A 56,704-nucleotide genomic window follows, 5' to 3' on the forward strand; every position below is an offset into this window, starting at 1 on the left:
GAAAAATGCGGGCTCGATACGATCTATCGGCTGGCGGAAAACCTTGATCTCGCGATCGTCAGCTGCGGCGATATAGGCCCGCATTCGACGTCGCTGTCCGAGGGATGGATTTCGAAGGCCGAACTGCAGCAGCTGATTGATGCCGGCTGTGTCTGCGACACCATGTTCAACTTTCTGGACAAGGACGGCAATTCCGTCGACCACTCGATCAATCAGCGGGTGATGTCGGTGGATCTCGATACGCTGAAGGAGGCGAAACACATCGTACTGTCCTCCGGCGGCGCGCATCGTGCGGTCGCGATCCGCGCAACGATCAAGCGCATCGGCTGTAATACGTTGATCACCGACGAGAGCGCGGCAAAGGCACTGCTGGAACTCGCCGAAGCCGCCTGAACGGCTTCGGCTGATCCCAATCGCTCAGGCGTGTGCCGATTCCCAGCCAAGCATGGCCCGTTTGCGGGTCAGACCCCAATGGTAACCGGTCAATGCTCCGTTTTTCCCGAGCGCGCGGTGGCAGGGCACGACGAAGGAAATCGGATTGGCCCCGACTGCTGCACCGACCGCGCGCATGGCAGTCGGCCGGCCGATGTCCTTGGCAATATCGCTGTAGGTCACGGCTTTGCCGAAGGGGATTTTCAGAAGGCTCTGCCAGACGCTGACCTGGAAATCCGTTCCGATCAGCACGACCCGCAACGGCTGGTCCGACGTCCAACGGCCCGGCTGGAAGATACGCTCGGCATAAGGCGCCGTCGCTTGACGGTCTTCCACATATTCCGCATTCGGCCAACGGCAGGTCATATCCTCAAGGCAGGCCTTCTCATCACCGGAATCGCTGAAGGCGAGGCCTGCGAGGCCGCGGTCTGTCACCATGACGAGGGCCGTCCCGAAGGGGCAGGTGTGGAACCCGTAGCGGATCGTCAGCCCGCCGCCCTTCGCCTTCCATTCGCCCGGAGACATTGCCTCGTGTGTCACGAACAGGTCGTGCAGGCGGCTGGGACCGGAAAGACCCACCTCGATGGAGGTTTCGAGCAGCGGCATTTCTTCCTTGCGCAGCAGCCGCTTGGCGTGGTCGAGCGTCACGGCTTGCAGGAAGGCTTTCGGCGAAAGGCCGGCCCAGCGGGTAAAGGTCTTCTGGAGCTGCGTCGGCGACTGGTGCAGCCGAGCGGCAATCGCTTCCAGCGACGGCTGGTCGCGATATTCCTCGCTGATGAGTTCGATGACCTGACGGACGATATCGTAATCAGGGCCATCAGGAGTGATATCTGTGTCGAGCTTCGCGATCATGTTCATCGTCTTTCTCCTTTACAAAGGAGATAATCAAGGGCGGGCAGCCAAACCACCCGTTTCTTGCGCCCCGATTCTTACGCAATGCCTCAGATACGCTGTTTTACCGTTGCCAGCGCGCGCTTGAAAGCCTTGGCGAAGCTCTCCCGATCGTCGGGATTGAGGAAGGAGCCGACATCCGTACGTTTGCCCCCCCCGAAAATATGCATGGAGAGAATGCCGATTTCCTGATGCCGCCGCACGAGGAAGCGCGTCCAGAATGGATTGAAGTGGTGCTCGATCATACGGCCGGACGGAGAGAACTTGCGCACGGACACATCTGTGCGCGAAACCGTCACCTCTTCCCGCACCCTGCCGGATCGGTAGCTCAGCCAGAAGGCGCCGTAGAGCAGCAGGAAATCCAGCCCGAAAAAGAAGCCGATCGGCCAAGCACCGGTGACGATGAAAAACATGCCGTACACGAAGCAGATGGCGCCGGAAACACTGAGCAACACCTTGAAGCCCTTCCGGCCGAGCGAGCGGTAGGGAAAGAGTTCGGCTGCGAAAACAGGCTGATCGTTACGGCTGTCGGCGTTGCTTTCCATCATGGCCAGTGAGTATAGATTTTCCATGACGAATCCGAAACTCAAATCCGTTACCAAATCGTCGCAAAACTCGAATGTGATCGTCCGCCGCAAGCCGGCGGCGGCGGTGAAAACGGCCTATTCATTAGCCGAGCGCGAGGAGATCTTCCGCCGTTTCTCCATCCAGCGTCCGGAGCCGCGAGGTGAGCTGGAACACACCAATCCCTTCACCCTCGTCGTGGCAGTGGCACTCTCTGCGCAAGCGACAGATGCCGGCGTCAACAAGGCGACTCGCGCGCTCTTCAAGATCGCTGATACGCCGCAGAAAATGCTCGATCTTGGCGAGGAGAAGGTTCGCGAATACATCAAGACGATCGGCCTATACCGCAACAAGGCGAAGAACGTCATCGCGCTTTCGCAGATGCTGGTCGATGAATTCGGCGGCAAGGTGCCGGAGACGCGCGAGGAACTGGTTCGCCTGCCGGGCGTCGGCCGCAAGACCGCCAATGTTGTGCTCTCCATGGCCTTCGGCCAGGCGACGATGGCGGTTGACACCCATATCTTTCGCATCGCCAACCGCATCAGGCTCGCACCTGGCAAGACGCCGGACGAGGTTGAAGACCGGCTGATGAAGGTGGTGCCGAAGCAATACCTTTATCACGCCCATCACTGGCTCATCCTGCACGGCCGCTATACCTGCAAGGCCCGTCGCCCGGAATGCGAGCGCTGCGTCATCGCCGATATCTGCAAATCGCCGGAGAAGAGCAGCGATATCCCCGCACCATTGGTCGAGTTACCGCCGCAGGTGATCGGCGAGGCTGTCGAGTAAGGTAGCTATCGCCTGCTCGTAGTCCTCACGACTGCCGCCTGCTTCGATGGCGATCGCCGCGCGATCGAAAGCCGCTGACAGCATCGTCGTCAGTGGTCCGAGCAAAGCACTGGCCTGCGGCAGCAAGGCTTCGAGCCCTGTCCTCAATGTCGCCTCCGCATTCTCGGCATCGATCTGCGCAGTCGCGGGCAAGCCGATGACCGCCGGCGCCTCAAGCAGAAGCAGTCGCGTCCGCCCTTCCACTTCCATTGCATCGAAATAGGCCGCGGCGCCTTCAAGCAGTGCGTCACGCGGTTCGATTTGACGCTTTGTGCGCCGCTCGATTTCGTCGGCGACATCGGTCGCCTCCCTTTCGATCACGGCCCGAAAGAGCGCTTTCTTGTCTTCGAAGTGATGATAGAGCGCACCGCGCGTGACACCGGCCTCTACAACGATATCGGGCGTGGCCGTCTCGGCATATCCCTTCTCGACGAAAAGCCGCCGCGCGGCATCCATCAGGGCCTGCCTGGTCTGTTCGGTTCTTTCGCGATTGCTGCGGCTCATCGCTCCTCTTTACATACAATCTGCCTGTATGTTAAATACAAAAACATACAATGTGTACGTAAAATCAAAAGGAGGAAAAGGATGAAATCGACGAGCTACTATCCCGTCATCATGACGGATAACGTTGCCGGCACGGCTGCCTTCTATTGCCGCCATTTCCGTTTCCAGCCACTCTTCGAAAGCGACTGGTACGTTCATCTGCAATCGACGGAGGATGAGCATGTGACACTCGCCGTGCTCGACGGCAGCCACGAAACCATCCCGGCTGCGGGCCGCGGCAAGGTTTCCGGCCTGCTCCTGAATTTCGAGGTCGAGGACGTGGATGCCATCTATGCCGCCTGCACGGAGGCAGGCCTGCGGATCCTCCGGGAGATCCGCGACGAGGATTTCGGCCAGCGCCATTTCATCACCGCCGACCCGAATGGCGTGCTGATCGATATCATCAAGCCGATCCCGCCGAGTGCAGAATTTGCGGCGATGTATGATGCCGCAGCGCTGCCCAGCTAGACCTTGAAACCGGGATCGCGAGCCGAAACCAGCTTGTGCAGATGTACCATCATGCCTGCGGCAAAGAGCGGCGTGAGCAGATTGACAATGGGAATCGCCAGGAAAAGTGCAATCATCAGACCGCCAAGAAAGACGGTCGAACCATGCTTGGCGCGAAACAGCCGCGCCTCCGGCGGCGAACGGAAGCGCATCGCCGCGAACTCGAAGAATTCCCGCCCGAGCAGATAGCCGTTCACGAGGAAGAAGGCCACGAGATTGACGCCGGGAATGAAGAGCAGGAAGAGCGCGATAATATTGCCGATGATCACGACGCCGAGGAATTTGATCGAGCTCGCCATCGCAGGGCCGAGCGGCATGGCCTTGCCCAGCGCATCCTGTGGATAGTCCCTTTTTTCGATCACCTCGGCGACATCGTCGAGAAAGAGGCCGGCAATCAGCGCCGTAACCGGCGAGAGCAGCAGCGCCAGCCCGAGCGCAAGGCCGATCCCGGCGGCGACAAGGAAAACGAAGCTGAGCCAACCGGCCCAGTCAGGCATCTCGGGAAAGAACCCGACCACCCAGGGAAATACAAAACTGATGAACAGGCCGCGCAGCGCAAACCACAAGCCAATCAACACCAGCACCGTCAGTCCGAGAACCTTCCAGAAAGCCGACCGGGTCTCCGGCGCAAACAGGTTGGCAAGCGAAAGGCGAGCGGCGTCAAGGATCATTCTCTGGCGTCTCCGTTACGCAGCGTGATGTAGGGAGCCGGCGTCCTCCCGGCAAGTCAGTTGAAAATTACATGCTTGAATAGAAAACTTGTCGAAAATTACATGCTAATATATAGTTCTCAATGTTGGAAATACGTGTGGGCCTAAGAAGAGCTTCCGGACAATATTAAGAAACAAGGATTCGGCTCTGCATGAATCCACGGAAGGCCTCTGAGGAAATGGGGGAGGCTGCGACGTGGAAGATTTTGTAGAGAAACTTAGGCAATACGCGAAATCCGGCACGCCCGCCGAACGACGAATCGCGAAATATTTCACCGAACATTTGAACGACCTGCCGTTCGAAACCGCTGCGTCGGTTGCCGACCGGCTTGATCTTTCGCCGATGACGGTCGGCCGTTTCCTGCGAGCGCTCGGCTACCAGGGCCTGGACAGCGTCAAGGTGGAGATCCGCGAGACGGCAACGACCTCACCCGTCCAGTTCCAGAGCGCGATGACGGAGCTGCAGACGGATGCGTCGGAAGGCAAGCCGCTCGCCGTTCTCGTGGCGGAGCAGATACAAGCGCTGCATCACATCTATCATCTGACCGCACAGCCGCATTGGAGTGAAGCCGTCGCGATGATCGGCGCCTCCAGAGAGGTTTTCGTCGCCACCCATGCCAGACTCGCCGGCTTCTCCAATCATTTCTGCCAGCGACTGACCCTGGCCCGCGACAGCGTGCGTGCGATCGACGGCGCGGGTAACCGCTTCGCGGAGCTTTTCGCCCGTTCCTTCGTCGAGGACGCCGTGCTCGTCATCATCGATTGTCGGCGCTTCGCCAGGTCACGGCTGCTTGCGCGCACTGCCCGGCGTTACGGCTACAAGGTGATCCTGATTTCCGCGCAGCATGCGGACTGGCTGCCCGAACAGTCAAACGTCGTCCTGCCTTTGCCGCCTGCCCGCGCGCCCGACATGGATAACCTGCCGCCGCTGATCGCCTTGCTCGATTGTCTGTCCGAGGCGGTCATTTTGGGCGCCGGCGAAGAGGCAAGCCAACGCCGCCGACGCATGGTGGAATTTGCAACTATCCTCGGCGAAACGGCAAATCGCTAAACTATTCCACCGCTTCCAGTTCCGCCCGATGGCGATACATGGCAAGAAATCGGCGATAGTCGTGATCGTAAAGCGCCTGCTTGCTCCTGTCGGGAAGCCGCACAGAGCCGCCAGGATACATCGCCTTGCCAGCCGTCGCCAAATCCTTGTGTAAGCCGCACGCAACCGATGAGGCGATCGCGGTGCCGAGCAGTACCGCCTCGTTCATGTCAGGTACGATGACCTTGCAGCCCGTCACATCCGAATAGAGCTCCATCAGAACGGGGTTCTTCACATGCCCGCCGGCCACATGCAGCGTATCCGGCACGTAGCCGTGATCTCTCATCTTTTCGAGGATGTGGCGGATGCCAAGCGCAATTCCGACCGCGGTCCGCCAATAGAGCGCACAGAGCCCGTCGAAGGAGGTATCGAGCGTCAGCCCGCTGATGACGCCGACAGCATGCGGATCGGCCAGTGGCGACCGATTGCCGTGAAAATCCGGGAGAATGAAGATCCGTGCACCGAGCGTGTCACCCTCTTCTGTTCTGAGTTCGGCGATGCGGGCGACGATCCTCTGGTGCAGCGCCGCAGTCGGTTCACCACCCGCCGCGTGCATGCGCACGATATGATCGAGCAGCGCACCGGCGGCCGATTGGCCAGCCTCGACGAGCCACGATTGCGGAAAAACCGCCTCGTAATAGGGCCCCCACATTCCCTCGCTCGGCTTCCGCTCAAGGGAAAAGGCGACGATGCAGCTCGATGTCCCTGCAATCAGCGCAAGCTGCTGCTCGAGCTTTGCCGGATCGCCGGCATAGCCGCTGAGTGTGCCGAGCGCGCCGGCATAGGCATCGATCATCCCGGACGAAACATGGCAATCGGTGGTCAGGCCCAACGCTTCGGCAGCCCGCGGCGTCAGCTTGCCGATGCTCTCCCCAACGGCCACTGTCTCCTCAGGCAGCCTGCCGCGCAGCAATAAATCCTCAAGACCGATCTGCTGCAGGAAATCCTGCTGCCAGCCCCTTTCCTTATGAGCTAGGTAATTCCATTTGGCCGTCAGCGTGCAGCGGGATCGGACAGCCGAGCCGGTTGCCTTCCAGGTCAGGAAATCGGCAAGGTCGAAGAAGTATCCGGCTTTCTCCCAGGTCGCCGGCAGTTTCTTCTTCAGCCAGATCAGCTTCGGCATTTCCATTTCCGGCGACATGACATTGCCGGAATGTTCCAGCACTTCATGCTTCGTCGCCGTACAGAAATCGGCTTCCTTCAGGGCCCGATGATCGAGCCACACGATCGTATCGAACCGCGTCTCACCGCCGGTGGAAACGCTGATCTGCCTGCCTTCGGTATCGCGCACCACAAGCGAACAGGTGGCGTCGAAACCGATCGCGCCGATTGCGGCAGCCCCAATGCCTGACTGGTCCATAGCTGTACGCACGGCAGTGCAAACGGCCGACCAGATATCCTCGGAATCATGTTCGGCATGGTTCTCGCGCGGCCGGTTCATGACGATCGGATGCTCAGCCTTGGCAAGCAGGCGGCCATGCGTATCGAAGACACCGGCGCGTGCGCTGCTCGTGCCGACATCCACCGCAACCACATGATCACGCATCAATGCTGAGTCCCGTCCAGCTTTTGTTTGCGGACAAGGTGTATCAATTCCGGCATGGCGTCAAACACGACTTCCGGTGAAAGACGGTCGAGTTCCTCACGGTAGCCGGCAAAGTTTGCGTGCGAGCCGCCGGTAAAGGCAAAGACCGTCATGCCCGCCGCCTTGGCTGCAGCAATACCCGCCGGACTGTCCTCGATGACGATGCAGTCACGGGGTTCCACATGCATCTGGTCGGCCGCATAAAGGAAGAGATCAGGCGCCGGCTTGCCGCGCTTGACCATGGTGGCGCTGAAGATGTTCGGCAGCTTCGGAAGCAGTCCGGTGACAGAGAGTGACAGTTTGATCCGCTCGACCTGGCTGGACGATGCAACACAGCAAGGAACGCCAAGCGCATCGATCGTATCGCCAATGCCCGGCATGGCCTTCAGCTCAGTGCGGAAACGGGCATAGAGATTGGTGCGGATGCTTTCCAGGAATTCCTCGTTGGCATGCACGTTGAATTCCGTCTCCAATATGGAGATGAGGGTTGCGAGGCTCTTGCCGAGGAAGCGTTCATAGGCCTCGTCCTCGGTAATCGCCACGCCGAGATCGGCCATCGCCTTGATGAGAACGCTGATCGAAATCGGTTCGCTGTCGACGAGCACGCCGTCGCAATCGAAAATGACCAGCCGTGGTTCAGCATCAGCCATGGAAGACCCAACCTGAGTTCAGTTCGGACGCAACCGTCCTGCTTTGTCCGCAAGGCCGGGATGGCGGCAGAAACGTCGCCACCGTGATTCTTTACACTGCGAGCTTGCCGTCGAGATAGAGCTGCAACGTTTCCTTCGTGCCCTTTTCCCACAAGGTTTTCAGCGCGTGGGTGAAACGTTTGCGGAAAAGATCTGATTTCGCCACGTCGCCGAAAATATCGTCGAAGACGAGGAAGGCTGCCGGATCGTCCTTTGCCTTCACCGCCGCCTCATGCAGACGGTCGGCACTGGCATCGTTGAAGACGATCTCCTTGCCGCTGTCGCTCTTGCCGAAGAAGTAGCGGCACCATAGCGCCGAGACGAGCGCGAGGCCGACGACATCTCTGCCCTGGCGCAGATTGTCGAGCGTCGAGGGCAGGATGAATTTCGGCTGGCGGTTGGAACCGTCCTGCGCCAGGCGCGGGATCGTGTCGGCGATTTTCGGGTTGAGGAAGCGGCGCTCGATCAGCTTGAAATAATCGGCGAGCGACGTATCCGGCACCGGCGGCACGATCGGGATGATTTCCTCGTTCTCGAGCTTGGCGAGGAAGGCGCGGATCAAATCATTCTCCATCGCCTCATGCACGAAATGAATATCCATCAGCGCCGCCGGATAGGCGATCGTCGCATGGCCGCCATTGAGGATTCGGATCTTCATATGCTCATAGGGCGTGACATCGGGCACGAAGGTAACCCCGACCTTCTCAAGCGCCGGGCGGCCCATCGGGAACTTGTCTTCCAGCACCCACTGCTTGAACTCTTCGCAATAGACCGGCCAGTTGTCCTCGATATCGAAATTCTCCTTGAGGAAATCGATCTCGCGCTGGCTGGTTGCCGGCGTGATGCGGTCCACCATGCCGTTCGGGAAAGAGACATTGGTCTTGATCCAGTCGGCAAAAGCCGGATCAGAGAGCTTCGCCGTGCCGACGACGGCATTCGCAGTGACGACGCCATTATGGGGAATGTTGTCGCAGGACATGACGGTGAAGGGCGCGATGCCCTTGTCTTTACGCGCCTTCAGGCCGGCAACGATCAGGCCGAAGACCGTCTTCGGTATCGCCGGGTTCTGTCCGTCGGCGGCAATCGCCGGATGCGCCGGATTGAACTTGCCCGAGGCATCGATGAAGTAACCGCCTTCGGTGATCGTCATTGAGACGATCCGGATCTCACGATCGGCAAGCTTGGCGATGACAACAGCGGGTTCACCGACCGGCAGAATATCGATCATCGGCCCAGTCACCCGCGCCGCCGTCTTGTTGTTGTCCTGCTCGACGACGGTCGTCAGGAAATCCTGCGCCGCGAGCTTGTCACGCATGGCCGCATCCGAAGGCAGCACACCGGCGCCGATGATTGCCCAATCGTGGTCACTGCCGGCGTTGAAGAGGTCGTCGAGATAGATCGCCTGGTGGGCACGATGAAAATTGCCGACGCCGAAGTGCACGATGCCGGCTTTCAGCGACGCCCGGTCATAGGCCGGAATGGCTGCAGTCTTTGCTGCCTCGGCGAGCGTTGCCAGCGATAATTTGCACGTCATGTTTCAGTCCTCTTGAAGGTCTTGCGAAAGGGCTTTCGTCCTCCCGGTAGCGCGGCCGGACGAGAGCGCCCGGTCCGCATGTCTGCCCCCAGCCGCGGCCGCCTCAGATGGCGAGGCCGCTCTCGTTGAATTTATGAATGCGCGTCTTGTCCGGCGTCAGGTAGACCGTGTCGCCGGCCTTGGAAGCAAAATCGCCGTTGCTGCGCGCCGTCACCATCCCGATACCCTCGACATCGACATGCAGGAACGTGTCGGAGCCGAGATGTTCGGCCACCATGACCCTGCCCTTCCAGTCGCCACTTTCGGTCGACAGCAGCACATGTTCGGGACGGATGCCGATCGTGTGCGCATTGAGCTGCGCAGCATTCTGCCCCTTGATGAAATTCATCTTGGGCGAGCCGATAAAGCCTGCAACGAAGAGGTTTCGCGGGCTGCGGTATAGCTCCAGCGGCGAACCGACCTGCTCGATATTGCCCCTGTTGAGCACCACGATCTTGTCGGCCATAGTCATGGCTTCCACCTGATCGTGGGTGACGTAGACCATCGTCGTCTTGAGTTGCTGGTGCAGCTCGCTGATTTCAATGCGCATGTTGACGCGCAGCGCCGCATCGAGGTTCGACAGCGGCTCGTCGAAGAGGAAGGCCGAAGGCTGGCGCACGATAGCGCGGCCGATGGCGACACGCTGACGCTGGCCGCCCGAAAGCTGGCGCGGCTTGCGATCCAGATAGTCGCCGAGATTCAACACGCGGGCGGCATCGTCCACCTTGCGGTCGATCTCTGTCTTGTCCATGCCCGCCATCTTCAGCGGGAAGGCGATGTTGTTGCGCACGCTCATATGCGGGTAGAGCGCATAGGACTGGAACACCATCGCCAGACCCCGCTCGGATGGCGCCTTCTCGGTCGCATCCTTGCCGTCGATGACGATCTTGCCGCCGGAGACATCTTCGAGGCCGGCGATCAGGCGCAGTAGGGTGGACTTCCCGCAGCCCGACGGGCCGACGAAGACAACGAACTCGCCGTCCCTGATATCGAGATCGATCGAAGGGATGACCTTGGCCTCGCCGAAGACCTTCGAAACCTTTTGAAGGGTAATGCTGCCCATGTTTCTCTCCCTATGATCTTATTTCACCGCGCCGAAAGTCAGGCCGCGGACAAGTTGTTTCTGGCTGAACCAGCCGAGGATGAGGATCGGCGCAATCGCCATGGTCGAAGCCGCCGAAAGCTTGGCATAGAACAGACCTTCCGGGCTCGAATAGGAGGCGATGAAGGCCGTGAGCGGTGCCGCCTTGGAGGCCGTGAGGTTAAGCGTCCAGAACGCTTCGTTCCAGGCAAGGATAATGTTGAGCAGCAGCGTCGAGGCAATGCCCGGCACCGCCATCGGCGTCAGCACGTAGATGATTTCCTTGGCGAGCGAGGCGCCGTCCATGCGGGCGGCTTCCAGGATTTCTCCGGGGATTTCCTTGAAGTAGGTGTAGAGCATCCAGACGATGATCGGCAGGTTGATCAGCGTCAGAACGATCACCAGACCGGTGCGCGTATCGAGCAGGCCCGAATTGCGGAACATGAGGTAGATCGGGATGAGCGCGCCGACGGGCGGCATCATCTTTGTCGACAGCATCCACATCAGCACATCCTTCGTCCGCTTGGTCGGCGCAAAGGCCATGGCCCAGGCGGCCGGAATGGCGATGATGAGACCGATCAGCGTCGAGCCGAAGGAGATCACCACGGAATTCATGAAGTGGCTGAGATAGTTTGAGCGGCTCTGCACCTCCGCATAGTTCTCCGTCGTCCAGTGGAAGAACAGGAACTGCGGCGGCGAGGCGATGGCATCCGCCTCCGTCTTGAAGCTCGTCAGGAACGTCCAGAGGATCGGGAAGAAGATCAGGATGCCGAGTGCCCAGGCGATCGCGGTCATGATGACCTTGCGTTGGGTAGTAACCTTCCTAGCCATCTTAAGCCTCCAGATTCTTGCCGACGAGGCGGACGAGGAAGATCGCGACGATATTGGCGAGCACGACGGCAACGATGCCGCCTGCGGATGCCCCGCCGATATCGAACTGCAGCAGCGCCTGGACATAGACGAGATAGGTGAGGTTCGTGCTCTGCGTGCCCGGACCGCCATTGGTGGTAACCAGGATTTCGGCAAAGACCGACAGCAGGAAGATCGTCTGGATTAGGATGACCACGGTGATCGCGCGGGCCATGTGCGGCAGGATGATGTAGATGAACTTCGAGATCGGGCCGGCGCCGTCCATTTCGGCGGCTTCCTTCTGCTCTTCGTCAAGCGACTGCAGCGCGGTGAGCAGGATGAGCGTGGCGAAGGGAAGCCACTGCCAGGCGACGATCAGGATGATGGAGAACAGCGGTACGCTGGCCAGCCAGTCGATTGGCTGCAGGCCGACAGCCTTCGCCATATAGGCGAAGAGGCCGTTGACCGGGTTCATGAACATGTTTTTCCAGACAAGGGCCGCCACCGTCGGCATGACGAAAAAGGGCGCGATGACCAGGATGCGCACGATGCCTTGGCCATACATCGGCTGATCGAGCAGCAATGCGAAGAGAATGCCGCCGACCACGGTGATAACGAGCACGCCCGCAACCAGAACCAGCGTGTTGATGAGCGCGGCAAAGAAGGCCGGGTCGGTGAGGAAGTATTGGTAGTTTAAGAGACCGACGAAATTCTCCATGCCCGGGCTGAGCAGATTGTAGTTCAGCAGGGAGAAGTAAATCGTCATCGCCAGCGGGACGATCATCCACGCGAAGAGCAGCACCACGGAAGGTGCTATCATCAGGCGTGCTGCGGAGCGAGTGTGGAACGTTGCCATAGCAATCACCGGTCTGATCTGAAGCGGAAATGGCTGCGAAACAGCTTTGAAAAAAGCGGCCGCCGATGCAGTTCGGGCAATCGGCGGCCCAGAGGTGCGGAATGTCAAGCATTCCGTACGTCTCAGGAGGTTTTTACTTGATGTAACCCGCCTTGGTCATTTCGCGGGTGGTCAGCTGCTGCGCGCTCTGCAGGGCCTGGTCGACCGAGATCTGGCCGGCAAGAGCTGCGGAGAACTGCTGGCCGACAGCCGTGCCGATACCCTGGAATTCCGGGATCGCCACGAACTGGACGCCGACATAGGGAACCGGCTTCACAGTCGGCTTGGTCGGATCGGCGGAGTTGATGCTGTCGAGCGTCATCTTCGCAAAGGGAGCAGCCTTCTGGTAGTCGGCATTCGCATAGAGCGAGCTGCGGGTACCGGGAGGTGCGTTCAGCCAGCCTTCCTTCTCAGCAACGAGGTTGGTGTAGTCCTTGCTCGTTGCCCAGGCGATGAACTTCTCGGCGGCTTCAGACTTCTGAGAGCCTGCCGGGATGGCGAGGTTCCAGGCCCAGAGCCAGTTGCCGCGCTTGCCGAGGCCCTTGTCCGGAGCCAGCGCAAAGCCGACCTTGTCGGCGACCTGCGACTGCTTCGGATCGGCTACGAAGGAGGCAGCAACCGTTGCGTCGATCCACATGCCGCACTTGCCGGTCTGGAAGAGCGCCAGATTTTCGTTGAAGCCGTTGGAAGAAGCACCGGGAGGGCCGGCTTCCTTCATCAGGTTGACGTAGAAGGTCAGCGTGTCCTTCCACTCGGGCTGATCGAACTGCGGCTTCCACTGTTCATCGAACCAGCGGGCGCCGAAGGAGTTCGACATAGCCGTCAGGAAGGCCATGTTTTCGCCCCAGCCGGCCTTGCCGCGCAGGCAGATGCCGTAGATTTCCTTGTCCTTGTTGGTGACCTTCTTTGCAGCATCTGCAATGAAATCCCAGGTCGGCGCATCGGGCATCTTCAGGCCGGCAGCGTCGAACAGGTCCTTGCGGTACATGACCATGGAGCTTTCGCCGTAGAACGGAGCTGCATAGAGCTTGCCGTCCTGGCTGATGCCGCTGCGGATGGCCGGCAGCAGGTCATTCACGTCGTAGCTGTCGCCGAGGTTGTCGAGCGGCAGAAGCCAGCCCTGCTTTGCCCAGATCGGAACTTCATAGGTGCCGATCGTCAGGACGTCGTACTGGCCGCCCTTGGTCGCGATGTCGGTCGTGACCTTCTGGCGCAGAACGTTTTCTTCGAGGGTTACCCATTCAAGGTCGATGCCGGGATTCTTCGCCTTGAAGTCATCCGTCAGCTTCTGCATCCGGATCATGTCGCCGTTGTTCACGGTCGCGATTGTCAGCGTCTCGGCCGAAGCCATGCCGGCAAACGCCATTGCTGAGCAAGCGCCCAGCAGGAAAGTTCTCAATGTCATATCTTCCTCCCAGAAGATGAGTGTGAGCATTCGCTTTGCTCATGGGCAATTACTCATCAGCGGGCAGATTTTGTCAATCGGCAATCGTTGCTGCGACGCCGAACAAAACATCTATCTCATTGATTTAAAGGGAATATATTTTTGCTCAACTACTGAGCAAAAACTCAGCCGTCTCTTCGTCGGTAATCAAACCGTTCACCTGATGGCCTGTGATGGCAGCTCTGATCGCCTTGAACTTGCGCTTGCCCTTGGCAATTCCGATGACCGTGGACGAATCGCGCGGCGGGATGGGAGCAGAAGCAACACGCTCGTTGATCGGGTTGTCGAGCAGCCTGCCGTCCACGTCGAAAATCCAGCCGCAGATCTCACCCACGGCGCCGTCGCGCATCAGTTCCATCATCTCGTCTTTTTCAAGGAAACCATCGACGCAGAGCGGGCCATCGATGCCGAGTTCGCCGATACCGACGAAGGTCACATCCGCCTGCGCGCTGATCGCCAGCGTCGAGCGCACGAGTTGCTGACCGTGCAGAAGCTCCCGCTCCTCCGCCGAGGTGACGAGAACCGGCAGCGGCATCGGATAGTGCCGCGCCTTGACGGCATCGGCCATGCTGAAGATGACGTTGTAATAGGCGGCCGAACCATCCGGCGCGATATTGCCGGTCAGCGAGACGATACGGTGATTGGGACATTCGATCGCCGGCAGCTGGTCGACAGCCGCTTTCAGCGTTCGTCCGGTGCCGACGGCAAGCACGATCGGATCGGGGCGCTTCAGCCAGCGCTCGATTTCGGAAGCAGCCGCTTCGGCAATGCCAACCGTCGTCGACGATGAGCCGGGATCGCTCGGAACGATCTCGACATGCCGCAGACCGAATTTCTTGCGCAGCTGGTTGCCGAGCTCAAGGCAGGCGGCAATCGGATGGTCGAGCCGCACCTTGATCAGCCGCTCGGCCACGGCAAGCGAAACGAGCCGCTGCGCCGACTGGCGCGAAATACCCATCGAGGATGCGATTTCATCCTGTGTGCGGCCGGCGACATAATAAAGCCAGCCGGCGCGCGCCGCATCGTCCAGCCGTCCGGAAGTCTCCGCTCTTTTTACCATCTATCGCCGCCGATTAATTTCTTTGAGTCTATCTGGCGCCAGATCAAAACAAAAATCGGGCAAATGTCGAGGGCGTTGAAAAAATGAGCAGTCGCTTCCTTATCCAAACCACTGCATGACGATGTAGATGGCCGCCTTGACGAGACCGTAGATCACGCCGCCGGCAACGATGAGCGAGACTGCCGTCATGGCAAAGCCGAGAAGCGAGAACAGCCCGTCTCGGCCAAGAATGGCAAAGGCGAAGAGCGAAATCGCAATCGCCGGCAGGATATTGCCGAGCGGCACCGGCAGCACGAGAACGATCGCCAGCACCAGACAGCAGAAGCCAGCCAGATATTCCGCCGGCGGCTCGACGAAAATGCTCAATCGTGGCTGCAGCATGCGCTCCGCCCAGGCAAGCCAGGGATGAATGCGTCCGACGATCGTCTCGAAATCCTCCCGCAGCATGGAGCGCGCCGCAATCGCCTTCGGCAGCCACGGCTTCAGGCCGAAGGTAAGCTGTGCGGCAAGGAAGATCAGCGGTGCTCCGAGCAGCGACGAGGTGCCGGGCGGCGTCGGAAAGGCGTTCGGCAGCGCAAAGATCAGCATCAGCGCGCCGATCGCCCGGTCGCCCATCGTCTGGAACAGGTCGCCGATCGACACGCGTTCGCGGCTTCGATCCGCCGCCATCTGTCGCAGGATGGAAGACAGGCGCTTGCCTTTCGGACGCGGCCTGCGGGCGGTGGTTCTGTGAGTTTCGGTATTTTCGATTGTCATGGATCCGGCGTCGGAAGGGTGAATGATAGGAAGCTTGCCCATGCAATATGCCAATAGCATGACCTTGGCGGATCAAATTATCAGCTCATAACGATCAGGCTTTGTTCATTTATCGAATAATCCTTGTAATTCGCCGCCAAGAGTGCGAGCAGACGCCAAGCACAGACAATTGGCAGACATCAGATGATTATTTCATTCGATATCGGAGGCTCCGCCATCAAGGGCGGGATTGCGCGTTCGGAATCCGACATCGTACCGCTTGGCCGCCGCCCGACTCCCAAGGATGACTTCCCGGCTTTCGTCGAGACGCTGAAGAACATCATCGCCGAGACCGGCGAACAGCCCTTGCGCATTGCTCTCTCGATTGCCGGTGTCGTCGACCCGGACACGCAGCGCCTCATCGTCGCCAATATCCCCTGCATCCACGACCGCAACCTCGCCGCCGACCTGGAGGATGAACTCGGCCTGCCTGTGCTGATCGCCAATGATGCCGATTGTTTCGCCATGGCGGAAGCCGAACTCGGCGCCGGTCGCGGCCATCGTATCGTTTTCGGCGCCATCCTCGGCACCGGCGTCGGCGGCGGCGTCGTCTCAGATGGTCGCCTCATCAATGCGTCGGGCGGCTTTGCCGGCGAGTGGGGCCATGGCCCGATCATCGCATCGCAGGCCGGCACTCCGCCAGTTGCCATCCCCGCCTATGCCTGCGGCTGCGGCCAGAAGGGCTGTGTCGATACCGTCGGCGGCGCGCGTGGTCTGGAACGCCTGCACAAGACGCTGCACGATCTCGACTTCTCCAGCGAGGAAATCATCGCCAACTGGCGCAATGGCGAGGAAAAGGCCAATCGCACGATCGACGTCTATGTCGATCTCGTCGCCTCGCCACTAGCACTCGCCATCAACATCACAGGCGCAACCATCGTGCCCGTCGGCGGCGGTCTTTCGAATGTGGAGCCGCTTCTGGCGGAGCTGGATCAGGCGGTGCGCGCTCGTATCCTGCGGAAATTCGATCGCCCGCTGGTCGTGCGCAGTGAATGCCGTATCGAACCGGGCCTGATCGGCGCGGCCCTTCTGGGCCTCAAGGCTGAAGCTGCATAGTGAAATTCCAATAAAACGGTGCGGCGCTTTGCTGGATCGCGTAGAAACAGAGTTCTAAAGCGTCGGCCACATCCGGACGATCGCGGCAAAGCGCAGCCAGTCCTTCCGCAGACAGGGAGTCCAGGCCGCTTCGGCGATGGCCGGCAGCCGCGGGAAGACCAGCCTGTTGAAATAGGCCCGCGAGACGAAATTCTCGCCCCAGATACAGGCCTGGATACCGCGCATCCGCTCTCTCAGCTCCTCCGGCAATTCGCCTTCGGCTTCGTAAGCATAGGTCTTTTCCGGTGGCGTGAAGCCGGCCCAGCTGGCACCCGGCTCTCCCCAGTCTTCTGCCTGCGCCATGTCGAGATAGTAGGCCTGACCCGGCGTCATGACGATATCATAACCCTCACGTGCCAGCTCGATGCCGACGTCAGGTTTTTCCCAGGCCATCAGCAGCGTGCCCACGCGATCGACGCCGCCGCCCTGAGAAACCTCGTTCCAGCCGGCAAGCTTCTTGCCGCGCTTGGCAAGCATCGCCTTGATCCGTCGGAGGAAATAGGATTGCAGTTCAGCCGTACCCGCAAGCTTCTCACGCTCCATCAACGTTCTGCAAAGCGGCGAGGCAAGCCAGGAGCCATGTGGCACCTCGTCGCCGCCGATATGAATATATTCGGACGGAAAGAGCGGAAGCATTTCGTCGAACACCTTGCCGAGGAACTCATAGGTGAATTCAACCGCTGGATTGAGCGAATTATTGGGATATCCCTGCACCGACCGGTAGCCGTCCGGTGCCTCCTGTCCATCGACGAGCTGCGGTAGGGAGAGGAGTGCGGCGGAGCTGTGACCGGGTATATCGATCTCCGGCACGACTTCGACACGCAGCATGCCTGCATGAGCAACGATCCCTTTGACATCATCCTGGCTGTAAAATCCTGAACGTGGCTCCGCGCCATCGCCGAGCTGCGGCAATAGAACTTCGTCAGGCCCGCGCTTCGCACCGATCTCCGTAAGCTCGGGATAGGCCTTGATCTCCAACCGCCAGGCTTCATCGTCGGTCAGATGCCAGTGAAAAATATTGAGCTTGTTCCAGGCGAGGATATCGATCAGCCGCTTGATATCAGGGACCGGATAAAACTGCCTGCTGACATCGAGATGACAGCCGCGCCATACGTAGCGGGGTTGATCGGCGATAGTGCCGAAGACCGGAAACTGGAAGGTTTCCGGATCATGGCGCGCCCCATGCAGCATTTGCACAAGACTGATCAACCCGTAAAGCAACCCGGCCGCATCATCGGTACCAAGAATGATCTCCTGTGCCGTGAAACGTAGCTCATAGGCCGCCTCCATGATCGAGGATTCCCCCCTGAAGCGGATCTGTCGGCCCCCCTGAACCGGCTGCAGCGTGAAAGGCACGTTGTCCGCCGGAAAGAGCCGCTGGTAGAGGGCGAGCACCTTCTCCACGGCCCTGATATTCTTGGCACTCGAGCCGGCTGCCGGATAAAGTGCGACGGGCGGCACATCGCCCGGCCGCAGCGACAGGTGCAAGGGCCAGGGCAGCAACGAATATGGCTCAGTCACCTCACCCTTCGGCAGAAGCTCCGGCAATTCGCCGCGCTCCGCACCATCGAGCATCAGATCGCCAAAGCTGACGGGCACGTGCCGGCCATCGGCTAGCGTGAGGTAGGCGGATTTGATGCCCGACGTGACATGTTTCGGGCCGTTCGTCAGGCCTTCCACCGTAAACTGCCAGCTGCCACCTGGCTTGATGGTGAGCCCCTCGGGCGGAGAATACTCATGAAAATTCGCCACGCGCCGCTTCAGTGTCGCACCCTCGGCGACATGCTTGTCCGCCAGGCGGGTTAACGACGTGTAGGCAAGCGTAAAGCCGGACAGCGGCTTGGCGGACAGATTGAATAGCGTGAAGGTGAAACGCCCAAAGCTTCCTTCGACCGGACTCCAGCTCGCTTCCAGACGGTAATCGGCCACGGTCATACCTCCCTCCAGCTTATATAGAGCGATCTTTACTCCCGTTTAGCGCCACCGTCTTCTCGGCCGCTGGAAAATATCAGGCTGTACCGGCTACCTGCCGAACCCTATGGGCCGAAACAAAAATGGCGCGGCCTCGACCGCGCCATTGCCTCATTCGGCTGCCAATGCCGGCGGATGATGGATATCCCCATCCGCCTCTTCCTGGTTGGCATTGGCATGTTCGTTATTCCTGGCCTTCGGCTCACGACCGAAGAACAGGGCATAGCCGGCCGGCAGCACGAGGATGGTCAGCACGGTGGCGACCAGGATGCCGCCCATCATGGCGTAGGCAAGCGGACCCCAGAAGACGCCGCGCGAGATCGGAATCAGCGCAAGCACGGCCGTCAGCGCCGTCAGCGTGATCGGCCGGAAGCGGTTCACGGCCGCGCTGATGATCGCCTCCTGCCTGTGCATGCCCGCCTTGATATTCTGGTCGATCTGGTCGACGAGGATGATCGAGTTGCGGATGATGATGCCGAGCAGCGCGATGACGCCGAGGATCGCCACGAAGCCGAAGGGTGCGCCGCTGATCAGCAGGGCCGAGGCCGCGCCGATGATGCCGAGCGGACCGGTGGCGAAGACCAGCATCGCCTTGCCGAAGTGCTGCAACTGGGCCATCAGCAGGATCATGATGACGACGAGCATGATCGGCGCCTTGGCGGCGATCGAGGCCTGGCTTTCGGCCGAGTCCTCGGCACCGCCCTGGATCTCGATCTTGTAACCGGCAGGCAGGCTGTCGCGCAGGTCCTGCATGTCGTTATAGAGCTTGGTCACCACGTCGTTCGACTGGACATTGTCGGGCAGGGTTGCACGCACCGATATCGTCGGCAGGCGATCGCGCCGCCATTCGAGACCCTGTTCAACGACAGGCACGACCTTGGCGATCTGTGAGACCGGGACGAACCCACCGAAATCCGTCGGCACATAGACCGAGTTGACGGCCGAGAGCAGCGAACGGTTCGCGTCCGGCTCGCGGGCGACGATCGAGACCGTCTCCTCGCCATCGCGGAAGTCGTCGAGCGGCGCGCCGGACATGGCGGTCTGCAGCATCTGGCGAACGCGCTGCGAGGTGACGCCGAGTGCGCGGGCACGGTCCTGGTCGATGACCAGCTTCATCGCCGGCACCGGTTCCAGCCAGTCGTCATGAACGGCACCGAGTATCGGATCCCTGGTGAAGCGCTCCTTCACCTGATCGGCAATCCTGCGCACTTCGGCACGATCCGGACCCATCACGCGCATCTGCACCGGCCAGCCCGTCGGCGGGCCGAGGAAGAGACGATCGACCTTGCCGCGGATGTCGGGGAAATCTTCCGCGAGGATCGTCCTGAGCTTGGTGATCAGCCGTTCGCGGGCCGGCTCGTCATTGGCCATGATCAGGAGCTGGGCATAGTTCGGGTTGCGAAGCTGCTGGTCGAGCGGCAGGAAGAAGCGCGGCGCACCTTCGCCAATATAGGTGGCGATAAACTTCTTGTCGGGATCGTCCATCATCTTGGCTTCCAGCGCCTTGGCTTCGACTTCCACCTGCTTGATGCTGGTGCCCTCGGGCAGCCAGAGATCGACGAGGATTTCCGGACGCGAGGACTGCGGGAAGAAGTTCTGCGGAATGAACTGGAAGCTCCATAGGCTGGTGACGAAAGTGGCAAGCGTCAGCGCAAGTACGATGACGCGATGGCGGACCGCCCAACCGACTGTACGACGCAGGCCGCGATAGAAGCGGGTGTCGAACACGTCATGATGCTCGCCGGCATGCTTGCGCTGTTTGAGGATCATGTAGCCGAGCCATGGCGTAAAATAGACCGCCACGAACCAGGAGGTCACCAGCGCAATGCCGACGACATAGAAGAGCGAGCGCACATATTCGCCGGCCGTCGATGCCGCAAAGCCGACGGGAATGAAGCCGGCCGTGGTGATCAACGTACCCGTCAGCATCGGGAAGGCGGTCGAGGAATAGGCGAAGCTCGCCGCATCGATCTTGACGAGACCCTCCTCGAGCTTTCGCTCCATCAGTTCCACGACGATCATCGCATCGTCGACCAGCAGGCCGAGTGCGATGATCAGCGCGCCGAGCGAAATGCGCTGCAGGTCGATACCGAGTTCGTACATGATGGCAAAGGTCGCAGCCAATACCAGCGGAATGGCGATGGCGATTACCAGACCCGAGCGCCAGCCGATCGACAGGAACGAGACGATGAGCACGATGGCGAGAGCTTCGCCGAGCGCATGCATGAATTCGCTGACCGCATCGGTCACGACGTCAGGCTGGTTGGAAATCTGGTCGACAGAGACGCCATAAGGCAGCGAGTCCTCGAAGCGCTTGTAGGTCGCGTCGACGTCCTTGCCGACGTCAGTGACCTTGAAGCCCTTGGCCATGACGACGCCGACCTGCACGCTGTCGTGACCATTATAGCGGTACTTGCGCTGGTAGGGATCTTCGAGGCCGGACGTGACGGTGGCGATATCGCCGAGGCGTGTCACCTGATTGCCGGAGCGCAGCCGCAGTTCGCGGATATCTTCCACCTTGTGGACATTGCCTTCGACCGAGATGCGCACCGAACGCAGACCGGTATCGACACTGCCCGCAGGATCGACGGCGTTCTGGCCCTTGATGGCATTCTGCAGGTCGAGGATCGTCAGACCGCGCTCGGCGAGCGCCTTGGAGGAGACGTCGATATAGATCTTCTCCGGCTGGTCGCCGATGATGACCGCCTTTTCGACACCCGGCGTTGTCAGCAGCATGTCACGCGCCTGGATCGCGTACTTTTTCAGCTCAGGATAGGAATAGCCGTCGCCGCTGATCGAATGCAGCGTGATGAAGGTATCGCCGAATTCGTCGTTGAAATACGGGCCGAGCAGGCCCTGCGGCAGGTCGCCGTTGATATCGCCGACCTTCTTACGCACCTGGTAGAAGGCATCGGCCACCTGGGCGGAATCCGTATCGCCCTTCACCTGCACCGTGATGATCGTGCTGCCTGCGCGTGTATAGGACTTTACCCAGTCGAGATGCGGGGTTTCCTGCAGCTTGCGCTCGATCTTGTTGGTGACCTGGTCTTCCATGTCCTGAAGGGAAGCGCCCGGCCAGAGCGCCTGGACGACCATGACGCGGAAGGTAAAGTCCGGATCTTCCTTCTGGCCCATGCGCGTCAGGCCGAGCACGCCGGTGATCAGGATCAAACCGAAAAGGAAGCGTGCGATGCCCGGATGGCCGATCGCCCAGCGCGAAAGATTGAAGGGGCGCTTTTCAGTGCTGTTGGCGTCCATGATCCTGTTCCCTCTCCTTGAGCCGTTCAGCGGACGGCTGCGTCCGTTTCGGCGGCAGCCGATTGCTGATCGGGAAGCTTGACCTTCAGGTTTTCGCTCATGAATTGGGTACCAGCGGCAACGACGAGATCGCCATTGTCGAGCCCATTGGTTACGCGCACGCCATCACCAGTGAAATCGGCGACCTCGATGCCACGGGAGTGTACGGTCGCCGTCCCGCGATCGACGGTCCAAACGACCTTCTTGCCGTCCTTTTGCGCCAGCGCGCTGAGCGGAATGGAGACATACGTATCGCTGTTGCTGACATCGGCCTCGATCGTCGCCGTCATGCCGAGCAGCACGCGCGGGTCGTTCGGCAGGCTGACACGCACAGCGAAGGTGCGCGACTGCTGGTCGGCGCTGCCCGCGACCTCGCGAACGGTGCCATCAAGCACCAGCTTGTCATCGGACCAGAAGCTCGCCTTCACGGTTTTGCCGGGCTTGAACTGGGCGATATCGTTTTCCGGCACCGCGATCTGCACTTCCTTCTCGCCATCGACGGCAACGGCAACGACCGGCGTGCCGGATCCCACGACCTGTCCGACATCGGCATTGATGGTGGTGACGATACCGCTATGGTCCGCCTTGAGTTCCGTGTAGCTCACCTGGTTCTTCGCCTGGTCGAGCGCGGAAGCCGCAGCATCGCGGCTCGAAATCGCCTGGTCATGGCTGAGCGAAGCCTGCTCGACCTGGGATTTCGGCGCTACATTCTTGTCGAACAGCTGCTCGGCGCGGCGGTTGACGATATCAGCGGTCTCGACAGCCTTTTCGGCAGCGGCGAGATTGGCGTCGGCAGTCTTCACCGCAAGCTGGTAGTCGGTCGAGTCGATCCGTGCGAGAACGTCACCCGGCTTCACCTGTTCGCCGATATCGACGAGACGCTCGGTGATCTTGCCGGCGACGCGGAAGCCGAGGTTCATTTCCGTGCGCGCCCTTACCGATCCGGAATAATCCAGCGTACGGGTATCGCCGGCCTTGGCGATTTCGACCACCTTGACCGGACGGATAACGTCCTTGACCTCTGCCTTTTCTTCCGTGCAGCCGGCGACGCCGAGCCCGACCGCGCTAAGGAGCGCGAGGCTCATGACGGACGGCACGCGGTTGCTGAAGGTCTTGAGCGAAAACATCTTTCGCACTCCTGATCGTTTCGGGTTTTTCTTGACGGTCTTTGCCGCGCTTATTTTCTGAGTGCCCTGATCGCAAATTCGATCAGTTCGTCCACGGTCGCCCGGTTTGTCTTGGCAAGACATTGGGCAACCATTTGCGGGTGACAGAGATTGATGGTCGCCGCTCCGAAGCAGCGGGAGGCGACCTCGGGGTCCTGGTCGGCGAATTCACCGGCAGCGATGCCGTCGCGGATAACGTCGGCAATCAATGCGTGAATGGAGTCGATGTGCTTCTCGATGACATGCCAGTCGCGTTCGATCGCGACGATCACCATCTCATGCACTTTCTGCTGATCGAGCATGGTGTCGAGCGTCAGCTGATACTGGCTGCGCACGAACTGGCGCAGCCGGTCGGGAGCGCTGATCTTCTGATCGCAGATATTGGCTGCAAGCTCATAGCTCATCGCCAGCATGCGTCCGCAGATCGCCTGGTGGATCTCAACCTTGGAGGCGAAGAAACGGTAGATATTGGCAGGCGACATGCCAAGGTCGCGGGCCACATCCGCGACGGTCGTCTTGGAATAGCCGTAGTGGCGGAAAAGCCGCTCGGCCGCATCCAGGATGCGGGTGATATTTTCCTGCCGTGTGACGTCCAGCGTATTTTCCGCGATGTCATTCATGGTTTCAGGCCCGATATTAACGACTGACGAATTTTGAATTTCGTCAGTCGTAAAATATCATCCTTCATTTGTCAATGATTTTGCGATGCAAACAAAAATGCCGCAGCCTGGGCAGCTGCGGCATAGCAACGAAAACAGGTTTGAAAGATCAGACGAGCTTGACGTCGAGCGTGATAGGAACGGCGGAAAGTGCCTTGGAAACCGGGCAACCAGCCTTCGCCATGCCGGCAAGTTCTTCGAACTTCGCCTGGTCGGCGCCTGGAATGCTGCCCGATAACGACAGGTGGATGGCAGTGATGGCAAAGCCGCCTTCGACGCTTTCCAGCGTCACCTTGGCCGAGGTTTCCATATGGTCGGCCTTGAGGCCGGCTTCGCCGAGGATCAGCGACAGCGCCATGGTAAAGCAGCCTGCATGGGCAGCGCCGATAAGCTCTTCCGGGTTGGTGCCGGCAATGCCTTCGAAGCGGCTTGCGAAGCCGTAGGGATAATTGCTCAACGCGCCGCTCTGGGTCGAGATCTGCCCCTTTCCGTCCTTGAGACCACCCGACCACTGGGCCGAAGCTGTACGATTGATCTGCATGCCGTCCTCCTGTTTCGATTGATTGTCGAAGCGTTGCGCCGCTCCACCGCGAAGGACATTCTGCCCTTACGACCGGCAATATAGTCCTCTATCCGCGGAAGACGACACCAGATTGAATGCCAATCATCATACAAGAGCATTGTTTATGTATGATGATTGCTTTAAAAGACCGGTCACGAGGAGCCTTTCGATGCAGCCTGCAGCAAGACGCGACGAAAAGAGCTCGGCGCCCGAGCGCCGGCCGCGCGTTCGCCGTAACGTCACGGCGGCGATTGCCGAAGATATCTGCGCCAACCGCTATGCTGTCGGTACACTGCTGCCGCGCGAAAACGATCTCTGCGAACTCCATGGCGTCAGCCGCACCGTCATACGCGAATCCCTGAAGGTTCTGGAATCCAAGGGACTTGTGCGCGGCAAGCCGCGCATCGGCACCACCGTCTGCGACAAGGACGAGTGGAATATCCTCGATCAGGATGTGCTGGAATGGATGGGACCGCATCTGGGCGATTTCGACTTGCTTGCCAGCATTCTTGAAGCCCGCCGCACCATCGAGCCGGCTGCCGCCGAATATGCTGCAAGCCGCGCGACCGCCCAGGAGATCGCCAATCTCGACGATGCCTGGCAACGCATGCAGTCGGCGCGCGACGATTCCGAAGCTTTCACCGAGGCCGACCTCCTCTTCCATACGGTGCTTCTCAAGGCGAGCCATAACCAGGTCTTCCATCGCCTCTCCAGCGCCATCCATGCCGCCCTGAAATTTGCGCTCCACGCCTCGAACCTCGCCATGCCTGATCACCGCGAGGCGCTTGCCCTGCATGGCAAGGTGGTCGAGGCACTGCGTCTGCGGGACGCGGCGGGCGCGCGCGATTGCGTCAACCGAATTCTCGACCTCGCCAAACGCGACCTGACCGCCGCCGGCCGAACGAGATAAAGAAATGACGAAATAACAGAACTCAGAACAATATCGGCGGCTCGGCCGCTGATGGGAACACGAAGCGAAACGAGAGCACGATTTCCATGAAGATCACCAAACTGACCACCTACATCGTCCCACCGCGCTGGCTGTTTCTGAAAATCGAAACCGATGAGGGCATCGTCGGCTGGGGCGAACCGGTCGTCGAAGGTCGTGCTCTAACCGTCGAGGCCGCCGTTCACGAGCTCGCCGATTATCTTGTTGGCAAGGACCCCTTCCTGATCGAAGACCACTGGACAGTCATGTATCGCGGCGGCTTCTACCGCGGCGGCGCCATCCACATGTCGGCAATCTCGGGCATCGACCAGGCGCTCTGGGACATCAAGGGCAAGGCGCTCGGCCAGCCGATCCATTCGCTGCTCGGCGGCCAGGTGCGCGATCGCATCAAGGTCTACAGCTGGATCGGCGGCGACCGCCCCTCTGATGTCGCCCGCAACGCCAAGGACGTCGTCGCCCGCGGCTTCAAGGCGATCAAGCTCAACGGCTGTGAAGAGATGCAGATCGTCGATACCAACGAGAAGATCGACAAGGCGGTCGAGACTATTGCGACCATCCGCGAGGCGATCGGCCCGCATATCGGCATCGGCGTTGATTTCCACGGCCGTGTGCACAAGCCGATGGCCAAGGTTCTCGCCAAGGAACTCGAGCCCTACAAGCTGATGTTCATTGAGGAACCGGTCCTCTCAGAGCATCGCGAAACCCTGAAGGAAATCGCCAATCATTGCTCGACACCGATCGCGCTCGGCGAACGCCTCTATTCCCGCTGGGATTTCAAGTCGGTTCTCTCCGACGGCTATGTCGACATCATCCAGCCCGATCTTTCCCATGCCGGCGGCATCACCGAATGCCGCAAGATCGCCGCCATGGCCGAAGCCTATGACGTGGCGCTCGCCCCGCATTGCCCGCTCGGTCCCATCGCGCTTGCCGCCTGCCTGCAGGTCGATGCCATCTCCTACAATGCTTTCATTCAGGAACAGAGCCTCGGCATCCACTACAACAAGGGCAACGACATCCTGGACTACATCTCCAACAAGGAAGTCTTCCAATACGCCGACGGTTTCGTCTCCATTCCGCAAGGCCCAGGCCTCGGCGTCGAAGTGGACGAAGCCTATGTCATCGAGCGCGCCAAGGAAGGCCACCGCTGGCGCAACCCGATCTGGCGCCACGAAGATGGCAGCTTCGCCGAATGGTAAAAAAAGAAGGGCCGCGAAAGCGGTCCTTTTTCATTCGCCCTGTCGGATAGCGGACACCTCATCCGTCATGGTGGAAGCTCAAAGAGGAGATTCCACATGGCCAGAGCAATCGCAATCATCATTGCCCGCATCATCTTCAGCTTCATCTTCTTCATGGCCGCCGGCTTCAAGTTCGCCGATATCGGCGCGACCGCCGGCTACATCACCTCGGCCGGCTTTCCGATGGCGACATTCCTCGCCTGGGTCGCCGCCTTCTTCGAGATCGCGCTGGCGCTTGCCTTCATCACAGGCGCCTTCTTCAGCGAAGCGTGCCTGCTCGCAGCTGTCTATGTGATCTTCCTCGCCTTCTCTTTTCATGGCCCGTCGCTTTGGCAGCAGAACCAGGCCGAGTTCGGCTTCTTCGTCGATCACTTCAGTTTCCTAGCGGGCCTGCTCTTCGCCGCCGTTCACGGACCGGAAAAGTGGGCGCTGCGTCATAGCCTTCTGAAATAATCTCGTGGAACGATCGTACCGGAACCAAGAGCCGCTCCAATTCATTGCCTTACCGGCAAGCGCGAAGAGGAGCGGTTTATGGAGTTGCAGGGAAAGATCGCACTGGTGACCGGCGCAGGCTCCGGCATCGGCAAAGCAGCCGCATTGAAGCTCGCCGCCGAAGGCGCAAAGGTGGCGGTGCTGAGCCGCACCGAAAGCGAGGTGCAACAGACCTGCCAGGAGATCATTGCCGCCGGCGGCCAGGCGATCGAACTGACCGCCGATACCAGTGATGAAGCGCAGATGCGCAAGGCCATCGACAGGATGACCGAAAGCCTCGGCGGCATCGACATCGTCGTCGCCAATGCCGGCATTAATGGCGTCTGGGCGCCGATCGACGACCTCAAGCCCGACGAGTGGGATCAGACCATGGCCGTGAACCTGCGCGGCACTTATCTAACCCTGCATCTGACCGTCCCTTATCTGAAGATGAACGGCGGCTCGATCATCGTCGTCTCCTCGATCAACGGCACACGCACCTTCACGACGCCGGGCGCCACGGCCTATGCAGCCACCAAGGCCGGCCAGGTCGCCATGGTGCAGCAACTGGCGCTGGAGCTCGGCAAACACGGCATCCGCGTCAACGCCGTCTGTCCCGGCGCGATCGACACCAGCATTTCCGCCAACACCACATCGCGCCATCGCGAGGAAACCGAAGTGCCCGTCATCTGGCCGGAGGGCGAAATCCCGATCACCGGCGGCAGGGCGGGATCAAGCGATGATGTCGCCGAAACGATCCTCTTCCTCGCCTCCGAACGCGCCAGGCATATTACCGGCACGCCCGTCTGGATCGACGGCGGACAGGGATTGCTGCGTTAGAGCAGTTGCTCGGAGCGAACAGCCGACCGGATGAGCGGCACTGTGCATAGGCAGCAGAGGCTGCATAGGCATTTTTGGTCGTATGTGGAAAAATGTCAGACATTCACATGACGGATACATAATCCGACATTTCCTGTAAGGCGTAGGGAAGTGCCTATGCGGCCCCTGCAGCCTATGCAGGCACTCAAGCCTCGCAGATCTTGCCTAAGCTTGAAGCCTGTCGTGCGAAAATGTGAAACGATCCGCAACGGATCCGGTCCATCGCTCGGGCAATGAATTCGAGTCGCCTATGCCTCAGGCCGACCGGACCATCAGCAGAGTGCATAGGATGCATAACTTGCATAGGTTTCTTCCTACTTTCGTGGAGAAATGTCAAACATTCACATGACACACGACGAATCTGACATTTCCTAGAAGGCGTGGGAAACTGCCCCTGCATCTTATGCATCCTATGCGGGCTCTGAACGCGGATGGATCTTGCTGGTCAGCCGTTCAGCCGCGCGCTTTCCAGCGTGTAAAGCAATTGCGGGCGCTTGACGCCGCGCAGAGCATAGCGGCCGATACAGGCGAGAAGATTGCGCTCCGCCTCGGGGATCGCCGCTTCGAAATCCGACGACATCAGCACGTTGAGATCGACCGAACGGCAAATCGAGGCAATGCGGCTCACCTCGTTGACGGCCGGGCCGATGACCGTGAAATCAAGGCGGTCCTGGCTGCCGATATTACCGTAGAAGACATCGCCGATATGCAGGCCGATATAGACATCGGTCGTCGGCCGCCGGTCCACCTCGCGCGCCGCGTTCAGCGCCGCAAGCTTCTGCCGCAGCAGACGCTCCGCCTGCAGAGCCGCAGAACAGCTTTGCGCCGGATCCTCGCCCTTGAAGATGGCAAGCACGCCGTCGCCGATCAGCTTCAGCACATTGCCGCCGGCCTCATGGATCGCGGTGATCACCACCTCGCTATATTCATTGAGCAACGGAATGATCTCTTCCGGGGCCGAATTGTCCGAAATCTTCGTGTAGTTCAGCAGGTCGGAAAACCAGAGCGCGGCCGAAATCCGCTCAGTCTTGCCGCGCGAGATCTTGCCGTCCATCACCTGGCGCGCCGCATCCTCGCCGAGATAGACCTCGGCGATGGTGCGCGCGATGCGGGCGAGCGCCACGCATTTGATCGCGAGTCCCAGCACCGGCACCAGCTTGCGCAGGATGGCGAGATCATGCTCCGAGAAGCCTTCGGGATGCTTGGTGGAAAAGTGCGAGAAGAAGCAATCCATCTCGCCGATCGTGCCGGCCGGCGCGAAACGGTGCGCCATGGCGACATAATCGGTATGGCCCGACGCATGGATCTGCTCCAGCATGATGAAATCGGTCGGATCGCCAAAACCGATCCTGCGCCGTACCTCTTTGGTGCCTGTTGTCCAGAGATGATAGAAAGCCGAGCGACGCCAGGTATCCAGTCCCTGACCTTCGCTCGAAGGTCCGTATTCGAACTCACCTTCGAAGGCCTCTGAATTGTCCCAGCGGAAGGCCCGGCCTTCATGGACAGGATGAAGCGTGTCCATCAGCGCCATGGCACGATCGAGCCGCATGCCGGCCTTGCGGCAGGCCTGGCAAAAGCCGATCAGCAACTCCGCTTCAGACACGCCATTCAGGCCCTGTTCCGTCACCCAAGCCGCAATTGTGCTGACGTCGCTATAGTCCATGCGCGCTCCTCATTATCACCAAGCTGTAGCGTGAATCTGCCGCCGATGGAAAGACAATCAACCCGAACAGACTATTGCAGAGCCGGCATATTGTAGGGCGTGACGATTTCGACGGCCGAAAACGCCGCCTGCGCCGTCCTGCCGGCAGGGATAGTGCGGGCCATGATGGCGCGAAAGGCCGAACGCGCATCTGTCCTCAGATCGTGATGCAGCACGAAATCGATCCGCCGTTCGGCAAGCAGAGCGCGGTTGTCGGCATCGAGATCATGCGCCACGAAAATCGAGACCGGCCGGCCCGCTGCCTCGAAGGCCGCAAGCACCGCGCGATTACCGCCGCCGACCGAATAGACGGCGTTGATTGCAGCATCTTCCGCAAGGGCGGCAGCAACGAGCGTGCCGGTCGCAGCATCTGTGCCATGCCCTTCGCTCACCTCGATAATGCCGATCGACGGATAATGGCCTCGGATCACCTGGCGAAAGCCGATCTCCCGCTCCTCCTCGCCGCGGAACCGGCCGCTCGACAGCGTAACCAGCGCCTTGCCGCCGGAAGCCCCGATGAGCCGGCCGATGAGATAGGCGGCCGTCCCGCCGGCCGCCCGGTTATCGGCGCCGGCATAGGCGGAGCGCGCCGAATTCGGCAGATCAGTGACGAGGGTGACGACCGGAATATCGACAGCATCGAGCCTTGCGACGGCCGCGACGATATCGGGCACATCGGGCGCCTTCAGCACGATGCCATGCGTACCGCGCAGCCGGATACGATCGAGAAGCTGCACCAGTTCCGCCGCCCGCATCACTTCGGCAAAATGAAACCGGCAGCGGAAGATGGTCGGCAGGAATGTCGCGACCTCTGCTTCGAAAGCTGCCCGCACCGCCGTGCTGAACCTGTCAGGCGTCTCCATGACGATATCGATGGTGAGCTTGCGGCCGGCCACATCGGCGCCCGCCTGTTTCTCGAGCTCGGCGATCGCCGCCTTGACCCGCATCTCGGTCTGCCGCCTGACACCCGGCCGGCCGTTCAGCACCCGGTCGACGGTCGCCGTGCTGAGCCCGGCCTGGAAAGCGATATCCTTGACGAGAAAGGGATGGGCCATGCCGCAGTCATACCCCGGCGTTCTGATGGATTTTTGATGGATTCCTGATCTATATCAGGATCGTCAGCGGCGTATAGTCCATCCATCGGAAATGGAGGATCACCCGATGAAAACCGACGACCCGCAAAAACTGCGCGCCGACCGCGTCTGGCTGACAGAGGACGCCTGCGATCTCGACGATTTCCGTGCGCTCGCCGAAAAGACCACTATCCTTGCCGACTATCCGACGGCCTCAGCCGTCGAGAAGAACGTGCTGATCTATGACAGCCCTAAGGTGATCGAGGCGGTATCGACGCCGGAAGGCCGTAGCGCCATTCTCGCCGAAATCTGCGAGGCCTTCGGCATCGGCCCCGGCGTGGTCGTCTTCAAACATGCCTACGAAGACACCGGGGTCATTGACCGGGCGAGCGTGATCTTCGACGAGATCATCGAGGAGCAGCACCGCACCTCGACCGGCGGCGGCGACCATTTCGCCAAGCCGGGCGCCAACGACCGCATCTGGAACTCGCTGGAAAAACACTGCCTGGCCGATCCTGAGAATTTCGCCCGCTACTACGGCAATGCCATCGTGGCGCTGGCAAGCGAGGCATGGCTTGGCCCACATTATCAGATGACGGCGCAGGTCAACCGCGTGAACCCCGGTGGTGCCGCACAATCGGCCCACCGCGACTATCACCTCGGCTTCCAGTCATCCAAGGTGATCGAGCAGTTCCCCGCGCATGTTCACCGCCTCTCGCCGGTGCTGACGCTGCAGGGCGCGGTTGCTCATTGCGACATGCCGCTCGAAAGCGGCCCGACGCTTTTCCTGCCGCACAGCCAGACCTATCAGCCGGGCTACCTCGCCCTCAAGCGCCAGGAATTCAAGGATTACTTCGACCAGAACCATATCCAGCTGCCGCTGGAAAAGGGCGATGTCGTCTTCTTCAATCCCGCCCTCTTCCATGCCGCCGGCACGAACCGCTCGAAGGATGTCAAGCGTGTGGCGAACCTGCTGCAGGTCTCCTCTGCATTCGGCCGGGCGATGGAAACCGTCAATCGCGAGCGCATGAGCGCAAAACTGTTCCCTGCCCTCAAGGCGCTGAAGGGCAAGCTTTCGGCAGGCGAGATCGCCAACGCCGTCGCCTCCTGCGCGGAGGGCTATTCCTTCCCGACCAATCTCGACCGCGACCCGCCGCTCGGCGGCCTCGCGCCGAAGACACAGGCCCAGCTGATGCACGAGGCCCTCGCCGAAAACTGGAGCGACCACACCTTCACCGAGGCACTTGCCGAACAGGCAGCCAGGAAGCTGAGCTGACACGGCCATCACAACACCATCATCCCAGAGCCCCTTACCGCCGGTAAGGGGCCATTCGCATATCAGGAGGAAAAGACACATGAGCACGGATTACGCCCGCCTCGACGGCAAGATCGCCATCGTCACCGGCGGCACACAGGGCCTCGGCGCCACCATCGCCCGCCTCTTTGCCGAACGCGGCGCCAAGGGCATCGTCATCTGCGGCCGCAACGAGGCCAAGGGCAAGGCGAAAGCCGAGGAGATTTCGTCAAAGACAGGCGCGAAGGCAGTCTACGTCAAGGCCGATCTCGGCAAGGTCGAGGACGCGCAAAATGTCGTCCATGTCTGTGATCAGACCTTCGGCCGCGTCGATGCTCTGGTCAATGCCGCTGCCATCACCGACCGCGGCACGATCCTCGATACCAGCCCCGAGCTCTTCGATGCCATGTTCGCGGTCAATGTCCGCGCCCCCTTCTTCCTCATGCAGGAAGCGGTCAAGGTTATGCGTCGCGAGAAGATCGAAGGCACCATCGTCAATATCGGCTCCATGTCCGCCAAGGCCGGCCAGCCCTTCATCGCCGCCTATTGCGCCTCCAAGGGTGCGCTGGAAACGCTGACCAAGAACACTGCCTATGCGCTGCTGCGTAACCGCATCCGCGTCAATGGCCTGAATATCGGCTGGATGGCTTCCGAGGGCGAAGACCGCATCCAGAGAGAGTTTCACAAGGCTTCGGATGACTGGCTCACCAAGGCCGCCGCAAGTCAGCCTTTCGGCCGGCTTGTCGACCCGGAAGAAGTGGCTCGCGCCTGCGCCTATCTCTCGTCAGCCGAATCCGGCCTCATGACCGGCTCCGTCATCTGCTTCGATCAGTCGATCTGGGGCGCCTATGACGGTTCGCCGCATCCTGTTGCCGCGCTTTGAAAATTCACGAGCAATTCCAGCAAAACTGTGCAGCGGCTTTGCGTTCGGAGTTGCGTAAAAACACCCATAGCTCGACGCTTTCTGCCGCCGGGCTATAGCAGATTCAATCATTTGCCGCTACGAAGATGCAACATCGATCTGGGAGGAATCGGGCATGGCTGGAAGCGAGCTTTATGACGTCAGAGACGAGCGCTTCGGGGCGCTGATCGCCGGTAGCGCGGTACTGGAAGAACTGTACAGAGGCTGCCGCTGGGCCGAGGGTCCGGTCTGGTTTTCCGATCTGAACTGCCTTCTTTGGAGCGACATTCCGAACGAGCGCATGATGCGCTGGGTGCCGGATGGAACAGTCTCCGTATTCCGCTCGCCTTCCAACTACGTCAACGGCAATACCCGTGACCGGCAAGGCCGTCTCGTTTCCTGCGAGCACGGCGGACGCCGTGTGACCCGCACTGAGCCTGATGGACGCATTACCGTTCTTGCCGACAGCTACAACGGCAAACGGCTGAATTCGCCGAACGACGTCGTGGTCAAATCCGACGGGTCGATCTGGTTTACCGATCCAAGCTACGGCATCATGTCAGACTACGAAGGCCACAAATCTCCGGAAGAGCAGGAAAGCCGCAACGTCTACCGCATCGACGCCGCAACCGGCGAGATCGAAGCCGTCGTCACCGATTTCATCCAGCCGAACGGCCTCGCCTTCTCGCCCGACGAACGCCAGCTCTTCATCGCCGATTCCGGCTCCTCCAATCACGAAGTCCCACGCCATATCCGCGTCTTCGATGTCGTGGATAGCCGCAAGCTGACAAACAGCCGCTATTTCTGCTCGATCGACAGCGGCGTGCCGGATGGTTTCCGTTTCGATGTCTCCGGAAATCTCTGGACGAGTGCGGCCGACGGCGTGCACTGCTTTGCGCCTGACGGCACGCTGATCGGCAAGATCAAGGTGCCGCAGACCGTCTCCAACATCACCTTCGGCGGCCCGAAGAAGAACCGCCTCTTCATCACCGCGACGCAATCGCTCTATTCGATCTATACGACGACGAACGGCGCGCAGTACCCGTAAACCTATCCTTTGCGGACTGCGGCCCTGAGACCTTGTTGGAAAACCTGCTTCATCTCGGCAAAACCGTCAAAGCCGAGATGATGCGCAAAGCGGATGACGCTGGTCTGCGAGACATTGCAGCGCTCGGCAATCTTCTGGCTGCTTTCGAAGGCGAAGACATCGGGCCGCTCGGCGGCAAGCCTCGCCAGCGTATCGAGCCGCTGCGGCAGATCGCGATGGATGGAAACCCAGAATGCCTTGCTGAGAAAGGCATCTCCATCAGCCTTCATCGAAACAGTCTGCATTTCTGCCTCCATCGTTTACCCCTCGCGGAGGCCGAAGCCATCATGACCCCAGCCCCCGCGGAGGAACTATTTAAGCCTTCACCTTGTCCGGCCGGCCATGCAGCGGCTCCTTGCGGTGCCAGTTTTCGAGGATGCGGCCATCCGTGTGTTTCTGCTGCGCCCAGCGGATGCCGTTCGAAATTACCTTGTGCACCGTCTTGTCGTGATAGATCGGATAGGTCTCGTGGCCCGGGCTGAAGAAGAAGATGCGCCCGCGGCCGCGCTGGAAGGTGCAGCCGCTGCGGAACACTTCGCCGCCAGAATACCAGGAGATGAAGACCAGTTCGTCGGGCTGCGGAATGTCGAAAGGCTCACCATACATTTCCGAGGCATTGACCTCGAAATAGGGCGGCAGGCCCTCGGCGATCGGATGCGAGGGATTGACCACCCAGACACGCTCCAGATCACCCTCAGGCGTTTCGCGCCACGAGAGATTGGCATTGGTGCCCATCAGCCGGCGGAAGAGCTTGGAATGATGGCCGGAATGCAGGACCAGCAGGCCCATGCCCTTCAGCACCCGCTGCTGGACGCGGTCGATCAGCCCGTCGCTGACCTCCTCATGCGCCATGTGACCCCACCAGAGCAGCACGTCGGTATCGTTGAGCACGGAATCCGGCAGGCCTTCATCCGGATCGTCGAGCGTGCCGCGGCGGATCTCGAAATCGGGATGGGCGATACCGGCGGCGATCGCGCCGTCGATACGATCAGGATAGATATCCTGAACTTCCTTGTGGACCTGTTCGTGGCGTCCTTCGTTCCAGATCGTGACCTTGATTGTCATGCTATTCCTCGATGTTCTGGGCCTCGATGTTTCAAGCCCTAATAGTTCAGGCGGTCGCCGACCGGATGACCCGGCCGGCGGAATCAAACAGATGGCAACCGGCGCGCTCTGCCGTCAGCGACACACGATCGCCGGGACGGATGGTCATGTCGCCCTCGGTGCGCACGACGATCGGCTGCTGCTGCGAACCGACCGTCAGATAGGTCTCGACGCCGAGCCGCTCGACGATGACGACCTCGGCCGAAAAATCGCCCTGCCCCTGCGGTGCGAGCTTCAGATGCTCCGGCCGGATGCCGAGTTTCGCCTCGCCCTGCGGCACGGCGCCATTGGCATCCGAGAGATCGATGGCAAGGCCGAGCGGGCTTTCCAGATGCACCTTGCCGGCATTCCGACGCGTCGCCGTCATCGGCAGCACATTCATTTTCGGCGAGCCGATAAAGGTCGCGACGAACTCGTTTTCCGGCTGGTGATACAGCTCCATCGGCGCGCCCTGCTGGGCGACGACGCCCTTGTTAAGCACCACGATGCGATCGGCCATCGTCATCGCCTCGACCTGATCGTGCGTCACATAGACGACGGTTGCCTTCAGCTCGCGATGCAGGCGCTGCAGCTCGGCGCGCATCTGCACGCGCAGCGCCGAATCGAGGTTCGACAGCGGCTCGTCGAACAGGATCAGCGACGGCTTCTTGATGATGGCGCGGCCGATCGCTACGCGCTGGCGCTGGCCGCCGGAAAGGGCTGCCGGCTTGCGGTTGAGATAGTCGGTCAGCTGCAGGATTTCGGCGACGCCCTCGACCTGCTTCTTGATTTCGGCTTCCGGCACCTTCTTGAGGCTCAGCGAAAAGCCGATATTTTCCGCGACCGTCATATGCGGATAGAGCGCGTAGGACTGGAACACCATGGCGATGCCGCGCTTGTCTGGCGGCACATCGTTGATGCGCTGGCCGTTCAGCACCAGATCGCCCTCGTCGATACCTTCGAGGCCGGCGATCATGCGCAACAGCGTGGACTTGCCGCAGCCGGACGGGCCGACGAACACGGCGAACTCGCCGTCTTCCACTGTGATATCGACGCCCTTGATGACTTCGAGCGCGCCGTAGAATTTGCGAACGTTTCTGAGATTGATCATTCGTTTCTCTTTCTTGATCTCAGCCCTTCACACCGCCCGCGAAGGTCTGGACGAGGAAGCGCCGCGCAAAGCCGAAGGCGACGACGGCCGGCAGCAGGTAAATGAAGGCGAGAGCCGTCAGCAGGCCGTAATCGATCTCGTTGATACGCAGGAAGGCGCGGAAGAGACCGAGCGGCAGCGTCTGCAGCTCCGGCGACGACAGGAAGATCAGCGGCAGCAGGAAATCGCCCCAAGCCGACATGAAAGCGAAGAGGCCGGCAGCCGCGAGCCCCGGCATGGCAAGCGGGATCAGCACGCGGCGGATGCGCTGCATCATCGTCGCCCCGTCCATGACGGCCGCTTCCTCATAGTCGCGCGGCAAGCCGTCGAAGAAGGTCTTCATGATCCAGAGGCCCAGCGGCAACTGCATGGTAGCAAGCACCAGCATGATGCCGAGATAGCCGTCGATGAACCCGGTCCACCGCATGATATCGCGGGCATAGCTGCCGAAGATCGGCCTGAGAATCGCGCCTTCCGCATTGTTCAGCGTCAGCAGAAACTTGTAGAGCGGCACGACGAGTGCCGTCGGCGGCAGCACGCGGATCAGCAGGATCGCGTAGAGGAACGGCAGCTTCCACCAGGCCCGCGTGCGCGACAGCGCATAGCCGCCGAGCCCCGCCAGAACCATGACGATAAGCGTCGCGCCGCCGACCACGAAGAGCGAGTTGAACAGCCACTTCGCCCCGTCCTCCTTGGTGAAGACGCGCGCGTAATTTGCAAGCGTCCACTGCTCCGGCCAGCGCAGGAAGAGCTGCGCATTGCCGTCGAAGGAGGCAAGCAGCACCCAGAAGAAGGGCACGGCGCAGAAGATCGAGATGATCGACAGCGTTGCATAGGCAAGCAGATCGGAGCGGGTCTTGTTAGCCCCTTCGCTCGGAGAAATAACGGCCATGTCAGACCTCCACTTTCATGGCGCGCACATAGCCGATGCCCAGGATCAGCGAGATGAGGAGCGCGACGACCGCGACCGCAGCGCCGTAACCGAGCTGGAAGGCCGTAAACGACTGGTTATAGATATAGATGCTGACCACCTCCGTAGCTCCGCCAGGCCCGCCGCGCGTCAGCGCATAGACAAGGCCGAAGACGGCAATGGTGGAGACGGCCGAGATCAGCATGTAGAGCAGGATCGTCGGCATCATCAGCGGCAGGGTGATGCGGCGAAACATCTGCGAGGGTGTTGCGCCATCCATGCGCGCCGCCTCGTAGATCTCGAAGGGAATAGTGCTGAGGCCGGCCGTCAGCAGGATCATCGCGGTGGCGATGCCGCGCCAGGTATTGACAATGATGATCATCGACAGCGGAAAAGCGTTCAGCCAGTCGGCAGGATCGATGCCGAAGAAGGCGACGATGCGCGACAGTGTGGCATGCTCGCCGCCGGCCAGCATCGAAATCCACATGAAGCCGGCAACGACCTCAGGTGCCGCGTTCGGCAGAAGAATGATCGAGGAGAAAAACCGCCGAAAACGGATCGGTCGGCGCAGCGCCATGGCCGATATCAACCCGAGCACGAACTGCCCGATGACGGCCGAACCCATGACGAAGACGAAGGTAACGAACAGCGAATTCCAGAACTTCGCATCGTTGAGCAGACGCGTGTAGTTGCGAATGCCGACAAAGCGCGGCCGCAGCGCCGCAGCCCCCGTCAGCGCCTCATTGGTAAAGCTCAGATAGACGGAATAGAGAGCGGGATAGATCACGAAGGCCAGAAGCAGGATCAGCGACGGCAGCAGAACCAGCAAGAGTTGGCGCTCGGTTCGCTTTTCATGAGAGTTTCGGGCCATTGAAGCTCACAACCTTATCGAATGAATCCGGCTTATCGAATGAAAGCGGGAAGACGCGGCGATCATGCCGCGTCCCCGTCCTGGGCGGGAGAAAGATATCAGTGGCTTACTTGACCATGTCGTCGCCGAGCGTTTCCTTGACGTAGTCGACAAGGATCTTCTGGGCGCCGGCAGCATCCGTTTCCTTGCGCAGCAGGGCTTCCGTGGCGCGCGCCACGCCTTCGGCAACAGTGCCGAAGCCGGAAGCCTGTTTCAGGAAGACGCCGTTTCCGGCAGCAGCATGGATCGGAACCAGTTCCGTCAGCTTCTGGAATTCCGGATCCTTGGCAGCATCCCTGCTGGCCGGAATGTTGCCGATGCGGGCAGCATAGGAAACCTGCGTTTCGACCGAGCCGATTTCCATCAGTGCCTTCTTGGCAAGTTCCACATTGGCGGACTTGGAGTTGACGGCCCACGGAGCGGCGAGGTTGGCAAGCACGTACTGGCCGCCGCTCTGGCCCGGAACGGTCCAGGTGCCGACGATCTTGGTCACGTCAGGGATCGGGTTCTTGCTCTCGCGACCCCAGTCGAAGATGTAGCACCAGGAACCGCAGGTGGTGGCGGCAAGCTTGCCGGCCGGGAACATCTCGTACTTCGGCACGACCCAGGGCTCCGGCCCGAGAAGCGGCTGCACCGGCATCAGGTCCTTGTCTATCAGCGTCTTGTAGACGTTGAAGACATCCTTTACGCCTTCGCCATTCAGATCGAGCTTGCCGTCAGCATCGACCAGCTGTGGCGTCTTGGAGCCGACGATCAGGTGCTGGAAGCCTTCATCGAAGGCACCGCTGCCCCAGGAAACGCCGGCCGGGAAGAGCAGGCCGTAGGAACCGGTCTTCTGCTTCACCTCGGCGGCGCGGTCGAGGAGCTCCTGCCAGGTCTTCGGCTGTTCCGTGGAAATGCCGGCCTTTTCGAGAACGTCCTTGCGGAAATAGATTTCCTGGATGCCGAGCATGAACGGCATCACATAGGTTTCTCCGTCAGGGCTGACGGCGAGCTGCTTGGCGACGTCATAGAAATTGGCATAACCGTCCCAGGCCTTGAATTCGGCGGTCACGGGCGCGAGGTAACCGGCCTCAACCATGTCGGCAACGGCGGCCGTCGTCGGAATGGAGAAGAGATCGGGTGCATTGCCGGCACCGAGCTCGGTCAGAAGCTTGGTGAGATAGTCTTTGTCCGGCGCCGGATATTCGACAACCTCGACCGTTACGCCGTATTTTTTCTCGATCCGCTCAACGGTCGACTTCATCGCGTCGATGCCGGCCTGACCGTGATTGGCGATACGAATTGTTTCAGCATGCGCCAGCGTCGAAACCGCGCTGAGCAGGATGGCGCACAGGCCACCGATAACCGTCTTCTTCAACGGAAGTCCTCCCTTTTTTAGAGCCACGGCGCCCTCCAGCACCGGTGAGGAAAATGTACACGCATTCTGAATGCTGACAAGATGATTTTTAAATCCTTTATCGCCGCAAAATTATCTAATTGATTTTACTGTATTATTTATGACTTGCATCAAATGTACCGTTTGTGTAATCGTTTGCACAACGATATCAGGGAGGATTTCGATGTCTCAGAAATTGCGCCTCGGCGTCATCGGCGCCGGCTTGAAAGCGGCTGAATATGCAGAGAGCTGGGCAAGGATGCCGGAAATTGAATTCGCAGCACTCGCCGACACCAGCGAAGCCTCCCGCAAGCGCCTGATTGACGTCTGCACGGCGGCCGGCGCGCCGGAGCCGAAGGGCTTCGCCGATTACCGGGATCTGCTCACAAAATGCCGCGACGAACTCGACATCATCTATGTCTCGACCCCGCACGCTTCCCATGCCGAGCAGGCAACGGCCGTTGCCGAAGCCGGCCTCGATCTCTTCCTTGAAAAGCCGATGGTGACCACGGTCGCCGAGGCCGAGACGCTGATCGCGGCACAGAAGAAGTGCGGCGTGACAATCGTCACCGCCTTCCAGGGCGGCCTCTCACCACTAGTGCTCGACACCCGCAAACGCGCTCTGTCAGGCGAATTCGGTGAACTGATCGCCATCTCCGGAATGATCTGGGAAAGCTGGTCTTCGAACTATGACGGGCACTGGAAGCAGCAGCCCGAAATCTCCGGCGGCGGCTTCATGTTCGATACCGGCGCGCACATGATGAACACCGTCTGCCTGCTCGCCAATTCCGATTTCGACAGCGTCTCCGCCTATATGAACAACCACGGCAAAAAGGTAGATATCGCCACCGCCGTCTCCGCCCGGCTGAAGAACGGCGCGCTGGCGACGCTGACGGCCGCCGGTGAAGGCCCTCCCGGCTGCGCCTCCTACATCACCTTCTTCTATTCGAAGGCGATCGTGCGCATCGACGCCTGGGGCGGCTGGCGTGAAATCAGCATAGGGCGCACCAGCGAACCGCGTGAAGAGGCCGAGATTCTCGGCAATCCCATGAAGAATTTCCTCGCCATCCGCGCCGGAACGATGGAAAACTCCGGCTCCGTTGAAATGGGTCTCAGATTCGCTAGGCTCTGGGATGCAATCAAGGAATCGGCAGCGGCCGACGGCGTACCCGTCAGGATCACCGCATAGGCGCAAGACGATGAGCGGAACGAACAGACGGCGGATCACCTCGAAGGAACTGGCGAAACTCGCCGGCGTCTCCTCGGCAACGATATCGAGGGCCTTTTCGCCGGATTCGAGGATCGGCAGCGCCACGCGTGACCGCATCCTCGCCGTCGCCCGTGAATATGGCTATCAGCCGAACGCGATCGCCCGTTCCCTCAACAACCAGCGTTCGCGCCTCGTCGCGCTCGTCGTCAACGCCATCGGCAACCCCTGCGAGGCCGAGGAGCAGCAGCTTCTCGTCCATCGCCTGCAGGCCCGCCAGCTCCTGCCCATCATTCTCTGCTGCGCCGATCATTCGGATCGGCTGCAGCTCATGCGGCTTGCCTCGACCTACCAGGTGGATCACGTCGTCATCTTCTCAGACATGGTGTCCATGCAGGACGCCGTCGACATCTTCCACACGACGAAGCCGATTATCGTTTCCTTCGAGCCGCTGGAAAACGAGGATGTCTCCAACATCCGCATCGATGGCGCGGTCGGCGCTGGCGAGATCATCGACAAGATCGTCGGCGACGGAAAACGGCGCTTCGCCTATCTCTCCGGCACCAAGTCGAGCTGGATCGACAAGCTACGCCGCAAGTGGTTTGCCGACGCTCTGGCGCGTCACGGCCTTGCCTTCGAAGCGGAAGCCTTCGGCGATTATTCCTACGATTCCGGCTTCAAGGAGGCCGTTCTCTTGCTGCACCGTTCCAAGGTCGATGCCATCATCTGCGGCAACGACGTGATGGCGATCGGCGCGCGCGATGCCGCCCGCCGCGTGCTTGGAAAGAATACGCCTGAGGATATCGCCATCGTCGGCCAGGATGGCATTGCCATGGCCGCCTGGGACTGCAACGACCTGACGACGCTGAGCCTCGACCACGTGGCCTTCATGGACGCGGTCGTCGAGGTGATCGAACGCCATGAGGCCGGCGATGAAGGCCCGCACAGCATTACGCTTGCCTGCACACCCCGCTGGGGTTCAACCGCCTGAGGGGCGACTCCAGTCATTCGCATCGAGGAGGAATATCGATGATCACCCTTTCACGCGCCGCGGCCAGGCGCCGCCCCTCCCCTGCCGCTTGCCGGGGAGCCTGAGATGCGTTCCGTCGTTTCCCTCAACGAATCCTGGAGCTTCCACGAAGGCTTTGGCCAGCGCCTGACCGAGGCTTTCGACGGCGACCATATGGTCAGCCTGCCGCATACGGCTGTCGAGCTGCCGTTCAACTATTTCGACGAGAAACGCTATCAGCGCGCCTTCACCTATCAGAAGGTGCTGCGCTGGCTGCCGGAATTCGAAGGCCGTGAAGTCTCCATCCTCTTCGATGGTGCCATGGCCGACAGCGTCGTTTACCTGAACGGCGAAGAGATCATTGCCCATAAGGACGGCTATACGCCCTTCGAAGCCCGCCTGACCGGCAAACTCGTCAAGGGCGAGAACCTGATCACGGTCAAGATCGACGGCAGCGAGAACCCCGCCATCCCGCCCTTCGGCGGTCGCATCGACTACCTCACCTATGCTGGCGTCTATCGCGACGTCTGGCTGAAGGTCACCGACAAAGTCTCCATCCGCAATCTCAAGATCGAGACACATGACGTTCTGTCCGACATGAAGTCGGCCACGGTCCGCGTTGATGTCGCCAATCCGCAGAGCCTGACCTATGCCGCGACCGTTACGGCCTCGCTGAAGGGTGCCGATGGTATCGTGCTCGCAAGTGCTGCCGGTGAAACGATCGGCTCCGTGACGACGCTCTCGTTCGGCGGACTGACGGGCATCGAACTGTGGGACCTGTCAAACCCGGCGCTCTACGAAGTTGTCGTTGATCTCAGAACCGAACATGGCTCGGACAGGGCATCCGCCCATTTCGGCTTCCGCACCGCCAAATTCACGCCGGAAGGCTTCCTGCTCAATGGCCGGTCCGTGAAGCTTCAGGGCCTCAACCGCCATCAGGCCTACCCTTATATCGGTTATGCAGCCGGCCGCTCCGCACAGGAGCGTGACGCCGACATCATGAAAAAGGTGCTGAAGTGCAATATCGTGCGCACTTCGCACTATCCGCAGTCGAAATGGTTCCTCGACCAGTGTGACCGCATCGGCCTGCTCGTCTTTGAAGAAATCCCCGGCTGGCAGCATATCGGCGATCTCGATTGGCAGAGAGAGTCCGTCGAAAACGTTCGCCGCATGATCGAGCGCGACTGGAATCACCCCTCGATCATCATCTGGGGCGTGCGCATCAACGAGTCGCTCGACAGCCACGACTTCTATACTGCGACCAACCGGCTGGCCCATGAGCTCGATTCCACGCGCCAGACTGGCGGCGTTCGCTACCTGACCGAAAGCGAGCTTCTGGAAGACGTCTATACGATGAACGACTTCATCCTGGGCAATGAGGAACTGCCGGGTGCCAACCGCCCGCGCACGGCGCTGCGCGGCCAGCAAGAAAATACCGGCCTCTCCTACAAGGTCCCCTACATCATCACCGAATTCAACGGCCACATGCATCCGACCAAGATGCATGATGCCGAGCAGCGCCAGGCCGAGCATGTGCGCCGCCACCTGGAAGTGCTGAACGCTGCTTACGGCGACCCCGATATTTCGGGCGCGATCGGCTGGTGCATGTTCGACTACAATACCCACAAGGATTTCGGCTCCGGCGACCGCATCTGCTATCACGGCGTCATGGACATGTTCCGCGAACCGAAATTCGCGGCATACGCCTATGCCAGCCAGTGCGACCCCTCAGATGAAATCATCATGAAGCCGGTCACGTTCTGGGCGCGCGGCGAACGCAGCATCGGCGGTGTGCTGCCGCTGATCATCCTGACCAACTGTGACGAGGTTGAGCTGAAATACGGCTCGCTGACCAAGCGCATCGGTCCGGATCGCGAGAACTATCCGCACCTGCCGCATCCACCCGTCGTGCTCGACCATCGCCATTTCACCCAGGATGAACTCGGCCGCTGGGGTCTGGAATGGATCGACGGTGAATTCACCGGCTTCATCGACGGAGAGCCCGTGGCCAGACTGACGCTGGCAGCCGATCCGCTGCCGACCGCACTGGAAGTCGCGCCCGACAGCACCACGCTGAAGGCCCGCGAACGCGACACGACCCGTGTCATTATCCGCGCGCTCGACCAGCGCGGCCAGCGCCTGCCCTTCCTGAACGATGCTGTAACGCTGACGGTCAAAGGCCCTGCCAAGATTGTCGGTCCGACGACCGTACCGCTCCAGGGCGGCACGACGGGCTTCTGGCTGGAAGCAACCGGCTTGACAGGCGAAATCACGGTCGAAGCGACATCGAGCCACTTCGCACCGGTAACGCTTTCGGTGGCGGCCGTCTGACGGCCGACAGAGCATTTCCGTTTTTCTTCGAATTACGGAAATGCTCTGCCTTTTTGCTTTCACGCAATTCGGGACGCAAAACCGCTGCACACTTTTGCTGGAATTGCTCTACGCGATCCTGAGCTGGCTGGCAGGATCGAAGAACACCGCCTTGTCGAGATTGAAGGCAAGGCGGGTGTTCTGACCAGGCAGAATGCCGGTATCCGCTCCAAGGCGCGCCACCACCGACTTGCCGCCGAGCTTGGTGACGGCAAACGTATCCGAACCGGCCGGTTCCACGACTTCGATGGCGCAGTCGCCATGAACGACCGACTTCGCCTTGCGGTCGGCCCCGTCAGGGTCCGTCAATGCTTCGGGACGAATGCCGAAGATCACCTGCTTGCCCGCGTAGCCGGTAAGGCTGTTACTGCCCGAATTGACCGGTAGCTTCAACGGCTCGGCATTGGGCCGCTCCAGCGAGACCTGCAAGCCGCCGTCGCCGTTTTCGACGGTCGCGTTGAGCAGGTTCATCGCCGGCGAGCCCATGAAGTCTGCTACGAAGACATTGGCCGGGCTGTTGTAGATTTCCGCCGGCGTACCGAACTGCTGCAGCACGCCGTCCTTCAGCACCGCGATCTTCGTCGCCAGCGTCATCGCCTCGATCTGGTCATGAGTGACGTAGACGATCGTCGTTCCCATGCGCTGGTGCAGGCGCTTGATTTCCGTGCGCATATCAACGCGCAGCTTCGCATCCAGGTTGGAGAGCGGCTCGTCGAACAGGAACACTTGCGGATTGCGCACCAGCGCGCGGCCCATTGCCACGCGCTGCCGCTGGCCACCGGAAAGCTGCGAAGGCTTTCGATCCAGGAGATGGCCGATCTGCAGCATGTCGGAGACCTGCTTGATCGCCTTCTCGCGCTCATCCTTCGGCACACCGCGAATTTCCATGCCGAAGGCGATATTGCCGGCCACGGTCATGTTCGGATAGAGCGCGTAGCTCTGGAATACCATGGCGATATCGCGCTTGGACGGGTGCAAACCGTTGATGGAGCGGCCATCGATGCGGATCTCACCCGAAGTGATCGCTTCCAGCCCGGCGATGGTGTTGAGCAGCGTGGACTTGCCACAGCCGGACGGGCCGACCAGCACCAGGAAGCCACCCTTTTCGAGTTCCAGGTCGATCCCCTTGAGAATGTCGACGGCGCCGAAGCGCTTTTTGAGACCGGAAATTTCAAGGAAAGCCATGGATCACCCTTTGACGGCGCCCGCCATCAGACCACGCACGAAATAGCGGCCGGCGAGGATATAGACGATGAGCGTAGGAACGGCCGCGATCATCGCCGCAGCCATGTTGACATTATATTCGACCACGCCGGTCGAGGTATTGACGACGTTGTTGAGCGCCACCGTCATCGGCATGGAGTCACCCGTACCGGCATAGGCCGAGGCGAAGAGGAAGTCGTTCCAGATATTAGTGAACTGGTAGATGACCGTCACCACGATTATCGGCAGCGAATTCGGCAGCATGATACGGCGAAAGATCTGAAAGAAGCTCGCGCCATCGACCTGCGCGGCCTTCACAAGTTCCGTCGGAAAGGCCTCATAGAAATTGCGGAAGAACAGTGTCGTGAAGCCGAGACCGTAGACGACATGCACGAAAACCAGGTTGACCGTCGGATTGCCGAAGCCGAAGCTGAAACCGGTCGCGTTCTGAAGCGTCATGCCGAAGCGGCCGAGTGCGCCGAGAATGGTCGCCATCGGCAGCAGCACCGACTGGAACGGAATGAAGCAGGCAAACAGCATCAGGCCGAAAACCAGCGTATCGCCGGGAAACCGCCACTTGGTCAGCACATAACCGTTGAGCGCGCCGAGAACGGTCGAGATCGCGACAGCCGGCACGACCATCTTGATCGAGTTCCAGAAATAGCCCTTGATGCCGGCACAGGTAAGACCGACGCAGGTCTCCCCCCAGGCCTTGAGCCAGGGATCAAGCGTCGGTGACTGCGGCAGCGCCAGCATATTTCCGTTCTGGATCTCGTCCATGGTCTTGAACGAGGTGGTGAGCATGACGAAGAGCGGCATCAGGTAGAGAACGGCGAAGATCAGCAGCAGGCCGTAGATGATGACGCGGCCAATCCAGCGGCCGCCATTGCCGCCATGCGTGCGCGCGATATCGGAAGAGGTCACGCTGCTCATCGCGCCTTCTCCTTCAGTTCGGAATAGAGATAGGGAACGATGATCGCCGAGATGGTCATCAGCATGATGATGGCGCTTGCAGAACCGACAGCCATTTCATTCCGCTTAAACGTGTATTCATACATGAAATTGGAAGGCAGCCACGCCGAGCCACCGGGCCCGCCGGAGGTCAGCGCCACCACGAGGTCGTAGGACTTGATCGCCATATGGGCGAGCACGATGAAGGCGGAGAGGAAGATCGGCCGCAGCAGCGGAATGACGATGCGCCGGTAGAGCTGGAACGGTGTGGCGCCATCGATCTGCGCCGCTTTCATGATCTCACCGTCGATGCCCCGCAAGCCCGCGAGGAACATCGCCATGACGAAGCCGGAAGCCTGCCAGACACCGGCGATGACGACGGTGTAGATGACGAAGTCCTTGTTCTTGATCCAATCGAAGTGAAAGCTCGTCCAGCCGAGATGATGCAGCGTCTGCTCCAGGCCGAGGCCCGGATCGAGGAACCATTTCCAGGCAACACCGGTCACGATGAAGGACAGCGCCATAGGATAGAGAAAGATCGGCCGCAGCACGCCTTCGCCGCGAATCTTCTGGTCGAGAAGGATCGCCAACAGCAGCCCGAGCCCGAGGCAGATGAAGATATAGAGGAAACCGAAGATCCCCATATTGGTGATCGACGTGTACCACGAGGACGGCGGATCGCTCTCGAAGGTCCAGCGCCAGAGGCGCTGATAGGCACGCGCGCCCGTGATTGCATAGGATGGAAAGGTCTTGGAATTGGTGAAGGAGAGATAGGCCGTCCAGACGATGAAGCCATAGACGAAGATCACGGTGATCAAGAAACTCGGCGCCAATACGATCTTCGGCAGAGCGTCCTGCAGCCGGCCGCGAATAGACGAGCGGGTTGAAGACTTCGACGTCAGGACCGGATCCGTGGTCGCAACTGTACTCATGTGGTCATCTCCTCCCCGCACCGCAGGGGCTGTGGCTTCCCCGCAAGAGTGCGGGAAAGCCTTGGTCGGTGGAATATTAGCGAGCGTCGTCAATTGCCTTGACGAGTTCTTCGACGGCCTGGTCGGACGTCTTGATCTGGCCATGGACGAACTTGGTCACTACATCCTTATAGGCGTTGGCGATCGCCGGAGGCGCGCCATAGCCCTGGGCGAGCGAGCCAAACAGGGTGCCCTTCTCGTTGGCAGCGGCAAGATCGGCTATGCCCTTCTTACCGCAAGCATCGAAGTCGGTGTCCGGAACGTCGGTACGCGCCGGAACCGAGCCCTTGACGACGTTGAAGGCCGACTGGAAACTTTTCGACAAGGTGGCGGTGGCAAGTGCTGCCTGTGCTGCCTTGCGGTCGTCAGATACGTTGAACATGCCGAACATATCGGAATTGTAGACGACGCTGCCGTCGGTGCCGGGGAAGCGGTAGCACAGGAAATCGGTGCCGGCGGCCATGTTGGCAGCCTTGAATTCGCCCTTGGCCCAGTCACCCATCACCTGCACTAGTGCATCACCCTTGATGACCATGCCGGTCGCTTGATTCCACTGACGACCGGAAAAATTCGGGTCGACATAGGTGATCAGCTTGCCCAGATTATCGAACGACTTCTTCATCGTGTCGGACTTCAGCGACTCCTCGTCGAGATCGTTCATCGCCTTCTTGTAGAATTCAGGCCCGCCGGTCGACAGCACGACCGAGTCGAACATGGTTGCTTCCTGCCAGTTCTCACCGCCAAGGGCGAGCGGAATGACGCCGGCCGCCTTGGCTTTGTCGAGCAACGCAATCAGGTCGTCGAAGGTCTTCGGCTCGGTGCCGCCGATCTTGTCCATGACGGCCTTGTTGATCCACAGCCAGTTGACCGAGTGGACATTGACCGGCACCGCCACCCATTTGCCATCATAAACGGTGAACTTCTGCAGGGCGGCAGGAACCGCCTTGTCCCAGCCTTCCTTGACGGCGATGTCGGTGATGTCGCCCATCGTGCCGGCTGCGGCATAGTCCAGCACGGTATAGCCGAGCATCTGCGAGGCGGTCGGCGGATTACCGGCAGCCACCATCGCCTTCAGCGCGACCATGGCGGGGTCGCCGCCACCACCGGCAACCGGCACGTCCTTCCAGGCAAAGCCTTCCTTAGAAAGGTCCTGCTTCAGCACGTTAAGCGCCGCGGCTTCACCGCCTGATGTCCACCAGTGCAGCATCTGAACTTCCTTGACGTCAGCCGCGTGAGCGCTGCCGAAACCAGCCATCATCACGACAGCAAGAGCTGCCGAGCTCAAAAACTTGCGCATGAATATCCTCCCGTTCGTAAGTGGCGGCGAGACCCACCTCGGCCGCCACGATGTCTTCCGCCGTGAGGGCGGCTAAACACCACACTACACCGCACCTCCCAGCGCGGTTAACAATTTAAAACGTTATAAACGCGGTCACGTCAAGTCCTTCCTCGACTCCCGAGAAAAATATGATTAGTCCGATAAATATTGATTTTATTTGCCTTTTTTCTGATCGCCTAAGAAACTGTAAAAATTTAAATCGTTTGCATTGATTGATTGCGTGCCGGTTTCATCGTGTTATTGTAGCCGCGATCCAGCACGGAATGTCCCCAGTGACCGAATCGTCCCAACTGCAACGCGGTGAAAATCCGGATGGTGCGCAAAAGCGCGGCAAGCCGACCTTGCGTACCATCGCGACATTGACCGGTCTTGCGGTGACGACGGTTTCGCGCGCACTCAGCGACGCGCCGCAAATATCAGTTGAGACTCGCGAGCGCGTCCATCGCATTGCCCGCGAGATCGGCTACCTGCCGGACCGCGCCGCCCAGCGCCTCAAGACAGGCCGCACCAACGTCATCAGCATTCTTCTCGACCCGCATCAGGAAGTGGTCGGCTTCGGCACGGCCATTATGTACGGCATCGCCAAGGTGCTGAAAGAGACATCCTATCACCTCGTCGTCGCCCCGAACTTCCTGTCGACGACGGATCTCGAAGCGGCAGAATATATCGTCCGCAACAATTTCGCAGACGGCCTGATCTTCACGCGGACGGAACCCTTCGATGCGAGGGTGCGGATGCTGCAGGAGGTCGGCTTTCCCTTCGTGTCCCACGGGCGCACCGAATTTTCGACGCCGCATCCCTACGTCGATTACGACAATTATGCTTTCGCCTATGAAGCCACGCGGCGCCTGATCGCCAAGGGCAGGAAGAAGGTTACGGTCATCATGCCGCCGAAGCGGCTGACCTTCAGCCAGCACATCCTTCATGGCTTCATGACCGCCGTGCGCGAGGCAGGCGTCGCCTACGAGATATCGGAAGCGGTCACGCTCGATTCACCGGCCAACGAGATCAGGGATTTCTTCCGCGCCCGCGCCGCAGCCCCCGATGTTCCCGATGGCTTTGTCTGCCCGGGCGAGGTTTCCGCGCTGGCGCTTGTCAGTGCCATGGGCGATGCGGGCCACGTCCTGGCGGAGGACTATGATATCGTTGCTAAGGAGACGTCACATCTCCTCACGCATCTTCAGCCGAAGATCGAAACCATCTACGAGGATCTGGTCGAGGCAGGCGAACATCTCGGCCAGATGCTTCTCCAGCGCATCAGCAATCCGGCAGCGGAGAGCCAGAGCCTGCTCCTGCCACCGCAGATCAATTTTCCGGTGGCCTAAGCCTAAGCCGCGTCACGACCGTTTATCGGCTTCTCGCGGAAGGCAAAGACGTCGACCGGCTCTCCGAGCCCGCGCAGCGGAAAGGTGCCGAGATTGTCCATCTCTTCAGTGCAGGTCGCCATCTCAACGAAAGCGCGCGACAGAAGCACCGGCCGCTTGACCTCCTTGGTCAAGGTTTCAAGCCGCGAGGCGACGTTGACTGCTGGGCCGATGACGGTGAAATCCAGCCGCCGACGCGAACCGATATTGCCGTACATGACGTCGCCGACGTGGACGCCGACGCCGTAGCGCAGCGGATCACGTCCCAAACGCTGATGTTGCTCATTCAGTTTCGCCATCGCCTCCTGCCCTTCACGGATCGCCGTCAGCAGATCCTCGCAGGCCGAAGGCTTCGACAGCGGGAAGATAGCAAGCAGTCCGTCACCCATGAATTTCAGGATTTCGCCTCCATGCCGCTCGATCGGATCGGACATGGCATCGAAATAGTCGTTGAGCAACTGGATCACGTCATCGCGCGGCCAGAGATCGGAGATCGCCGTGAAATCGCGCAGGTCGCAGATCATGATCGCCGCGCCGACGGTCGTGCCGCTGCCGCGGGTGATGACGCCGGAGAGAATCTGTTCGCTCGCATGCGGCCCGACATAAGTCTGCAGCAGCGTGCGCGCCATGATGTTCTTGAGCCGGATCTCGCTGACGAGAGTGAGAGCCGGCAGCAGATCGCGCAGGAAATCCACGTGTTCGCCGGTAAAACCGCCTGGCCTATTGGTGGAGAACGTAACGACGTGGCGCTTGTCGAACGTATGATCGATCGGCCAGGCGATATATTCGGAATAGCCGTCGTCGCGCAGTTCCTGGTAGAAGGGATAGTCGTCGCCCTCCCATAAATCCTCAAGGTTCTTCCGCACCTCGTTGGCGCCTTTGTGGATCTCGTTGACCGGGCTATTGAGGAATTGCGGCGTGGTTTCCACCCCGTAAGCAAAGGTGTCGATCTTTGCCTCTTCCATGCCTTCCACCCACAGGATGCGAGCGCCGATCCATTGCGGATGGTTCGTGCGGAAATGCAAGCTCGACCGGTTCACCGGCACGCCGGCTGCCAGCAGCCGCTTGCACATCTCCACCAGGATATTGTCGATGAAACGCTCGTTGCGGGTCTCGTTGATCAGCCAATCGAGAATTCGGCGCCTGCGGATTGGCCAGACGCCTTCGGCAGCTTCACTTGCCGGATCAGTCGCTTCGAAAGAGGGCCTCATAAAAAACTCCCGCTACGCCACATTCAACGAATACACCGCGCTGAATGTGGGCGATAGCGGACCGAATGATAAGAGGCTTCGTAAAGATAAACCTCAGAAATCCCAGTCTTCGTCCTCGGTCGCCACCGCCTTGCCGATGACATAGGAGGAGCCGGAGCCCGAGAAGAAGTCATGGTTCTCATCGGCATTCGGCGAAAGCGCAGACAGGATCGCCGGATTGACCTTGCAGGCGTCAGCCGGGAACAGCGCCTCATAGCCGAGGTTCATCAGCGCCTTGTTGGCGTTGTAATGCAGGAACTTCTTGACGTCCTCGGTCAGCCCGACGCCGTCATAGAGCGCTTCGGTATATTTCGCTTCGTTGTCGTAGAGCTCGAGCAGCAGGTCGAAGGCAAAATCCTTGATCTCCTGGCGTCGCTCTCCGGAAAGCTTTTCAAGTCCGCGCTGGAACTTGTAGCCGATATAATAGCCGTGCACGGCCTCGTCGCGGATGATGAGGCGGATCATGTCGGCCGTGTTGGTGAGCTTGGCGCGGCTCGACCAGTACATCGGCAGATAGAAGCCGGAATAGAAGAGGAAGCTTTCGAGGAAGACGCTCGCAACCTTCTTCTTCAGGGGATCGCCGGAAGCATAATGCTCCATGATCAGCGCCGACTTCTTCTGCAGGAATTCGTTCTCTTCAGACCAGCGATAGGCATCGTCGACATCGGGCGTCAGGCAGAGCGTCGAGAAGATCGAGGAATAGGAGCGCGCATGCACCGCCTCCATGAAGGAGATGTTGGAGAGCACCGCTTCCTCATGCGGCGTTGCCGCATCGGCCATCAGCTTCACCGAGCCGACACCGTTCTGGATCGTATCGAGCAGAGTCAGCCCGGTGAAGACGCGGATCGTCAGCTGCTGCTCGGCCGGCGTCAGTGTCCCCCAGGAGGGAATGTCGTTCGACAGCGGCACCTTTTCCGGCAGCCAGAAATTGCCGGTCAGACGGTTCCAGACTTCGAGATCCTTGTCGTCCTCGATACGGTTCCAGTTGATGGCGCGCACGCGGCTGACCGGTTTGAATTGCATGTTCATCATTATCTCCGGTCGTTTAAAGCGTGCAGGATACGCAGCCCTGCACCTCGGTGCCGGACAGCGCCATCTGGCGAAGGCGGATGTAGTAGATCGTCTTGATGCCCTTCTTCCAGGCATAGATCTGGGCGCGGTTGATGTCGCGCGTCGTTGCCGTGTCGCGGAAGAACAGCGTCAGCGACAGGCCCTGATCGACATGTTGGGTAGCCGCAGCATAGGTATCGATGATCTTGTCTGGCCCGATCTCGTAGGCATCCTGATAGTAGTCGAGATTGTCGTTGGTCATGAACGGCGCCGGATAATAGACGCGGCCGATCTTGCCTTCCTTGCGGATCTCGATCTTCGAGACGATCGGATGGATCGAGGAAGTCGAGTGGTTGATATAGGAAATCGAGCCCGTCGGCGGCACCGCCTGCAGGTTCTGGTTATAGAGGCCGGAGGCCATCACGGCCTTCTTCAGCTCCAGCCAGTCTTCCTGCGTCGGGATATGAATGCCGGCACCGTCGAAAAGCGCCTGAACCTTCTCGGTCGCCGGCTTCCATCCCTGCTCGGTATATTTGTCGAAATATTCGCCAGAGGCATATTTCGAATTCTCGAAGCCCTTGAAGCCCGCACCACGCTCGACCGCCAGACGGTTGGAGGCGCGCAGCGCGTGATAGGTCACCGTGTAGAAATAGATATTGGTGAAATCGACGCCCTCTTCCGAACCGTAATGGATGCGCTCGCGGGCGAGGTATCCATGCAGGTTCATCTGGCCAAGGCCGATCGCGTGGCTGTCGTCATTGCCCTTCTCGATCGAAGGTACGGATGAGATGTGGCTCATGTCAGAAACGGCCGTCAGCGCGCGGATCGAGGTCTCGATCGTCTTGCCAAAATCGGCCGAATCCATAGCCATGGCGATATTCAGCGAGCCGAGATTGCACGAGATATCCTTGCCCATCACCTTGTAGGAAAGGTCGTCGTTGAAGGTGCTCGCTTCGCTGACCTGCAGGATTTCAGAGCAGAGATTGCTCATGCTGATGCGGCCGGCGATCGGGTTTGCCCGGTTCACCGTGTCTTCGAACATGATGTAGGGATAACCGCTCTCGAACTGGATTTCGGCAATCACCTGGAAGAATTCGCGCGCCTTGATCTTCTTCTTGGTGATACGGGCATCCGCCACCATCTCGCGATACTTCTCCGTCACCGATATCTCGGTGAAGGGCACGCCATAGACCCGTTCCACGTCGTAGGGCGAGAAGAGGTACATATCCTCATTGTTCTTGGCGAGCTCGAAAGTGATGTCGGGCACGACGACGCCGAGCGACAGCGTCTTGATACGGATCTTCTCGTCAGCATTTTCGCGCTTGGTATCAAGGAAGCGCATGATGTCAGGGTGATGGGCGTTGAGATAAACGGCACCCGCACCCTGCCGAGCACCGAGCTGGTTGGCATAGGAGAACGAGTCTTCGAGCAGCTTCATGACGGGGATGATGCCGGAAGACTGGTTTTCGATCTGCTTGATTGGCGCGCCAGCCTCGCGGATGTTCGTCAGCGATAGCGCCACGCCACCGCCGCGCTTGGAAAGCTGCAGCGCCGAATTGATGGAGCGGCCGATCGATTCCATATTGTCTTCGACACGCAGCAGAAAGCACGAGACGAGCTCGCCGCGCTGCTTCTTGCCGGCATTGAGGAAAGTCGGCGTTGCCGGCTGGAAGCGGCCGGTGATGATCTCTTCGACCAGATCACGGGCAAGCTGCTCATTGCCTTCGGCAAGTGCCAACGCCACCATGCAGATGCGATCTTCATAGCGCTCCAGATAGCGCTTTCCGTCGAAGGTCTTCAGCGTGTAGCTGGTGTAATATTTGAAGGCGCCGAGGAAAGTCGGGAAACGGAACTTCTTGGCATAGGCCTCGTCGAACAGGTCGCGGACGAAGTTGAAGGAATACTGGTCGAGCACTTCCTGCTCGTAATAGCCTTCGGTCACCAGATAATCGAGCTTCTCCCGGAGATTATGGAAGAACACCGTGTTCTGGTTCACGTGCTGCAGGAAATACTGCTTGGCCGCCATGCGGTCCTTGTCGAGCTGGATCTTGCCCTGCTCGTCATAGAGGTTCAGCATCGCGTTCAGCGCGTGATAATCCAGCGCGTCCGCTGCCTTTAGCGGTTTTGCGCCCGCATCTCGCTTCAAATTTGTTCCTGTGTCCAAAATCGTCCCATCCCGTCTTTGACATTGGCGACATCCTCGGCAGTCCCCAGAAGCTCGAACCGGTAGAGGTAAGGCACCTGGCATTTCTGCGAGATCACGTCGCCGGCAAGCCCATAGGTCTCGCCGAAATTGCTGTTGCCCGCAGCAATGACGCCACGGATGTTGGAGCGGTTTTCCGCATCGTTGAGGAAACGGATCACCTGCTTGGGCACGGCTCCCTTTACGATCCCGGGGCCGCCATCCCCGCAATAGGTGGGCGAGATCAGCACATAGGGTTCGCGAATGTGGATGTCCTCAACGCCTACGGGAATGCGCGCCGCGCGCAGTCCCAGCTTCTCGACGAAACGATGGGTATTCTCAGACCGGCTGGAATAATAGACGATCAGGCCCACCGCTCTTCTCCGATCAGGAGAGCGCGCTGATCATATCGGGACGGAAGCCCGCCCAGTGGTTCTCGCCGGCAACGACGACCGGAACCTGCATGTAGCCCATGCCGCGAACGCGATCGAGCGCGTCGGCATCCTCGGAGATATCGATGATCTGATAGTCGACGCCCAGGCGGTCGAGGGCGCGATATGTGGCGGTGCACTGAACGCAGGCAGGCTTGCTGTAAACGGTAACGCTCATCATGTTCCTCGTGATGTCAATGGATTCCGGACGCAGAACTAGGATCGGGCGCCTTGCGGCGTCCGGGGTAACGCTCGATATTGATCTGGCAAAGTTGGCGTTTTACACGCCGGATTCGATCCCTCGCGGGATTTGCGCGGGCGGCGGCTTTGATGCTCTCGACATGACTTCAACCCCGAAGTGCTCATGCGGACTTCCGGGGGCAGCGCAACAGGTGCGGATTTGATCCGCCTCACATATACGCGACCTTCCGGACACCCCGCCCGTGGACGTTTCGTTCAAGGCAGGTCTCCTGGCTCGCGGGTCGAAGCACCCTGCCCCCAGCCTTCCCAAAGCGTCATGCCTCAGTGACCTGAAATCGGACAGTTGCTCGCCGCTTACAGTTGCGGGGGCAGCTCCGGCCTTGTTTTGCCATCATGGCAAACCGCACCGTATTCCCGTCTTAGCCTGCGATCCCTAGCGAATCGAAGGAACCTTGAACACTAGATATAGTACTCGAATCGGAGTTGGCGTCAACGGATGGTTTGTGCGTCGCGTTACGGCATATTTGAAATTGCTACATTCCTGTGAAAAACGTGGTTAACGAATGCTTAAAGAAAGTAGGCTGTGGAGAAGGCCCCAATGAAGAGAGCCGGCCTATAGCCGGCTCTCTGATTTTCGACTCCAGGTTCAGGCCCGAATCGTCGATGCGGCATGTCGTAATATTCGGGCGGCAGCGACCATGTTGACGAGCGCCGGGCGAACCTCTTCCCACCTGCGCGTCTTCAATCCGCAATCCGGATTGATCCAGAGCTGCCCGTCCGTCAGACGCTCGCGCGCCAGCGTCAGGAGCTCCGTCATCTCCTCGACATCAGGAACGCGCGGCGAATGGATGTCGTAGACGCCGGGGCCGATCTCGTTCGGATATTTGTAGCTACGGAAGGCCTCCAGCAGTTCCATCTTCGAACGTGACGTCTCGATGGAGATCACATCGGCATCCATCGCCGCGATGGCATCGATGATCTGGTTGAACTCCGAATAGCACATATGCGTATGGATCTGCGTTTCGTCCGCCACGCCGGAGGCGCATAGGCGGAAACTCTCGACGGCCCAGTCGAGATAGGTCTTCCAGTCGGCCTTGCGCAGCGGCAGGCCCTCGCGCAGCGCCGCCTCGTCGATCTGGATCATTGCCGCACCGGCCCTTTCGAGATCGAGCACCTCGTCGCGGATCGCCAGCGCGATCTGCCGGCTGACGTCGGCGCGAGAGAGATCGTCGCGCACGAAGGACCAGTTGAGGATCGTCACCGGCCCGGTCAGCATGCCCTTCACGGGCTTCTCCGTCAGCGACTGCGCATAGCGCCACCACTCGACTGTCATCGGCTTCGGCCGGGAGACGTCCCCGAAGATAACAGGCGGTCGGACGTAACGGGAGCCATAGCTCTGCACCCAGGCATGTTGAGTGAAGGCGAAGCCGGAAAGCTGCTCACCGAAATACTGCACCATGTCATTGCGTTCGAATTCGCCGTGGACAAGCACGTCGAGGCCGATTTCCTCCTGCCAGCGGATCGCCGCTTCGGTCTCCTTTTTCAGAAAGGCATCATAATCCGCCTCGCTGATCGTGCCCTTGGTGAAAGCGGAGCGGGACTTTCGAACATCTGATGTCTGCGGGAAGGAGCCGATCGTCGTCGTCGGGAACAGCGGCAGGCGAAGCTTACGCTCCTGCAGTCCGGTCCGCTCGGCAAAATCGCTGCTGCGTGTCTTCATCGCCTCGTCGATCGCGGCAACCCGCTGTCTGACCTTCAGATCATGTACGCGCGTAGATGCGGCGCGCGATGCAACGGCCTGCGAGGCTGCCGCAATCACCTGGGAGGCCTTGCCGGCATCGCCGAGCGCTGCGATCTCCTCAAGCTTC

52 protein-coding genes and 1 riboswitch (2 of these 53 cut by a window edge) are annotated in these 56,704 nt (G+C 60.0%); of the genes, 16 read left to right on the top strand and 36 right to left on the bottom strand.

Translation table 11 applies throughout. From position 1 onward, the window contains the following. Positions 1-393, top strand: partial view of a sugar-binding transcriptional regulator gene (locus tag AB4Z13_RS18555; RefSeq protein WP_037103335.1) — the 3' end only. Its footprint begins 591 nt before the window's first position; the window shows 393 of its 984 coding nt (coding positions 592-984); the start codon falls outside the window, past its left edge; the stop codon is at positions 391-393. A gap of 24 nt (positions 394-417) precedes the next feature. On the opposite strand, the gene AB4Z13_RS18560 is transcribed toward AB4Z13_RS18555, so the two are convergent. Further along, positions 418-1,290, bottom strand: coding sequence for a bifunctional helix-turn-helix domain-containing protein/methylated-DNA--[protein]-cysteine S-methyltransferase (locus tag AB4Z13_RS18560; protein ID WP_113324996.1), 873 nt, complete (start codon positions 1,288-1,290; stop codon positions 418-420). Positions 1,291-1,373: 83 nt separating this feature from the next. Continuing rightward, complete coding sequence (locus AB4Z13_RS18565) at positions 1,374-1,871, bottom strand: DUF2244 domain-containing protein (protein ID WP_442206493.1); 498 nt, start codon at positions 1,869-1,871, stop codon at positions 1,374-1,376. 22 nt (positions 1,872-1,893) lie between these two features. On the opposite strand from AB4Z13_RS18565, the gene nth reads away from it, so the two are divergent. After that, positions 1,894-2,676, top strand: a complete 783-nt coding sequence (gene nth, locus AB4Z13_RS18570) for an endonuclease III (protein WP_442206477.1) — start codon at positions 1,894-1,896, stop codon at positions 2,674-2,676. On the opposite strand, the gene AB4Z13_RS18575 is transcribed toward nth, so the two are convergent. Next, the gene (locus AB4Z13_RS18575; protein ID WP_442206478.1) at positions 2,641-3,219 is read right to left on the bottom strand and encodes a TetR family transcriptional regulator; all 579 of its coding nucleotides are present in this window, start codon (positions 3,217-3,219) and stop codon (positions 2,641-2,643) included. The two genes, nth and AB4Z13_RS18575, sit on opposite strands and share 36 nt — an antisense overlap. A gap of 81 nt (positions 3,220-3,300) precedes the next feature. Here AB4Z13_RS18575 and AB4Z13_RS18580 point away from each other — a divergent pair, with 81 nt between their 5' ends. After that, positions 3,301-3,726 (top strand): VOC family protein, encoded by a 426-nt coding sequence (locus AB4Z13_RS18580; RefSeq protein ID WP_442206479.1) that lies wholly within the window; start codon positions 3,301-3,303, stop codon positions 3,724-3,726. On the opposite strand, the gene AB4Z13_RS18585 is transcribed toward AB4Z13_RS18580, so the two are convergent. Further along, on the bottom strand, positions 3,723-4,436 hold the full coding sequence (locus tag AB4Z13_RS18585) for a sulfate transporter family protein (protein ID WP_442206480.1): 714 nt from the start codon (positions 4,434-4,436) through the stop codon (positions 3,723-3,725). The two genes, AB4Z13_RS18580 and AB4Z13_RS18585, sit on opposite strands and share 4 nt — an antisense overlap. Positions 4,437-4,671: 235 nt before the next feature. On the opposite strand from AB4Z13_RS18585, the gene AB4Z13_RS18590 reads away from it, so the two are divergent. Continuing rightward, complete coding sequence (locus tag AB4Z13_RS18590; protein WP_113325001.1) at positions 4,672-5,526, top strand: MurR/RpiR family transcriptional regulator; 855 nt, start codon at positions 4,672-4,674, stop codon at positions 5,524-5,526. 1 nt (position 5,527) lies between these two features. Here AB4Z13_RS18590 and AB4Z13_RS18595 read toward each other — a convergent pair whose 3' ends face one another. From AB4Z13_RS18595 to AB4Z13_RS18635, 9 genes are all read right to left on the bottom strand, one after another. Further along, positions 5,528-7,111 carry an FGGY-family carbohydrate kinase gene (locus tag AB4Z13_RS18595; RefSeq protein ID WP_442206481.1) on the bottom strand — a complete coding sequence of 528 codons (1,584 nt, stop codon included), beginning with the start codon at positions 7,109-7,111 and terminating at the stop codon, positions 5,528-5,530. Continuing rightward, the gene (locus tag AB4Z13_RS18600; RefSeq protein ID WP_442206482.1) at positions 7,111-7,800 is read right to left on the bottom strand and encodes an HAD family hydrolase; all 690 of its coding nucleotides are present in this window, start codon (positions 7,798-7,800) and stop codon (positions 7,111-7,113) included. The genes AB4Z13_RS18595 and AB4Z13_RS18600 overlap by 1 nt, the downstream gene beginning before the upstream one ends. Before the next feature lie 91 nt (positions 7,801-7,891). Next, positions 7,892-9,373 (bottom strand): mannitol dehydrogenase family protein, encoded by a 1,482-nt coding sequence (locus tag AB4Z13_RS18605; RefSeq protein WP_442206483.1) that lies wholly within the window; start codon positions 9,371-9,373, stop codon positions 7,892-7,894. A 103-nt stretch (positions 9,374-9,476) separates the two neighbouring features. Next, positions 9,477-10,475, bottom strand: a complete 999-nt coding sequence (locus tag AB4Z13_RS18610; RefSeq protein WP_113325005.1) for an ABC transporter ATP-binding protein — start codon at positions 10,473-10,475, stop codon at positions 9,477-9,479. Positions 10,476-10,493: 18 nt separating this feature from the next. After that, a complete protein-coding gene (locus AB4Z13_RS18615) occupies positions 10,494-11,324 on the bottom strand; it encodes a carbohydrate ABC transporter permease (RefSeq protein ID WP_113325006.1) in 831 nt (276 codons plus the stop codon). 1 nt (position 11,325) lies between these two features. Beyond that, the gene (locus tag AB4Z13_RS18620) at positions 11,326-12,198 is read right to left on the bottom strand and encodes a carbohydrate ABC transporter permease (protein ID WP_113325010.1); all 873 of its coding nucleotides are present in this window, start codon (positions 12,196-12,198) and stop codon (positions 11,326-11,328) included. Between the two features lie 133 nt (positions 12,199-12,331). Continuing rightward, positions 12,332-13,642 (bottom strand): ABC transporter substrate-binding protein, encoded by a 1,311-nt coding sequence (locus AB4Z13_RS18625; protein ID WP_113325011.1) that lies wholly within the window; start codon positions 13,640-13,642, stop codon positions 12,332-12,334. A gap of 145 nt (positions 13,643-13,787) precedes the next feature. Next, a complete protein-coding gene (locus tag AB4Z13_RS18630; protein ID WP_439016650.1) occupies positions 13,788-14,741 on the bottom strand; it encodes a sugar-binding transcriptional regulator in 954 nt (317 codons plus the stop codon). Between the two features lie 99 nt (positions 14,742-14,840). Beyond that, positions 14,841-15,419: an exopolysaccharide biosynthesis protein gene (locus AB4Z13_RS18635; RefSeq protein WP_439017281.1), complete on the bottom strand. Its 579-nt coding sequence runs from the start codon at positions 15,417-15,419 to the stop codon at positions 14,841-14,843. Between the two features lie 261 nt (positions 15,420-15,680). On the opposite strand from AB4Z13_RS18635, the gene AB4Z13_RS18640 reads away from it, so the two are divergent. After that, a complete protein-coding gene (locus AB4Z13_RS18640; RefSeq protein ID WP_439016651.1) occupies positions 15,681-16,592 on the top strand; it encodes an ROK family protein in 912 nt (303 codons plus the stop codon). 54 nt (positions 16,593-16,646) lie between these two features. Here AB4Z13_RS18640 and AB4Z13_RS18645 read toward each other — a convergent pair whose 3' ends face one another. The 5 genes from AB4Z13_RS18645 to AB4Z13_RS18665 all read right to left on the bottom strand — a co-directional run bounded on the left by AB4Z13_RS18645 (position 16,647) and on the right by AB4Z13_RS18665 (position 24,265). Then, entirely contained in the window at positions 16,647-18,560 is a 1,914-nt protein-coding gene (locus tag AB4Z13_RS18645; protein WP_439017282.1) for a beta-N-acetylhexosaminidase, read from the bottom strand. A 153-nt stretch (positions 18,561-18,713) separates the two neighbouring features. After that, positions 18,714-21,860: an efflux RND transporter permease subunit gene (locus AB4Z13_RS18650; RefSeq protein ID WP_439016652.1), complete on the bottom strand. Its 3,147-nt coding sequence runs from the start codon at positions 21,858-21,860 to the stop codon at positions 18,714-18,716. Positions 21,861-21,886: 26 nt separating this feature from the next. Then, positions 21,887-23,026: an efflux RND transporter periplasmic adaptor subunit gene (locus AB4Z13_RS18655; protein ID WP_439016653.1), complete on the bottom strand. Its 1,140-nt coding sequence runs from the start codon at positions 23,024-23,026 to the stop codon at positions 21,887-21,889. A gap of 50 nt (positions 23,027-23,076) precedes the next feature. Then, a complete protein-coding gene (locus AB4Z13_RS18660) occupies positions 23,077-23,685 on the bottom strand; it encodes a TetR family transcriptional regulator (RefSeq protein WP_439016654.1) in 609 nt (202 codons plus the stop codon). Positions 23,686-23,833: 148 nt separating this feature from the next. Beyond that, positions 23,834-24,265, bottom strand: a complete 432-nt coding sequence (locus tag AB4Z13_RS18665) for an OsmC family protein (protein WP_113320446.1) — start codon at positions 24,263-24,265, stop codon at positions 23,834-23,836. Positions 24,266-24,455: 190 nt separating this feature from the next. On the opposite strand from AB4Z13_RS18665, the gene AB4Z13_RS18670 reads away from it, so the two are divergent. From AB4Z13_RS18670 to AB4Z13_RS18685, 4 genes are all read left to right on the top strand, one after another. Continuing rightward, positions 24,456-25,196 carry a FadR/GntR family transcriptional regulator gene (locus AB4Z13_RS18670; protein WP_439016655.1) on the top strand — a complete coding sequence of 247 codons (741 nt, stop codon included), beginning with the start codon at positions 24,456-24,458 and terminating at the stop codon, positions 25,194-25,196. Between the two features lie 86 nt (positions 25,197-25,282). After that, a complete protein-coding gene (gene dgoD / locus AB4Z13_RS18675) occupies positions 25,283-26,431 on the top strand; it encodes a galactonate dehydratase (RefSeq protein WP_007820404.1) in 1,149 nt (382 codons plus the stop codon). 96 nt (positions 26,432-26,527) lie between these two features. After that, positions 26,528-26,923 carry a DoxX family protein gene (locus AB4Z13_RS18680; protein ID WP_439016656.1) on the top strand — a complete coding sequence of 132 codons (396 nt, stop codon included), beginning with the start codon at positions 26,528-26,530 and terminating at the stop codon, positions 26,921-26,923. Between the two features lie 78 nt (positions 26,924-27,001). Then, positions 27,002-27,781: an SDR family oxidoreductase gene (locus AB4Z13_RS18685; RefSeq protein ID WP_439016657.1), complete on the top strand. Its 780-nt coding sequence runs from the start codon at positions 27,002-27,004 to the stop codon at positions 27,779-27,781. A 484-nt stretch (positions 27,782-28,265) separates the two neighbouring features. Here AB4Z13_RS18685 and AB4Z13_RS18690 read toward each other — a convergent pair whose 3' ends face one another. Further along, entirely contained in the window at positions 28,266-29,483 is a 1,218-nt protein-coding gene (locus AB4Z13_RS18690; RefSeq protein WP_439016658.1) for an adenylate/guanylate cyclase domain-containing protein, read from the bottom strand. A gap of 71 nt (positions 29,484-29,554) precedes the next feature. Next, positions 29,555-30,577 carry a LacI family DNA-binding transcriptional regulator gene (locus AB4Z13_RS18695; RefSeq protein ID WP_439016659.1) on the bottom strand — a complete coding sequence of 341 codons (1,023 nt, stop codon included), beginning with the start codon at positions 30,575-30,577 and terminating at the stop codon, positions 29,555-29,557. Positions 30,578-30,683: 106 nt separating this feature from the next. On the opposite strand from AB4Z13_RS18695, the gene AB4Z13_RS18700 reads away from it, so the two are divergent. The 3 genes from AB4Z13_RS18700 to AB4Z13_RS18710 all read left to right on the top strand — a co-directional run bounded on the left by AB4Z13_RS18700 (position 30,684) and on the right by AB4Z13_RS18710 (position 33,838). Next, on the top strand, positions 30,684-31,871 hold the full coding sequence (locus AB4Z13_RS18700; protein WP_439016660.1) for a phytanoyl-CoA dioxygenase family protein: 1,188 nt from the start codon (positions 30,684-30,686) through the stop codon (positions 31,869-31,871). A gap of 79 nt (positions 31,872-31,950) precedes the next feature. Then, entirely contained in the window at positions 31,951-32,772 is an 822-nt protein-coding gene (locus AB4Z13_RS18705; protein WP_439016661.1) for an SDR family oxidoreductase, read from the top strand. Between the two features lie 154 nt (positions 32,773-32,926). Next, positions 32,927-33,838, top strand: coding sequence for an SMP-30/gluconolactonase/LRE family protein (locus AB4Z13_RS18710; RefSeq protein ID WP_439016662.1), 912 nt, complete (start codon positions 32,927-32,929; stop codon positions 33,836-33,838). A gap of 2 nt (positions 33,839-33,840) precedes the next feature. Here AB4Z13_RS18710 and AB4Z13_RS18715 read toward each other — a convergent pair whose 3' ends face one another. The 6 genes from AB4Z13_RS18715 to AB4Z13_RS18740 form a co-directional block, all read right to left on the bottom strand. Then, positions 33,841-34,122 (bottom strand): MurR/RpiR family transcriptional regulator, encoded by a 282-nt coding sequence (locus tag AB4Z13_RS18715; protein ID WP_439016663.1) that lies wholly within the window; start codon positions 34,120-34,122, stop codon positions 33,841-33,843. Positions 34,123-34,192: 70 nt separating this feature from the next. Continuing rightward, positions 34,193-34,942 carry a ThuA domain-containing protein gene (locus tag AB4Z13_RS18720; protein WP_113118099.1) on the bottom strand — a complete coding sequence of 250 codons (750 nt, stop codon included), beginning with the start codon at positions 34,940-34,942 and terminating at the stop codon, positions 34,193-34,195. A gap of 46 nt (positions 34,943-34,988) precedes the next feature. Further along, complete coding sequence (locus AB4Z13_RS18725; protein WP_439016664.1) at positions 34,989-36,071, bottom strand: ABC transporter ATP-binding protein; 1,083 nt, start codon at positions 36,069-36,071, stop codon at positions 34,989-34,991. Between the two features lie 19 nt (positions 36,072-36,090). After that, complete coding sequence (locus AB4Z13_RS18730) at positions 36,091-37,002, bottom strand: carbohydrate ABC transporter permease (RefSeq protein ID WP_439016665.1); 912 nt, start codon at positions 37,000-37,002, stop codon at positions 36,091-36,093. Position 37,003: 1 nt separating this feature from the next. Continuing rightward, positions 37,004-37,891, bottom strand: coding sequence for a carbohydrate ABC transporter permease (locus tag AB4Z13_RS18735; protein ID WP_439016666.1), 888 nt, complete (start codon positions 37,889-37,891; stop codon positions 37,004-37,006). 106 nt (positions 37,892-37,997) lie between these two features. Then, positions 37,998-39,290, bottom strand: a complete 1,293-nt coding sequence (locus AB4Z13_RS18740) for an ABC transporter substrate-binding protein (RefSeq protein ID WP_439016667.1) — start codon at positions 39,288-39,290, stop codon at positions 37,998-38,000. Positions 39,291-39,492: 202 nt separating this feature from the next. On the opposite strand from AB4Z13_RS18740, the gene AB4Z13_RS18745 reads away from it, so the two are divergent. The 3 genes from AB4Z13_RS18745 to AB4Z13_RS18755 all read left to right on the top strand — a co-directional run bounded on the left by AB4Z13_RS18745 (position 39,493) and on the right by AB4Z13_RS18755 (position 43,855). After that, on the top strand, positions 39,493-40,497 hold the full coding sequence (locus AB4Z13_RS18745) for a Gfo/Idh/MocA family protein (RefSeq protein ID WP_439016669.1): 1,005 nt from the start codon (positions 39,493-39,495) through the stop codon (positions 40,495-40,497). 10 nt (positions 40,498-40,507) lie between these two features. Next, positions 40,508-41,506 carry a LacI family DNA-binding transcriptional regulator gene (locus AB4Z13_RS18750; RefSeq protein WP_007820370.1) on the top strand — a complete coding sequence of 333 codons (999 nt, stop codon included), beginning with the start codon at positions 40,508-40,510 and terminating at the stop codon, positions 41,504-41,506. Between the two features lie 105 nt (positions 41,507-41,611). Further along, entirely contained in the window at positions 41,612-43,855 is a 2,244-nt protein-coding gene (locus tag AB4Z13_RS18755; protein WP_439016670.1) for a glycoside hydrolase family 2 protein, read from the top strand. A gap of 108 nt (positions 43,856-43,963) precedes the next feature. Here AB4Z13_RS18755 and AB4Z13_RS18760 read toward each other — a convergent pair whose 3' ends face one another. The 4 genes from AB4Z13_RS18760 to AB4Z13_RS18775 form a co-directional block, all read right to left on the bottom strand. Further along, positions 43,964-45,079 (bottom strand): ABC transporter ATP-binding protein, encoded by a 1,116-nt coding sequence (locus tag AB4Z13_RS18760; protein ID WP_439016671.1) that lies wholly within the window; start codon positions 45,077-45,079, stop codon positions 43,964-43,966. Positions 45,080-45,082: 3 nt separating this feature from the next. Next, on the bottom strand, positions 45,083-46,030 hold the full coding sequence (locus tag AB4Z13_RS18765) for a carbohydrate ABC transporter permease (protein WP_439016672.1): 948 nt from the start codon (positions 46,028-46,030) through the stop codon (positions 45,083-45,085). Continuing rightward, positions 46,027-46,980 (bottom strand): carbohydrate ABC transporter permease, encoded by a 954-nt coding sequence (locus AB4Z13_RS18770; RefSeq protein WP_439016673.1) that lies wholly within the window; start codon positions 46,978-46,980, stop codon positions 46,027-46,029. Before AB4Z13_RS18770 ends, AB4Z13_RS18765 begins: the two co-directional genes overlap by 4 nt. Positions 46,981-47,056: 76 nt before the next feature. Next, positions 47,057-48,316 carry an ABC transporter substrate-binding protein gene (locus tag AB4Z13_RS18775; RefSeq protein ID WP_442206484.1) on the bottom strand — a complete coding sequence of 420 codons (1,260 nt, stop codon included), beginning with the start codon at positions 48,314-48,316 and terminating at the stop codon, positions 47,057-47,059. A 314-nt stretch (positions 48,317-48,630) separates the two neighbouring features. Between AB4Z13_RS18775 and AB4Z13_RS18780 the strand changes: the two genes are divergently transcribed. Next, positions 48,631-49,683, top strand: coding sequence for a LacI family transcriptional regulator (locus AB4Z13_RS18780; RefSeq protein ID WP_113325407.1), 1,053 nt, complete (start codon positions 48,631-48,633; stop codon positions 49,681-49,683). A gap of 2 nt (positions 49,684-49,685) precedes the next feature. On the opposite strand, the gene AB4Z13_RS18785 is transcribed toward AB4Z13_RS18780, so the two are convergent. The 6 genes from AB4Z13_RS18785 to metE form a co-directional block, all read right to left on the bottom strand. Next, positions 49,686-50,933, bottom strand: coding sequence for an adenylate/guanylate cyclase domain-containing protein (locus AB4Z13_RS18785; protein ID WP_113325408.1), 1,248 nt, complete (start codon positions 50,931-50,933; stop codon positions 49,686-49,688). A gap of 93 nt (positions 50,934-51,026) precedes the next feature. Further along, positions 51,027-52,001, bottom strand: coding sequence for a class 1b ribonucleoside-diphosphate reductase subunit beta (gene nrdF / locus AB4Z13_RS18790; protein WP_439016676.1), 975 nt, complete (start codon positions 51,999-52,001; stop codon positions 51,027-51,029). Between the two features lie 16 nt (positions 52,002-52,017). Next, positions 52,018-54,186, bottom strand: a complete 2,169-nt coding sequence (gene nrdE, locus AB4Z13_RS18795) for a class 1b ribonucleoside-diphosphate reductase subunit alpha (protein ID WP_439016677.1) — start codon at positions 54,184-54,186, stop codon at positions 52,018-52,020. Next, entirely contained in the window at positions 54,165-54,578 is a 414-nt protein-coding gene (gene nrdI, locus AB4Z13_RS18800) for a class Ib ribonucleoside-diphosphate reductase assembly flavoprotein NrdI (RefSeq protein WP_439016678.1), read from the bottom strand. The genes nrdE and nrdI overlap by 22 nt, the downstream gene beginning before the upstream one ends. 13 nt (positions 54,579-54,591) lie before the next feature. After that, positions 54,592-54,813: a glutaredoxin-like protein NrdH gene (nrdH, locus tag AB4Z13_RS18805; protein WP_007820342.1), complete on the bottom strand. Its 222-nt coding sequence runs from the start codon at positions 54,811-54,813 to the stop codon at positions 54,592-54,594. A gap of 265 nt (positions 54,814-55,078) precedes the next feature. After that, a riboswitch (cobalamin riboswitch) is annotated at positions 55,079-55,306 on the bottom strand. A 176-nt stretch (positions 55,307-55,482) separates the two neighbouring features. Then, positions 55,483-56,704, bottom strand: the 3' portion of a protein-coding gene (metE, locus tag AB4Z13_RS18810) for a 5-methyltetrahydropteroyltriglutamate--homocysteine S-methyltransferase (protein ID WP_439016679.1). It continues 1,103 nt past the right edge of the window; only the last 1,222 of its 2,325 coding nucleotides appear in the window; its start codon lies off the right edge, out of view — the gene reads right to left on this strand; the stop codon is at positions 55,483-55,485.

The sequence above is a fragment of the Rhizobium sp. YAF28 genome, from assembly GCF_052113285.1.
GTDB lineage: Bacteria > Pseudomonadota > Alphaproteobacteria > Rhizobiales > Rhizobiaceae > Rhizobium.

What these genes read in the sequence shown, in the direction of transcription:
- AB4Z13_RS18775 (WP_442206484.1), bottom strand. Translation starts at nt 48,316, where the DNA reads ATGCGCAAGTTTTTGAGCTCGGCAGCTCTTGCTGTCGTGATGATGGCT.
- nrdH (WP_007820342.1), bottom strand. Translation starts at nt 54,813, where the DNA reads ATGAGCGTTACCGTTTACAGCAAGCCTGCCTGCGTTCAGTGCACCGCC.
- AB4Z13_RS18655 (WP_439016653.1), bottom strand. Translation starts at nt 23,026, where the DNA reads ATGTTTTCGCTCAAGACCTTCAGCAACCGCGTGCCGTCCGTCATGAGC.
- AB4Z13_RS18745 (WP_439016669.1), top strand. Translation starts at nt 39,493, where the DNA reads ATGTCTCAGAAATTGCGCCTCGGCGTCATCGGCGCCGGCTTGAAAGCG.
- AB4Z13_RS18680 (WP_439016656.1), top strand. Translation starts at nt 26,528, where the DNA reads ATGGCCAGAGCAATCGCAATCATCATTGCCCGCATCATCTTCAGCTTC.
- AB4Z13_RS18700 (WP_439016660.1), top strand. Translation starts at nt 30,684, where the DNA reads ATGAAAACCGACGACCCGCAAAAACTGCGCGCCGACCGCGTCTGGCTG.
- AB4Z13_RS18585 (WP_442206480.1), bottom strand. Translation starts at nt 4,436, where the DNA reads ATGATCCTTGACGCCGCTCGCCTTTCGCTTGCCAACCTGTTTGCGCCG.
- AB4Z13_RS18620 (WP_113325010.1), bottom strand. Translation starts at nt 12,198, where the DNA reads ATGGCAACGTTCCACACTCGCTCCGCAGCACGCCTGATGATAGCACCT.
- AB4Z13_RS18750 (WP_007820370.1), top strand. Translation starts at nt 40,508, where the DNA reads ATGAGCGGAACGAACAGACGGCGGATCACCTCGAAGGAACTGGCGAAA.
- AB4Z13_RS18615 (WP_113325006.1), bottom strand. Translation starts at nt 11,324, where the DNA reads ATGGCTAGGAAGGTTACTACCCAACGCAAGGTCATCATGACCGCGATC.
- AB4Z13_RS18575 (WP_442206478.1), bottom strand. Translation starts at nt 3,219, where the DNA reads ATGAGCCGCAGCAATCGCGAAAGAACCGAACAGACCAGGCAGGCCCTG.
- AB4Z13_RS18625 (WP_113325011.1), bottom strand. Translation starts at nt 13,642, where the DNA reads ATGACATTGAGAACTTTCCTGCTGGGCGCTTGCTCAGCAATGGCGTTT.
- AB4Z13_RS18715 (WP_439016663.1), bottom strand. Translation starts at nt 34,122, where the DNA reads ATGCAGACTGTTTCGATGAAGGCTGATGGAGATGCCTTTCTCAGCAAG.
- AB4Z13_RS18730 (WP_439016665.1), bottom strand. Translation starts at nt 37,002, where the DNA reads ATGGCCGTTATTTCTCCGAGCGAAGGGGCTAACAAGACCCGCTCCGAT.
- AB4Z13_RS18770 (WP_439016673.1), bottom strand. Translation starts at nt 46,980, where the DNA reads ATGAGTACAGTTGCGACCACGGATCCGGTCCTGACGTCGAAGTCTTCA.
- AB4Z13_RS18710 (WP_439016662.1), top strand. Translation starts at nt 32,927, where the DNA reads ATGGCTGGAAGCGAGCTTTATGACGTCAGAGACGAGCGCTTCGGGGCG.
- AB4Z13_RS18630 (WP_439016650.1), bottom strand. Translation starts at nt 14,741, where the DNA reads ATGGTAAAAAGAGCGGAGACTTCCGGACGGCTGGACGATGCGGCGCGC.
- AB4Z13_RS18720 (WP_113118099.1), bottom strand. Translation starts at nt 34,942, where the DNA reads ATGACAATCAAGGTCACGATCTGGAACGAAGGACGCCACGAACAGGTC.
- AB4Z13_RS18735 (WP_439016666.1), bottom strand. Translation starts at nt 37,891, where the DNA reads ATGGCCCGAAACTCTCATGAAAAGCGAACCGAGCGCCAACTCTTGCTG.
- AB4Z13_RS18765 (WP_439016672.1), bottom strand. Translation starts at nt 46,030, where the DNA reads ATGAGCAGCGTGACCTCTTCCGATATCGCGCGCACGCATGGCGGCAAT.
- nth (WP_442206477.1), top strand. Translation starts at nt 1,894, where the DNA reads ATGACGAATCCGAAACTCAAATCCGTTACCAAATCGTCGCAAAACTCG.
- AB4Z13_RS18595 (WP_442206481.1), bottom strand. Translation starts at nt 7,111, where the DNA reads ATGCGTGATCATGTGGTTGCGGTGGATGTCGGCACGAGCAGCGCACGC.
- AB4Z13_RS18690 (WP_439016658.1), bottom strand. Translation starts at nt 29,483, where the DNA reads ATGGACTATAGCGACGTCAGCACAATTGCGGCTTGGGTGACGGAACAG.
- AB4Z13_RS18760 (WP_439016671.1), bottom strand. Translation starts at nt 45,079, where the DNA reads ATGGCTTTCCTTGAAATTTCCGGTCTCAAAAAGCGCTTCGGCGCCGTC.
- nrdF (WP_439016676.1), bottom strand. Translation starts at nt 52,001, where the DNA reads ATGAACATGCAATTCAAACCGGTCAGCCGCGTGCGCGCCATCAACTGG.
- AB4Z13_RS18610 (WP_113325005.1), bottom strand. Translation starts at nt 10,475, where the DNA reads ATGGGCAGCATTACCCTTCAAAAGGTTTCGAAGGTCTTCGGCGAGGCC.
- AB4Z13_RS18785 (WP_113325408.1), bottom strand. Translation starts at nt 50,933, where the DNA reads ATGAGGCCCTCTTTCGAAGCGACTGATCCGGCAAGTGAAGCTGCCGAA.
- AB4Z13_RS18670 (WP_439016655.1), top strand. Translation starts at nt 24,456, where the DNA reads ATGCAGCCTGCAGCAAGACGCGACGAAAAGAGCTCGGCGCCCGAGCGC.
- AB4Z13_RS18605 (WP_442206483.1), bottom strand. Translation starts at nt 9,373, where the DNA reads ATGACGTGCAAATTATCGCTGGCAACGCTCGCCGAGGCAGCAAAGACT.
- AB4Z13_RS18705 (WP_439016661.1), top strand. Translation starts at nt 31,951, where the DNA reads ATGAGCACGGATTACGCCCGCCTCGACGGCAAGATCGCCATCGTCACC.
- AB4Z13_RS18650 (WP_439016652.1), bottom strand. Translation starts at nt 21,860, where the DNA reads ATGGACGCCAACAGCACTGAAAAGCGCCCCTTCAATCTTTCGCGCTGG.
- AB4Z13_RS18580 (WP_442206479.1), top strand. Translation starts at nt 3,301, where the DNA reads ATGAAATCGACGAGCTACTATCCCGTCATCATGACGGATAACGTTGCC.
- AB4Z13_RS18640 (WP_439016651.1), top strand. Translation starts at nt 15,681, where the DNA reads ATGATTATTTCATTCGATATCGGAGGCTCCGCCATCAAGGGCGGGATT.
- AB4Z13_RS18600 (WP_442206482.1), bottom strand. Translation starts at nt 7,800, where the DNA reads ATGGCTGATGCTGAACCACGGCTGGTCATTTTCGATTGCGACGGCGTG.
- AB4Z13_RS18660 (WP_439016654.1), bottom strand. Translation starts at nt 23,685, where the DNA reads ATGAATGACATCGCGGAAAATACGCTGGACGTCACACGGCAGGAAAAT.
- AB4Z13_RS18755 (WP_439016670.1), top strand. Translation starts at nt 41,612, where the DNA reads ATGCGTTCCGTCGTTTCCCTCAACGAATCCTGGAGCTTCCACGAAGGC.
- AB4Z13_RS18565 (WP_442206493.1), bottom strand. Translation starts at nt 1,871, where the DNA reads ATGATGGAAAGCAACGCCGACAGCCGTAACGATCAGCCTGTTTTCGCA.
- AB4Z13_RS18665 (WP_113320446.1), bottom strand. Translation starts at nt 24,265, where the DNA reads ATGCAGATCAATCGTACAGCTTCGGCCCAGTGGTCGGGTGGTCTCAAG.
- AB4Z13_RS18685 (WP_439016657.1), top strand. Translation starts at nt 27,002, where the DNA reads ATGGAGTTGCAGGGAAAGATCGCACTGGTGACCGGCGCAGGCTCCGGC.
- dgoD (WP_007820404.1), top strand. Translation starts at nt 25,283, where the DNA reads ATGAAGATCACCAAACTGACCACCTACATCGTCCCACCGCGCTGGCTG.
- AB4Z13_RS18560 (WP_113324996.1), bottom strand. Translation starts at nt 1,290, where the DNA reads ATGAACATGATCGCGAAGCTCGACACAGATATCACTCCTGATGGCCCT.
- AB4Z13_RS18695 (WP_439016659.1), bottom strand. Translation starts at nt 30,577, where the DNA reads ATGGCCCATCCCTTTCTCGTCAAGGATATCGCTTTCCAGGCCGGGCTC.
- AB4Z13_RS18725 (WP_439016664.1), bottom strand. Translation starts at nt 36,071, where the DNA reads ATGATCAATCTCAGAAACGTTCGCAAATTCTACGGCGCGCTCGAAGTC.